Genomic DNA, 56656 nt, shown 5'->3' with positions numbered 1-56656 from the left:
CACGATCTCGCGCGACTCGTCGGCCGAGGCCTGGGCGACCGCGCGCCGGCTGCTCGACGACCTCGATCCGGACACGATCGCGGCCGCGCAGACGGCGCTCGGGCGCAGCGAGTCGGTGGGCCAGCGGCGGATGCTGGCGCTGCACGGCGGCTCGCGCGACGAGCTGGAGATCCATCCGAATCTGTGGGCCGGCGTCGGCCTGGTCCGCGGCGGCGCGGGCACCGCCCTGGTCGGCAGCCACGCCGAGGTCGCCGACCTGATCGAGGAGTACCACCAGCTGGGCGTCGAGCACTTCGTGCTCTCCGGGTATCCGCATCTGGAGGAGGCGTACTGGTTCGGGGAGGGCGTGATCCCCGAACTGGCCGCCCGCGGGCTGGTGGAGGGGGCGAGGAGCGGTGCGCCGGTCCTCGTCGGGGGCGGGCGCTGATCGCGCGGGAAGATCCACGACGGACGCGCTGTTGGTAGAAGCGTGAACAACACACGCGAGGTCGACGTGGTCGTCATAGGCGCCGGGCAGGCGGGTCTGGCCGGCGCCTATCACCTGCGGCGGTCCGGTTTCGAGCCGGAGCGCGACTTCATCGTGCTGGACCACTCCCCCGGCCCCGGCGGCGCCTGGCAGTTCCGGTGGCCGTCGCTGACGTACGGCAAGGTCCACGGGATGCACGCCCTGCCCGGCCTGGAACTCACCCACGCCGATCCGGCGCGGCCCTCCGCCGAGGTCATCACCGGGTACTTCGAGACCTACGAGCGCACCTTCGACCTGCGTGTACGACGGCCGGTCGATGTCCGCGCCGTTCGCGAGGGGCCCGGCGGGCGGTTGCTCGTCGAGACCTCCGCCGGTACCTGGTCGACGCGGGCGCTGATCAACGCGACCGGGACCTGGGACCGGCCGTTCTGGCCACGCTATCCGGGCCAGGACACCTTCCGGGGACCACAGGTGCACACCGTGCGGTACCCCGGGCCCGAGGCGTTCGCCGGGCAGCGGGTCGTCGTGGTGGGCGGGGGCGCGTCCGGCACCCAGCACCTGCTGGAGATCGCCCCCTACGCGGCGGCCACCACCTGGGTCACCCGGCGGCCGCCGGTCTTCCGGGAGGGCCCCTTCGACGAGAACGCGGGCCGGGCGGCGGTCGCGCTCGTCGAGGAGCGGGTGCGGCAGGGGCTGCCGCCGAAGAGCGTCGTCTCGGTGACGGGGCTGCCGCTGAACGACGCGATCCGGCAGGGCCTCAGCGACGGTGTCCTGGACCGGCTGCCGATGTTCGACCGGATCACACCCGACGGGGTGGAGTGGGACGACGGGCGGCGGGTGGACGCCGACGTCATCCTGTGGGCCACCGGGTTCCGGCCCGCCATCGACCATCTCGCGCCGCTCAAGCTGCGTGAGCCCGGCGGCGGGATCCGGGTCGAGGACACGCGCGCGGTCGCCGATCCGCGGATCCACCTGGTGGGCTACGGCCCGTCGGCGAGCACCATCGGGGCCAACCGGGCGGGCCGCGCCGCGGTGCGGGACATCAGACGGCTGCTGAGCGAGGAGCCGGCCGAGCGGTCCGTCGAGGGCGCCGGCGAGCCCGTCGCCGCCTGACCTCCCGCCGGGTCACCCGGCCTTCGGTGAGCTGTGCTGGTTCCGGTTGAACTCGGTGACATTGCGCTGGTGTTCGGCGTAGTCGGCGGTGAAGCGTGTGTCGCCCGGCTTGACCGTGACGAAGTACAGCCAGTCGCCCGGCGTCGGGTTGATCGCGGCGTGCATCGCAGCCTCGCCCGGACTGTCGATCGGAGTGGGCGGCAGGCCCATGCGCTGGTACGAGTTGTAGGGGCTGTTGATCCGCGTGTCGGCGGCGGTTGTCCGCACCGTGGAGCGGTTCAGCGCGTAGTTGATGGTGGCGTCCATCTGGAGCGGCATGCCGCGTTCCAGTCGGTTGAAGACGACCCGGGCCACCTTGCCCATGTCGGCCTTGGTGTCGGCCTCGGCCTGGACGAGGCTCGCGATGGTGACCGCCTGGTAGACGTTCATCGCGTTGCGCTGGGCGCCGGCCGCGATGGGGGCGCCGTTGAACTTCTTGTTGGCGGTGTCGACCATGAACGACAGCATCTCCTCCGGAGTCGCCTGCTCCTGGAGCGGATACGTCGCCGGGAAGAGGTAACCCTCCGGGTTGCCCTCCGCGTCGTTCGGCAGCTTCAGGTTGGCCTTGGCGAGGGACTTCCTGGTGGTGCCCGCGGGCAGGGCCAGGGCCTTGTCGACGGCGTCGTAGACCTGGCCGGCCCGCCAGCCCTCCGGGATCACCAGGGTGGTGGGCTTCGCCTCCCCCTCCCGGTGTCCGCCCAGGATCAGCAGCGGCACCGCCACGGCGGTGCCGGCCACGACGGCCCCGGACGCGATGAGGGCGGCACGGCCCCGGCGCGTGAGTCGAATCGTGCTCCGTGGCGGAGTGTTCATCTGCATGCGGGCACGGTAACCCGCTAAAGCTCACAAACCCGACATATCATCATTTCGTCAGCTCCAGTCGGGCGTCCCGGCGGACCAGGGCCGCATACCGCCCGTCCCGCTCCAGGAGCTCCTCGTGCGTGCCCTGTTCGGCCAACTCGCCGGAGTCCAGGACCACGATCTGGTCGGCACCCCGAATGGTGGACAGGCGGTGCGCGATGGTGAGCGTGGTGCGGTTGGCCGAGAGCGCGTCGATGGCCTCCTGGACGGCGTGCTCGGTGCGGGTGTCCAGGGCGCTGGTCGCCTCGTCCAGGATCAGGACCGGCGGGTCGCGCAGGATCGTGCGGGCGATGGCCAGGCGCTGCTTCTCCCCGCCGGAGAAACGGTGGCCGCGCTCGCCGACGACTGTGTCGTAGCCGTCGGGCAGAGCGGCGATGTGGTCGTGGATCTGGGCCGCCCTCGCCGCCGCCTCCAACTCCTCGTCGGTGGCGTCCGGCTTGGCGAAGCGCAGGTTCTCCGCGACCGTGGCGTGGAAGAGGTACGTCTCCTGGGAGACGACGCCGACCGCACGGGCGAGGGTGTCGAAGTCGAGGTCGCGGACGTCGATCCCGTCGAGGGTGACCCGGCCGCCCGTCACGTCGTACAGCCGCGGAACCAGGTAGCCCAGGGTGGACTTGCCGGCGCCGGTCGGGCCGACGACCGCGAGGCTGCCGCCCGCGGGGACGGTGATGTCGAGGCCGTCGAGGATCGGGGCACCCTTGTCGTCGTAGCGGAACTCGACGTTCTCGAAGCGGATCTCGCCCTCGATCTTGTCGAGGTGGACCGGCTGCTCGCGCTCGGTGATGTCGATCGGCAGGTCGAGGTACTCGAAGATGCGCTGGAAGAGCGCGAGCGAACTCTGGATCTGGACGCCGGTCGACAGCAGGCTCACGGCCGGGCGGAACAGGCCCTGCTGGAGCGAGACGAAGGCGACGATGGTGCCGATGGAGACCTCGGGGCCGCCCGTCTGGAGGGCGAGGCCCGCGGTCCAGTAGACGACGGCGGGCATGGCGGCCATGACGATCGAGATGACGGCCATGCGCCAGCGGCCCGCCATGTTCGACCGCACTTCGAGGTCGACCAGTTGCTCGGACTCCTCGGAGAAGGAACGCGTCAGCGAGTCGGAACGGCCCATCGTGCGGCCCAGCAGGATCCCGCTGACCGAGAGCGACTCGGTGACGGTCGCCGCCATCGCGGCCATCTGCTTCTGACGCTGGGTGGTGATCCTCTTGCGTTCGCTGCCGACCCGGCGGCTGATCCACACGAAGACCGGCAGCAGGACCAGGGAGACCACGGTCAGGCGCCAGTCGAGGACGACCATCGCGATGATCGTGGCGATCACGCTGGTCAGGTTGGAGACCAGGGAGGTGGCGGTCGAGGTGACGGTGGCCTGCATACCGCCGATGTCGTTGGCGATGCGCGACTGGACCTCGCCGGTACGCGTGCGCGTGAAGAAGGCGAGGGACATGCGTTGCAGACGGCCGTATACGGCCGTGCGCAGGTCGTGCATGACGCGCTGGCCGACGGTCGTGGAGATCAGGGTCTGCAGCACACCGAAGATGCTGGTGAGGACGGCGCTGAGGATCATGCCGAGCGCGAGCAGGCTCAGCAGCCCGGTGCGGCCCTCGGGGATCGCGACGTCCAGCGTCGCCTTCAGCAGGAACGGGGTGGCCACGGTGACCAGGGACGCGGCACCGACCAGCAGGCCGACGATCGCGAGCCGGCCGCGGTACGGCTTGAACAGGGTGAGGATGCGGCGCACCTGCCGAGGCTGGTCGGTCGAGGTGCCGGGAGTGGGGGTCCAGGTGATGACGTCGCGGGGCATGGTCTCCTACGGAGGGTGAGGGGGTGAAGACTGACGGAGCTTAGCTCATTGTTACCTATACTCACAATGAACGTCATCCTGATATTGTTCCCGCATGACCACCCCCGATCCCGATGGCGTGCTCGCCGACAAGCTGCTGCGGCTCACCCGCCGTGTGCACCGGATCCAGAAGCGCCATCTGGAGCGGCGCGGCCTGGGCGTCACCCCGGCGCAGTCCCGGTTGCTGCGCTCCCTCGCGCACTGCGATGCGCCGCCCCGGATGGCCGACCTCGCGGAGCGGCTGGAGGTCGTGCCACGCGCCGTGACCACGCTGGTGGACGGCCTGGAGGCGAGCGGCAAGGTGCGCCGGGTGCCCGATCCGACCAACCGCCGGGTGATCCGGATCGAGCTGACCGACGACGGACACAAGGCCCTGACCGAGCTGCGCGGCGCGCGCAGATCCGCCGCGGAGGAGATCCTGGCTCCGCTGTCGGACGAACAGCGCGAGGTGCTGGGCGGGTTGCTGGACACGCTGGTGGACGGGATACCGGAGCGGGGGCACGGCTGCTGAGCGGCAGCTCCTGCGCAACAGGCCGCGGCCACCGCTCCGTCGTACTGGAGCGGTGGCCGCGGCCTGTGGTGTGTCGCTCTTGTCAACTGGCCTCGGGGGCCGGTTCCTTGGCGGACTGTGCCGGTACGGCGACCGACTTGTCGGCAGTGTCCGAGGGGGCGGTCTCCGGAGCCTCGGCGGCGGCCGGCGGGCCGGGCTCGTCGTCGTCCTCCGTCGGCACGACCTCGCCGTCCAGGACCTTCTTCGCCCTGTCGGTGTCCAGCGCGCCCTCCCAGCGGGAGACGGCGAAGACGGCGACACAGTTGCCGAGCAGGTTGGTCACGACGCGCATCGAGTCCATGATGCGGTCCACGCCCAGCAGCAGGGCGACGGCGCCGGCCGGGATGGCCCCCAGCGAGGAGGCGGTCGCGGACAGGGCGAGGAAGGCCGAACCGGGGATGCCCGCCATGCCCTTGCTGGTCAGCATGAGCACCAGGACGACGGTGATCTGCTGACTCAGGCTCAGGTCCACGCCCACCGCCTGAGCGATGAACAGCGTGCCGATGGACAGGTAGAGCGAGGCGCCGTCGAGGTTGAAGGAGTAGCCCGTCGGCAGCACCAGGCCCACCGCGTCGTCGCGGGCGCCGGCCCGGCGCAGCTTCTGCATCACGCGCGGCATGACGGACTCGGTGGAAGCGGTGCCGAGCGCGAGCAGCATCTCCTCGCGGATGTAGCGGACGAACTTCCAGAGGCTGAGCCCGGTGACCATCTTGAGCGCGACGGAGAGCAGCACGAGGAAGAGCGCCGCGGCCACGTAGCACAGGATGATGAGTTTGGCGTACGTCTCGATCACGCCGAGCCCGTACTGGCCGATCAGGGCGGCCATCGCGCCGAACACCGCGATCGGGGCGAGCCGCATGATGTAGCCGACGATCGCGAAGATGATCTCCTGGGCCTGCTCGATGGCGGGCAGGACCTTCGGCACCTTGGTGTGGCCCAGGTGCAGCAAGGCCGCGCCCACCAGACAGGCCAGGATGAGCACTTGGAGGAGCTCGTTCTCGGCGAAGGCGCCGATGAAACTGGTGGGAAGCGCGTTGAGGACGAACTCCGTCGTCGAGGGCAGCGAACCGCCACCCGTCTTGGCGTCGACCGCCGCGGAGTTGAGCGTGGAGGGATCGACGTTCATCCCCGAGCCGGGCTGGACGACGTTGGCGGCGACGAGACCGATGATCAGGGCCGCCGTGGACGCGACCTCGAACCAGATCAGGGCCTTCAGCCCGATCCGGCCGAACGCCTTCAGGTCACCGGCCTTGGCGATCCCGACGACCACCACGCAGAACACCAGCGGCGAGATGATCGTCTTGATGAGCCGGGTGAAACCGTCGCCGAGCGGCTGGAGTTCCGCGGCCGTGCCGGGCCACAGCTTCCCGACGACGATTCCGAGCACGAGCGCGCAGGCGACCTGCGCGAAAAGAGAGGTACGCAGTATGCGTGCGACGCGTCGCGGCAGGGACGGTACGGGCGGCGGCGGCACTGGCACTCCTAGTGGGGACGTTCGACACACAGAAGCCGGGGACGGGACTTCTGCGATACGGAAAGCGGATTCCGTGGCGATCACTTTGGAGGTGCCATTGATCCCGCCGAAGACCTCCGTGTTTCCGTCGCGTTAAATCAGCCCACCAGGTGACGCATCGCACACAACTCGCGTCAGCAGCCGGTGCGTTCCTCGGTGAGCACTCCCTGGACGCTGGTCAGGGAACGGTCGTAGCACCCGCCCGAGCCGTGGATCCGGTAGCGCTCGCTCGTCGTGCCGACCGCGTGCCGCTGGTCACGGGGCACGTTCACGGTGTACGTGGCGTCGCCCGCGTAGGTGTCGTCGAGCCGCGACCACGCGGCGCGCCGGCCGCCCCGCGTCTCGACGACCGCCGCGCGGTCACCGAGGGTCAGCACGGTCCGCAGCCGGTCGGCCGCGCCGAGCGTGGTCGTGCCGTCCATCGTGTACGTCCGATGAGTGGCCGTCGTCCGGGCCGGTCCGCGCCCGTCGACGGTGACCGACTCGTCGTCCGTCCATGTGGCGTCCAGCGCGTCCGTCGACTCGCCGTCGGTCCAGCGATGGACGGAGGTGTTCGCCAGCGCACGCGTGATGGTGGTCGTCACCCTGCCGTGCGAGGTGTCGACGTATCCGGCGACGGCGAGCCGGTGGCCACCCTCCGTGTCGACCCGGTGCTCCGAACCAGGCGTGTACCTGGAGGAGTTGCTGAGGTCGTCGGCCTTGTGCCGGGTGAGGCTTCCGGAGACGTGCGCGCTCTTCGCGTCCTGCCAGACGAGGACGTTCACGGGCGCGCTCCAGCCGCTCTGCCCCTCGGGGACGCCGACGACGGAGACCTCGACGCGGTGCGGGCGACCGTCGTTGAGAATCCCGGCGAAGGGTGTCAGGTCGTATTCGATCGGCTTGATGTCGAAGGCACGCGGTCCGGGAACGACGTACCAGAGGAAGGGATTGGACCAGCCGCCGGTCCACACGGTCGGGAACGGGGCGGCGATTCCCGCGAGTTGCCCGTCGACCCTGATCTGCACCTCGCGGTAGGGACCGCCGTCGGCCTGGCAGGAGTACGGGGCGGAGCCGGGCACCGACAGATACCAGTACTCCTCGCAACCGCCGCCGGATCCGGTGGCGTACACCTCGGCGACGATGCGCTCGCTGTTGCGCGGGGTGGTGAGGGTGGCGGCGCCGGTTCCGTCGGTTCCGCCGTTGAGGGTCAGGACCCGGTCGGGCGTCGCGGCCGGCTTGCCCGCGTAGAAGGTCAGGGTGACCTTGACGTCGATGATTCCCGTGTAGGTGTCGTCGACGACGTTGCCGATGAGCATCTCGACGTCCTGGCCGCGGCGGAACGTGTCGCTGTAGCGCGTGACGCCCTTCTCGACGGACCACTCGATGCCGTCGGGAGAGGGCTGGGGCGTCGACGTACGGAAGATCTCGACGCCGCCGACATGCAGATAGCCGAGCCGGTCGAACTGCCGTCCCTTGACCTTGCCGTCGAGCCGCAGCACGACCTTGCTCCAGCGGTCGCCACAGCCGTCCGGCGGCGTGTAGGTGCCCTTGTACGGGGTGAAGTCACGGAACTGCGCCTCGGCGACGGTGACTTGGCAGGACTTCGCGGAGGGCTTGGTGACGGGCGGGGCCGCCGTGCTGGGGTCGTGCCAGTCGGAGCCGAACTCGGCGGGGACGTCGGCGGATCGAGCGGACGCGGCGGCGGTCTCCGCGGCCGACACGGGGCCCGTTCCAAGGAGGGTGCCCGCCAGGAGGGTCGCCCCTGCGAGCATGGACATGATGATCCGTCTCTTCATGAGCGGTGTTCTACGGGGAGTCGGGCGCCCTCCGCAATGAGGCCTCCCTCATGAGGGTCAGCCTGACTGGCCCCGGGGGCGGGTCGGGTCGTCGGCGGGATGCCCTTGACGCGGTTGTAGTCGATGGCGATGACGTAGTCGAAGTCGTGCCAGTACGACTTGGCCCACCAGCGCGGTGCCGCGAAGGCGGCCGACCGCGTGTACGGGAGCCCGGCCCCGGGGTTGGGGCCGGGGAGCACACCGCCCGCGTCGCTGAGCGTGAACACACCGACGGGGCCGCGGTTGTCGTCCTCGTGGTGGTTGGTCGTCCAGCCCTTCTTGCCGTTGTGCGCCGGCCATTTGCGGGTGCGGTCCCAGGTGGTGCCGCGCTTCGTGTACGGCACGACCGTGGCGTCCGGCGAGTCCCTGCCGTCGCCGTAGACCGCCACGACCTGGCGGGAGTCGGCGGGGATCCGCCGCTGGAGCCCGTCGCCCACGTTCGGGACTCGTGTCGGGTCGGCGGTGGCCTGGTCGGGTGTGGGCGGGCTTGCCCGCGGCTCTCGCCTTCGTACCGCCGCGGTGCTCCGGGCCCGAACTGCCGCAGGAGGACAGCCGGTACGGCAGTCAGCCGGTTCTGTGCGCCGGGACGGAAAACCGTTTGCTTCCGACCACGCTATGAGGCGAACCTTTCACGGTTTGCAACCGCAGTTCGCGATCCCCTTCTCGCCTCCCCTTCCCCCTTCCCCTGACACGAGCCACTGGGACGTCATGCAGATCCAAGACCTTCCGTATCCCGACCCGGGTGTGCCGGACGCGCGCTCAGGGCCCCGATTCCTGCGGTGGCTCTTCCGGAACCAGCTGGACGGCCAGCTCAAGTCGCTGGCCTGGGGACTGCTGCACTTCGTCTCCGTCTCCGCGCTGCCCTTCTGCGTCGGTCTCGCCATCCAGGCCGTCGTGGACCGCTCCGGTGCCCGGCTCGCCCTCGCGGGCGCCCTGCTGGCGCTGTGCGGCGCCGGCCAGGCGGTCGGCGACACCTTCCTGCACCGCGCCGCGGTCACCAACTGGATCACGGCTGCCGCACGAGTCCAGCAACTCCTGGCCCGCAAAGCCGCCCAGCTGGGCTCGGCGCTGACCCGGCGGGTCGCGGCCGGCGAGGTCGTGGCCGTGTCCACCGGCGATGTCGAGAAGATCGGCTGGTTCGTGGAGGCCATCTCCCGGTTCACCGCGGCGGCGGTCACCATCGTGTTGGTCTGCATCGCGCTGGTCGTCTACCAGCCGGCGCTCGGCGTGGTCGTCGCCATCGGACTGCCCGTCCTGACCCTCGCCGTGCTGCCGCTGCTGCCCCGTGCGACCCGGCGCGCCGACTTCCAGCGCGAGAAGGCGGGGCGCGCCACCGAACTGGCCTCGGACACCGTCGCCGGTCTGCGCGTCCTGCGCGGCATCGGCGGCGAGGAGCTCTTCCTCGACCGCTACCGCCGCGCCTCCCAGGAGGTCCGCCACGCGGCCGTGCGCAGCGCCCGCATGTGGTCCCTGATCTCCGCGATCCAGGTACTGCTGCCGGGCCTGCTGCTGATCGCGGTCGTCTGGTACGGCGTCCACCTGGCCCGCCAGGGCCGGATCAGCGTCGGCGAACTGGTCACGGTCTACAGCTCGGTCATGGTCCTCACCTACCCTCTACGCCACGTCGAAGAGATCGCGATGGCCTACTCCTTCTCCCGCCCCTCGGCCCGGCGGGCCGCGCGGGTGCTGGCGCTGGAGCGCGCCACCGACACCGAGGGATCACTCGCCGCCGCGATGCCGGCCGGCGATCTGTACGACCCGGCCACCGGTCTGCTCGCACCCGCCGGCCGGCTCACCGCGGTGGTGTGCGGCGACCCGGACACAGCGGGGCTGCTGGCGGAACGGCTGGGCGGACACCCCTCGGAGGAGGGCACACCGGTGTTGCTGGGCGGAGTGCCGCTCGACGAGCTGCCGCTCGACTCCGCCCGTACCGCCGTTCTCGTCCAGGACAAGGACCCGGTGCTGCTGTCCGGTTCACTGCGCGAGCTGCTCGACGTGCCCGCGTCGGGCGACGTCGGCGCCGAGGAGGCGCTGGCGGCCGCCCAGTGCTCAGACGTCCTGGCCGCACTCGCCGAGGGCTCGCTCGACGCCGAGGACCCGATGGACGCCCGCATCACCGAACGCGGACGCTCCCTGTCCGGCGGCCAGCGCCAACGGCTCGCACTGGCCCGGTCGCTGATCACGGACCCGGAGGTGCTCGTCCTGGACGAGCCGACGTCCGCCGTCGACTCGCATACGGAGGCCCGGATCGCGCAGAGCATGCGGGACCTGCGGGCCGGGCGCACGACCGTGGTCTTCACCTCCTCGCCCCTCCTGCTGGACCACGCCGACCGCGTCGTGCTCGTACACGAGGGCGCGGTCACGGCGGTCGGTGTGCACCGCGAACTGGTGCACAAGGAACCCCGGTACCGGGCCGTGGTGACCCGGGAGACCGACGAGGAGGCCGCCGCCCTGGCCGACAAGGAGGCGGCGCTGCACGACGTACTGGACGAACTGGAAGAGATCGAGGAGACAGCATGATCGGCGTGGCGCCACCGGCGTACGACCCGGCCGCCCCGACCACGGCGAACACCCTGCCGGTCGGCGCCTCCGCGACCGTACGCGCCTATGTGGCCGAACTGTTCCGCCGGCACCGGCGTGCCTTCCTGCTCCTCGTCACCGTCAACACGGTCTCCGTGATCGCCTCGATGGCGGGCCCATGGCTGCTGGGCGGGCTGGTGGAACGGGTGTCGGACGACGCACAGGAACTCCATCTGGAGCTGACGGCCGGGTTGTTCGTCCTCGCGCTGGCCGTCCAGGCCGTGTTCGTGCGGGAGGTGCGGCTGCGCGGGGCGATGCTCGGCGAGCGGATGCTGGCCGACCTGCGCGAGGACTTCCTCGTACGGTCGGTCGGGCTGCCGCCGGGTGTCCTGGAGCGGGCCGGGACGGGTGACCTGCTGTCCAGGATCACGACGGACATCGACCGGCTGGCCAACGCGATGCGCGAGGCCGTTCCGCAGCTGGCGATCGGCGTGGTGTGGGTGGTCCTGCTGATGGGCGGGCTCGTGATCACGGCGCCGCCGCTCGCGGCCACCGTGCTGGTCGCCCTGCCGCTGCTGGTGGTCGGCTCCCGTTGGTACTTCCGGCGCGCGCCGTCCGCGTACCGATCGGAGTCCGCCGGATACGCCGCCGTGGCCGCCGCGCTCGCCGAGACCGTGGACGCCGGGCACACCATCGAGGCCCACCGCCTCGGCGCCCGCCGCATCGCGCTGTCGGAGCGGCGGATCAAGGAATGGACGGCTTGGGAACGCTACACACTCTGGCTGCGGTCGGTGCTCTTCCCCGTCATCAACGTCACTCATGTGATGGTCCTCGCCTCGGTACTCATGCTCGGCGGCGTGTTTGCCCTCCAGGGCTGGATCGGGGTCGGCCAGCTGACCACCGGGGCGCTCATAGCGCAGATGCTCGTCGACCCGGTGAACCTGATCCTGCGCTGGTTCGACGAGCTCCAGGTCGCCCAGGTGTCGCTGGCCCGGCTGGTCGGCATCAACGACATCGAGCCGGACGCCGGTGACCCGACGGTTGCCCCCGACGGGCGCCGCGTGCACGCGGACCGGGTGCACTTCGGCTACCGCGAGGGCGTGGACGTCCTGCGCGAGGTGTCCCTGGAGGTCCCCGCCGGCACCCGGCTGGCGCTGGTCGGGCCCTCCGGTGCGGGCAAGTCCACGCTGGGCAGGCTGCTCGCGGGGATCTACGCGCCCCGGGACGGCCGGATCACCCTGGGCGGCGCCGAGCTCTCCCGGATGCCGGCCGAACGCGTCCGCTCGCATGTGGCCCTGGTCAACCAGGAGCACCACGTCTTCGTGGGCTCCCTGCGCGACAACCTCCTGCTCGCCCGGACCGGCGCCGCCGACGCGGAGCTGTGGGCGGCACTGGGCGCGGTGGACGCGGACGGGTGGGCGCGCGCGCTCGACGACGGGCTGGACACCGAGGTCGGCTCGGGCGGGCTGGCGCTGACCCCGGCCCAGGCGCAGCAGATCGCCCTGGCCCGGCTGGTGCTGGCCGACCCGCACACGCTGGTGCTGGACGAGGCGACCTCCCTGCTCGACCCGCGGGCGGCACGCCATCTGGAACGCTCCCTGGCCCGCGTCCTCGACGGCCGCACGGTGGTCGCGATCGCCCACCGGCTGCACACCGCCCACGACGCGGACGTCATCGCCGTCGTCGAGAACGGCCGGATCAGCGAGCTGGGCAGCCACGACGAGCTGGTCGCCGCGGACGGGGCGTACTCGGCGCTGTGGCGGTCCTGGCACGGGTGACCCGGCTGTGCCGGGGCGCGGAGTGCGTGAGCCCGGGCCGGGGATGAGCGGTCCCCGGGCGCGGAGTGCGTGAGCCCGGGCCGGGGATGAGCGGTCCCCGGCCCTGGCCCGTGCCGTTGCGCGGAGCCGAAGACGAGTGGAAGGCTGGATAGCGGCACCGGCTCGGGGAGCGCCCGTGAACCACGCGGTTCACCGAAGGGCGCAGCGAGTGCCCCGTACGCCTGCGGCCCGCCGCCGACCACGGGAAGGACGCGCCCGCCCTCACCACCTGGAGGTACCTGTGAACAGCGCCGACGGATGGGGTGACGACGTCTACCAGCCCGATGCATCCGAGATCCAGGACGACGCGGGACTGCTGGATGCCGAGGACACCCTGGAGAACGACGGTGTCAGCGACCCCCTCGACCGGGGCTGGTCCCCTCCGGAGCGCCCCTGGGCAGTCGAGCACTCCGGCGTGACGGCCGCCGAACGCCGACAGGGCGAGACGCTGGACCAGCGGCTCGCAGAGGAGCTGCCGGATCCCGGCATGCCCGACGGAGACGACATCGGCGACTGCGCCGACACCGACGGCGAGCCCCTGGACAACGAGGTCGGGGCGGATCGCTCCGGCCGTCTCGTGGCACCCGACGAGGGGGCGCACGAGGACGAGGAGAGCGCGCTGGTCGCCACGGACGTGGGCATCGACGGCGCGGCCGCCTCCGCCGAGGAGGCCGCGGTGCACATCGTCGACGAGGACACCCTCTCCGGCTGATCCCACAGTCCCCGCGCCGTCGGCGTCTCCGCCGACGGCGCACGAGCCGACGTCGTACAAGGAGCGTCCATGCAGCAGGACAAGCACCCCGACTACCGCGAGGTCGTCTTCCGCGACCGGGCCGCGGGTTACGCCTTCCTCACCCGCTCCACCGCGACCAGCGAGCAGACCATCGAGTGGGACGACGGCGAGAGGTACCCCGTGGTCGACGTGGAGATCTCCTCGGAGAGCCACCCCTTCTACACCGGCAAGGCACGGACGGTGGACTCGGAGGGCCGCATCGCCCAGTTCGAACGGCGCTACGGCGGCGGGGCGGAGCAGCCGGGATCCGGCGGTGGCGAGGCGGGCTGAGGGCCCCGGCCGCGCCGGGGCTTGGGTGGGGAGGGCGCGGCCGGCGCCGGACCCGGCGCTCAGATGAAGTTGAGCGCCGCCGCGCAGCCCACTCCCCCGAGCAGCATGAACGCCGGCATGAGCACCTTCAGCTCGACCCAGCTGCCCGCCCGGAACCGCATGAACTTCGGCGGACCGATCGGGTACCAGCGCTTGCGGCCCACCGGGATCGGCCACAGGACCGGGCAGCCGGAGACCGTCAGCGCGTCCCCGATGTCGTGCACCAGCGCGCCGAGGACGACCGGCAGGCCGAGCCACAGGTACTCCTGGCCCGGTGCCGTGAACAACCAGTCCGAGCCGTTGCCCGCCTGGTCCAGGACGCCTGCGAGGATCCACGCGCTGGTCGCGGCCAGCAGCCAGACCAGGACGTCGGCGCTGGAACCACGCGTCGCCCGCCACAGCAGCCCCTCGATGGCGAGCACGATGTGGACGAAGAGGATGACCAGAACCGCCCAGCGACCTCCCGTGATCGCGGCGGCCGCGGTGCCCGCGCCGATCAGGACGGCCCACAGCCAGGTGTGGGTGAGCGTGCGGTGCCCGCCGGAGCGGCGCGGGTCGCCCTGCTTCTTCGTCGCCTTGTAGACGCCGTAGGAGAGCTTGTCGACGATCTCGCAGAGGCCTCGTGAGATCGGTCCGAAGGCCCTCGAGATGGTCGCCGCCTTGTGATCGAGATCCGGAGCGAGCGCGGCGCCCGCGCAGATCAGGGCTCCGACCAGAAGGACCGGCCAGGGCATCGTGTGCCCCGTCGCGGCGGCGGCCGCCCCGACGCCGAGCCAGGCCGCGGCGCCCGACAGTGAGTGTGCTGGTCCCATCATGGCTACTGCCCGCCCCATTCCTCGTGTGCCGCTGTCCAGTTGACCGGGCGCGCTGACGCGCCGTCGGCGACACAGCGTAGCGTTCGCGATCTTCGCGCCAGCATCCGATTCCCCTCTGGGGCTCAAGGGCAGGCAAGATGGGTGGGTGACCCTCATCGATCAGCTGCCGCCGACCGCCGACCCCGACGCCCTGTACGAAGCCTTCGAGGCGTGGTCCCAGGAGCGCGGTCTCACCCTCTATCCCCACCAGGAGGAGGCGCTGATCGAGGTGGTCTCCGGGGCGAACGTGATCGTGTCGACGCCCACCGGTTCCGGCAAGAGCATGATCGCGGCGGGCGCCCATTTCGCCGCGCTGGCCCGTGACGAGGTCACCTTCTACACGGCTCCGATCAAGGCACTCGTCTCGGAGAAGTTCTTCGAGCTGTGCAAGATCTTCGGCACCGAGAACGTCGGCATGCTGACCGGCGACGCGTCCGTGAACGCCGACGCCCCCGTCATCTGCTGCACCGCCGAGGTGCTCGCCTCGATCGCGCTGCGCGACGGCAAGCACGCGGACGTCGGCCAGGTCGTCATGGACGAGTTCCACTTCTACGCGGAGGGGGACCGCGGCTGGGCCTGGCAGATCCCGATCCTGGAACTGCCGCAGGCGCAGTTCATCCTGATGTCGGCCACACTCGGCGATGTCTCGATGTTCGAGAAGGACCTGACCCGGCGCACCGGCCGGCCGACCTCGGTGGTCCGCTCGGCCACCCGCCCGGTGCCGCTCTCCTACGAGTACCGGTTCACCCCGCTCACCGAGACGCTGACAGAGCTGCTGGAGACCAAGCAGGCGCCCGTCTACATCGTGCACTTCACGCAGGCGCAGGCCGTGGAGCGGGCGCAGGCGCTGATGAGCATCAACATGTGCACGCGCGAGGAGAAGGACCAGATCGCCGAGCTCATCGGCAACTTCCGCTTCACCACCAAGTTCGGCCGCAACCTCTCCCGATACGTGCGGCACGGCATCGGGGTGCATCACGCCGGCATGCTGCCCAAGTACCGGCGCCTGGTGGAGAAGCTGGCGCAGGCCGGTCTGCTGAAGGTCATCTGCGGCACGGACACGCTCGGCGTCGGCGTCAACGTGCCCATCCGCACCGTGCTGTTCACGGCCCTGACCAAGTACGACGGCACGCGCGTCCGTACGCTGCGCGCCCGCGAGTTCCACCAGATCGCCGGCCGCGCCGGACGCGCGGGCTTCGACACGGCGGGCTTGGTCGTCGCCCAGGCCCCCGAGCACGTCGTCGAGAACGAGAAGGCGCTCGCCAAGGCGGGTGACGACCCGAAGAAACGCCGGAAGGTCGTCCGCAAGAAGGCACCCGAGGGCTTCGTCGCGTGGACGGAGAACACCTTCGACAAGCTGATCACCTCCGAGCCGGAGCCGCTGACGTCCCGCTTCCGGGTGACGCACACCATGCTGCTGTCGGTGATCGCCCGGCCCGGCAACGCCTTCGAGGCGATGCGGCACCTCCTGGAGGACAACCACGAGCCGCGCAAGCAGCAGCTGAGGCACATCCGGCGCGCGATCGCGATCTACCGCTCGCTGCTGGACGGCGGCATCGTCGAGAAACTCGACGAGCCGGACTCCGAGGGCCGCATCGTGCGCCTCACGGTCGATCTGCAACAGGACTTCGCGCTGAACCAGCCGCTGTCCACCTTCGCCCTGGCCGCGTTCGAACTCCTCGACCCCGAGTCGCCCTCCTACGCCCTGGACATGGTGTCCGTCGTCGAGTCCACGCTGGACGACCCGCGGCAGATCCTCGCCGCCCAGCAGAACAAGGCCCGCGGTGAGGCGGTGGCCGCGATGAAGGCGGACGGCGTCGAGTACGAGGACCGCATGGAGCGCCTCCAGGACGTCACGTACCCGAAGCCCCTGGAGGAGCTGCTCTTCCACGCCTACGACACCTACCGCAAGAGCCACCCGTGGGTCGGCGACCATCCGCTGTCGCCGAAGTCCGTCGTCCGGGACATGTACGAACGGGCGATGTCCTTCACCGAGTTGGTCTCCCACTACGAGCTGGCCCGCACCGAGGGCATCGTGCTGCGCTACCTCGCCGGCGCCTACAAGGCCCTCGACCACACCGTCCCGGACGACCTCAAGTCCGAGGATCTCCAGGATCTGATCGAGTGGCTCGGTGAGATGGTGCGCCAGGTCGACTCCAGCCTGCTGGACGAGTGGGAGCAGCTCGCCAACCCGGAGGAGATGACCGCCGAGGAGGCCCAGGAGAAGGCCGACGAGGTCAAGCCGGTCACCACCAACGCGCGCGCCTTCCGCGTCCTCGTCCGCAACGCCATGTTCCGCCGTGTCGAGCTCGCCGCCCTGGACCAGGTCGAGGAGCTGGGCGCGCTGGACGGCGACTCCGGCTGGGACGCCGACGCCTGGGGCGAGGCCATGGACAAGTACTGGGACGAGTACGACGACCTCGGCACCGGCCCCGACGCCCGCGGCCCCAAACTGCTGATGATCGAGGAGGACGCGGACCACGACCTGTGGCGCGTCCGTCAGATCTTCGACGACCCGAATGACGATCATGACTGGGGCATCAGCGCGGAGATCGACCTCGCGGCCTCCGACGCCGAGGGCCGTGCGATCGTCCGTGTCACCGATGTCGGCCAGCTGTGAGCACAGGAGAATCCCACCCATGACGAATCCGGTCGAGACGCTCGTCGGCCTGCTCGACCTGGAGCAGATCGAGGTCAACATCTTTCGCGGCCTCAGCCCGCAGGAGTCTTTGCAGCGGGTCTTCGGCGGCCAGGTGGCGGGCCAGGCGCTGGTCGCCGCCGGGCGCACCACGGAGGGCGACCGCCCGGTGCACTCGCTGCACGCGTACTTCCTGCGTCCGGGTCGGCCGGGTGTGCCGATCGTGTACCAGGTCGAACGGGTGCGGGACGGTCGATCCTTCACGACCCGCCGGGTCACCGCCGTGCAGCAGGGGCGCACGATCTTCAATCTCACCGCCTCCTTTCACAAGCCTGAACAGGGGAGTTTCGAGCACCAGCTGCCGCCGGCGCGCAAGGTGCCCGGGCCCGAGTCCCTGCCGACGGTCTCGGACGAGGTCCGGGAGCATCTGGGCGAGCTGCCCGAGCAGTTGGAGCGGATGGCCCGCCGTCAGCCCTTCGACATCCGCTACGTGGACCGGCTGCGCTGGACCGCCGACGAGGTGAAGGACGCCGAGCCGCGCAGCGCGGTGTGGATGCGCGCGGTCGGGCCGCTGGGCGACGATCCGCTCGTGCACACGTGCGCCCTGACGTACGCCAGCGACATGACCCTCCTGGACGCCGTCCGCATCCCGGTCGAACCCCTGTGGGGCCCGCGCGGGTTCGACATGGCGTCGCTGGACCATGCCATGTGGTTCCACCGGCCGTTCCGCGCGGACGAGTGGTTCCTGTACGACCAGGAGTCACCGATCGCCACGGGTGGCCGAGGGCTGGCCCGCGGCCGGATCTACGACCTGGAAGGGCGTCTGCTGGTGTCCGTTGTCCAGGAGGGGTTGTTCAGAGCGCTGTAGGCCGGCCGCGGGTCAGGAGCTTCTGCGCCGCAGCCACCCCAGCAGCCCGCGTGAGGACTCGGGCTCACCGTGGCGTGCCGACGCTTCGTGCTGCGGCGCTTCGTGTTCAGGTTCCGGTTCCGGCGCGTTGTGTTTCTGCTTCGGGGCGGGCCGGGGTGCCGGCCGCTGCTCGCGTGCTTCCGCCACGGTCCTTGCCAGTTCCGCCCGGAGCCAGCCGATCTCATCGGGGTCGTCAGCCGTCATGATCAGTTCGGCGATGCCCGCGGCGGGCGAACCCGGTGCTGCATGGGTGGGTGGCCCTGGCCGGAAACGGTTCAAGTGGGCGCGCTCGTAGGGGTCCGGGACGATTTCCGCTACCTGGACGGGGTCGAGGAAGGCGGCCGCGGCCCCGGCACACTCCCACGGATCCTCGGCCTGCCGCAGCAGAAATCCCAGGTGGCGTCCGCGCCAGTTACGTGGGCGCAGGTCCAGGCCCGACTCCAGTTGATCGCGCAGCCCCTCGGGCATTCGGGCCTTCAGCAGCCGGGTGTTCTTCTCGTCGACCGCGAACTGCCCCAGTTCCTCGGCCAGATACTGCCAGACCACGGCTCGATAGCGGTTCAGATAGAAGGTGACCGGCACGATCAGGCCCAGCCGTGCCAGGCGTGTGAACCTGCCCTGGGACACCTCCATGACCGCCGCGCCCTCCCTGGTGCCCACGGCCGTCACGCGCTCCCGCAGAGAGTCCGGGAAGCCTTGCCCCGCACACAGCCGGTCGATCTCGGAGCGGGCGACCCTCCTGCCCCCGCCTCCTTCGTCGGGCACGGTCCGGATGTGTCCGAGGTGCACGGCGAGGTCGAACTCGCTTCGCCTCAGTCCCAGTTCTCGGGCCGCGCGGCTCGGCGCAACGGAGAGGCGGTGCGGTTTCGTGATGGTGTCGGTCGGCATGTCGGTCTCCCCCGTGGAGTCGGATGCTCACGCTGTGTGCGTTCGCCGTGACACAAACCGTAGCCGGTTCGGCGAATTTCGTGGCAAGCCTGTGGATAACTCCGCGAGAGATGACGAACGTGCAGGTCAGGCGTCTGCGGTCGGACTGTGCTGGGGCTGTCGGGCGTCCACGGCGAGGTGCTCGCCGACCCGATTGACGAGCAGCGTCATCTCGTAGGCGATCTGGCCGATGTCGGCCTCCGCGCCGCTGAGCACGCACAGACAGCTGCCGGCACCCGCCGCCGTGACGAACAGCACCGCGTCGTCGAACTCGATCATCGTCTGACGCACCTTGCCCGCCCCGAAGTGCCGGCCCGAGCCCTTGGCCAGGCTGTGCAGTCCGGACGAGACGGCGGCGAGATGTTCCGCGTCCTCGCGACGTAGTCCCGTACTGGCTCCCGTCACCAGCCCGTCGTTCGACAGGACCAGAGCGTGCCGCACGTGTTCGACCCGTTCGGTCAAATCGTCCAGCAACCAGCCGAGTCCCCGGTTCTGCGCCATGTTTCCCGTCTCCCCGTGTGACGTTTCCTCCTGGCCGGAGGATCTCCACGTCAGCCTTACCCACGACCCGCGTCCGGGCAAGGAGGATGGGGACATGGCACAGAACATGACCGACATCGAATGGCGGGAGTTCGTCTCGCACGGCACCCGCACCGGCAAGCTGTCGACCGTGCGAGCCGACGGAAGCCCTCACGTGGCGCCGATCTGGTTCCTGCTCGACGGGGACGACGTGGTGTTCAACACCGGGAAGGACACGGTGAAGGGGCGCAATCTGGCCCGGGACGGCCGGGTCGCGCTCTGCGTGGACGACGACCGGCCGCCCTTCGGCTACGTGATACTTCGCGGCCACGCCCGGACCCTGGAGGACCTCGACGAGGTCAGGCACTGGGCCGGCCGTATCGGGGCGCGCTACATGGGCGAGGAGCGGGCCGAGGAGTTCGGGGCCCGCAACGGGGTTCCGGGCGAACTCCTCGTCCGCGTCACGATCGACAAGGTCCTGGCGCAGAAGTCCGTAGCCGACTGAGGACCGCTGCCGACCCCATCTGCCGGGGTCAGCCCACCGAGTCGAGCAGCCGGGCGGTGTGCATCCGCCCGGCGTACTCGACCAGTCGGATCAACACCTCCTTCCCCGAGTCGCGGTCACGGGCGTCGCAGAGCACCACGGGGGTGCCCTGGTCGAGGTCCAGGGCACGCGAGACGTCGTGGGCGCCGTACGTCCGGGCGCCCGCGAAGCAGTTGACGGCCACCACGAACGGGATGTGCCGGTGCTCGAAGTAGTCCACCGCGGGGAAGCAGTCCTCCAGGCGGCGGGTGTCGGCGAGGACCACGGCACCGAGGGCTCCCTGCGACAACTCGTCCCACAGGAACCAGAAGCGGTCCTGGCCCGGCGTGCCGAAGAGGTAGAGGGAGAGACCGGAGCGGATGGTGATGCGCCCGAAGTCCATGGCGACGGTCGTGGTGACCTTCTGGTCCACCCCGCCCGTGTCGTCCACGAGTTGCCCGGCTTCACTGAGCAGTTCCTCGGTGCGCAGCGGCCGGATCTCGCTGACCGCGCCCACCAGCGTGGTCTTGCCCACGCCGAATCCGCCGGCGACCAGAATCTTCAACGCCAGGGGAGCCGTTTCGCCGTCCTGGGCGTCGGAGTGCTCGGAGACCATCGATCACTTCTCTCGGGAGTGCCGGCAAACGGTCGACGTCACCGGGTGGTTCTGGACCTTCATCTACAGGGCCCGCAGCCCTTCGATCACTTCGCGCAGAATCCGTTCGTCAGGGAGTTGCGCGGGCGGCACGGGCCGGCTGACGGTGACCCGGCCGAGTTCCAGGAGGTCTCCCAGGAGCACCCTGACCACTCCCACGGGCAGGTCGGCTCCCGCGGCGAGTTCCGCGACCGACTGCGTTTCCGTGCGGCACAGGTCGATCAGCGCCCGGTGTTCCGGTCCGAGCGCGCTGTCGTCGTCGATGCCGGGCGCGCCGGCGTTGAGCGTGACGAGGGCGATCAGGTCGAAACGCACCCCGGTGGGGCCGGGCTTGGTGCGTCCGCCCGTCATGGCGTACGGACGCACCAGGGGCCCGGCCTCCCCGTCGTACCACTGGCTGCCCTGCTCGCGCTGGGCGCCCGTCATGTCCTCGGTCATGTGCGTGGGCCGATCTCTCGCCTCATCCGGCGGCGGGCGGCCGCGCGCCGACGCGCGGCGGCGTGTAGAGGTGCTCGCCGACGCGCTTGACCAGGCGTGCCATCTCGTAGGCGACCAGGCCGATGTCGGCGGTCACCGCGGTGAGGACGGCGAGGCAGGAGCCGTCGCCCGCGGCGGCCACGAACAGGAAGCCGTCGTCCATCTCCACCATGGTCTGGCGCACGCCTCCGGCGCCGAAGTGCCGGCCCGCGCCCTTGGCCAGGCTGTGGAAGCCGGAGGCGACCGCGGCGAGGTGCTCCGCGTCCTCGCGGCGGAGGTCGGTCGACGCACCCACGGCGAGCCCGTCGTTGGACAGCACCACGACGTGCCGTACTTCGCTCACGCGCAGCACCAAGTCGTCCAGCAGCCAGTCGAGTTCGCCGGACCGTCCGGCCCTCGTGCTCGGGTCCTGGATCATGCGGGGTCTCCTTCGCTGCTGTGGCTGCCCGCCGGGACGTCCGCGCTCGCACCGCGGCCCGGCTGTCTGCCGCCGCCACGTGTCCAGCCGTCGCGGTACGCCGCCATGCGGTCCCGTACGAGTTCGGGGGTGCGCTCGTCGTCGCTGCGGGCGGCGGACGCCCGTGCTGGTTCTTCGGAGGCCCGCTCGCGCAGTTGGGGGGCGAGATGGGCCTGTCGTACCCGGCGGGGAAGGTCGTCGGAGTCCGCGGAGGAGTCCTCGGACGATTCCTGCGGGGGGCGATGCAGGCGCAAGGTGGTGACTCCGGGGGGTGGGTCTTCGGCCGTGGTCCGCCGGGCCGCGAACGGTACGGGAGCCACCAGTGCGGGCCGGTCGGCCGACGCCGGGACGGACTCCTGGTGCATGGCGGCGGGCACGCGCGCGTACTCGCGTTCCGCCGGGCTTTCCGCGTCCGACGTCCCGCGGTTGGAACGTTCCGTCGCGCTGGTGTGCAGCAGGGCCGTGGGCAACAGGACGACCGCGGTGGTGCCGCCATAGGGCGAGGTCCGCAGGTGCACCTTGATGCCGTGCCGGGCGGCGAGCCTGCTGACCACGAAGAGGCCGAGCCGGTCGCTGTCGAACAGGTCCAGCGCCTCGGACTGCTCGATACGGCGGTTGGCCTCGGCGAGGGTTTCGTCGCCCATGCCGAGGCCTCGGTCCTCGACCTCGACGGCGTAGCCGTTGCCGACGGGCTCGCCGGTGATCCGCACGCGCGTGTGGGGCGGCGAGAACTGGGCGGCGTTCTCGATGATCTCCGCCAGGAGGTGGGTGAGGTCGGCGACGGCGGTGCCGAGGACGGATGCGTCGGGCAGTTGTCGTACCTCCACGCGCGCGTAGTCCTCGACCTCGGAGACCGCCGCACGGACCACGTTCGTGAGGGAGACCGGCATGCGCCAGGCGCGGCCGGGTGCCGCGCCGGAGAGGATGATCAGGCTCTCGGCGTGGCGCCGCATGCGGGTGGTGAGGTGGTCGAGCCGGAAGAGGTCGCTTAGCTCGTTCGGGTCGTCGGACCGGCGCTCCATGCTGTCGAGGAGGCTGAGCTGCCGGTGGACGAGGACCTGGCTGCGACGGGCCAGATTGACGAAGACTCCGGAGATGCCGCTGGCGAGTTCGGCGCGCTCCACGGCGGCCCGCAGCGCGGCGCGGTGCACGGTGCCCAGGGCCTCGGCGACCTGACCGGACTCGTCCTCCGCCGGCGGCCCGGCCGGGGCCTCGGCCTGGACGTCGATCTCCTCGCCCGCGCGCAGTTTCCGCATGGCTTCGGGGAGTTTGCGACGGGCGATCTCCAGAGCTCCGTTGCGCAGGCTCACCAGTTCGACGACCAGGCCGCGTCCGATGCGGACGGAGATGACGAGCGAGGCGGCGACGGCCACGAGGCCAAGAAGTACGGCGGCACCGGCCGGGGTGAGCAGCCCGCGAGTGAACGGATCGGCCCGGTCGGCGACATCGCGCCCGGCGTCCTCCTCGATCGTCCGCATGCCGTTCTGCACGCGCGCGTGTGCCCCTGCCCAGGTGGCTTCCGGTGCCGCGCCGATCGCCCGGGCGCCCGGCCCCAAGGCGAGGATCTTGTCCTCGGTGGCGCCCATGGTGGCGTAGGCGCTGCCGCCGGCGAGGCCGCGCCAGGCGGCGCGTTCGGAGCCGCGCAGGTCGGCCACGGCGGACTCGGTGAAAGCGCGGCGGGTGTCGACGGCGCCGTTGAACAGCCGCAGCCGCTCGCCCGACAGTCCGCCGGCGAGGCGGGCACTGCCCAGGACGGCGTCCTCCTGGGCCAACGCCTCTCCCGCGCGGGAGAATTCGAGCAGCACGCGCGCGTCCGAGCCGAGGTCGGCGTCCTGGATGCCAGTCAGGGACCCGCCCACTCCGAAGGCGCTCGCGATGGTCTTCGTGTACCGGCCGTAGGTCTCGTCCCAGCCGGCGCGGCGGTCGAGCACGGCGGCCCGCAGTGAACGCAGCTGTTCGGCGCCGGTGACGAATGCTTCGAGCCGTTGGGCCACTCCGGCGGGCAGTTCCTCGCTGTCGGCGATGGTGTTGTCGTCGCCGAGCCGCAGTTCGGCCACCGCACGGTCCGTGCGTTCCGCCAGCTTCTTCAGGTCGCCGCCCTGCCCGGCCGACGGGTTGGTGGCGTGGCGGACGGCGGCCAGCCGCTCGGTCTGCAACGCGGCCACGGCCTTGGCGACCGGAGTCCGGATCTCGGAGTCCACGCGCTGCAACTGCCGCAGCCGGGCGACGTCCTGGGCGGTGGTGACGGTGGCGTACGCCCACAGGGCCAGCAGGGAGACCACCGGGACCATCAGCAGACAGACGATCTTGGCCCGGACCGTCCGCGGTCGTATCCGCCAGTTTCCCGCGCGCGCGGGTATGTCCTGCGGTATCCCGCCCACGGGTTCGTTCGGGCCTTCGTCGGCCGGTGGTCCGGCGTGCGCGCGGCGGCCGCGCACAGGGTGCGGGGGCGGCGTCTCGGCGCCGACTGTGGGGGTCCTACGCGGTGTACGCATGGCCTCCTCGCTCGGGAGTGGTCCGGGGACGTACCGTCCGTCCAGGCGGGTTTGGTCCGGATCGCGGTCAGTGGGCTGCGCTCTCGACGTGCCGCTGGGCCGAGGCGGAGGCCCTGCGCTCCCCCGATGTCGGCGACAGCGCGACGAAGGCCGAGGTCAGGAAGAGATAGGACCCGAGGCCGACGGCGAGGGGGAAGATGAACTGCATCGCCGTGGCCCCGGCAAGGACCTCTCCGGAGGGCGTGACGCGCACGCTCACCGCGAACATTCCGGTGTAGTGCATGCTGCTGACCGCCGCGCCCATGACGAGGGAGGCGATGGTGACGGCGATGGGTGACTTGATGTTGAGGGCCGCCCACAGGGCCGCCGTCGCCGCTACGACGGCGATCAGGACGGACAGTCCGACGAGCACCGGGTCGTAGGTGACGTCACCGTGCAACCGCACCGCCGCCATGCCCAGGTAGTGCATGCTCGCGACGCCGAGCCCGGTGGTGAGTCCGCCGAGGAAGAGCGCGCGGTTGCGGTCGCGGCTGTAGCCGACGGCGAAGACGCCGGCGCAGACGACGATCATGGCGACGAGCAGGCTCACGATCGTGAGCGGCACGTCGTAGCGGATGTCGGTGCCGCCGACGCTGAAGCCGAGCATGGCCACGAAGTGCATGGTCCAGATGCCGGTGCCGATCGCCGAGGCGGCGGTGACGAGCCAGTTGCGGCGCGACCGTCCGGTGGCGCCGAGCGCGCGGACGGTGCAGCGCAGTCCGAGCGCGGCGCCTACGCAGGCCATCACGTACGACAGAACGGGGGTCAGCCAGCCGAGGGCGGCGTGGTCCAGGTGTCCCATGGCTCCGGGACGCTAGTCGGGGCAGGGGCGCACAACGGGAGCGCATTTCGAAAGCTGTTGGAATATGACGCAGAGAGGCACCTGAACGATCGCGTCACGCTCGAACGTGTGCACAGAGGCGCCCATCCCTGATGGTGAGGAATCATGCGGAACATGAGCGACGACCACACACGCGTCCAGGAGTTCTTCGGCGCCCGCGCCGCCGACTGGGACCGCAAGTTCGCCGGCGACGACCCCGCCTATGCCGCCGCGGTCGCAGGCCTCGGGCTGCGCGAGGGGGACCGGGTGCTCGACGCGGGCTGCGGTACCGGGCGCGCCCTGACGCCACTGCGGGCGGCTGTGGGGCCCTCGGGAGTGGTCGTGGGGGTTGATCTGACCCCGGCCATGCTGGAGGCCGCCGTACGGGCCGGACGGGACCGGGACGGGCGGCTGCTGCTCGCCGACGTCGCCGCGCTGCCGCTGCGCTCGCAGTCACTGGACGCGGTGTTCGGCGCGGGCCTCGTCTCACACCTGCCCCAGCCGGCCGAGAACCTGCGCGAGTTGGCGCGTGTGGTGCGTCCTGGTGGCACCCTGGCGCTGTTCCACCCGATCGGCAGGGCGGCGCTGGCCGCGCGCCAGGGCCGGCGGGTCACTCCGGACGACCTGCGCACGGAACCCAATCTCCGTCCTCTGCTGGCCGGTTCCGGATGGCACATGACCTCGTACGTCGACGAGGACGATCGGTTCCTGGCTCTGGCCGTCCGCGAGGGCTGACGCCTCGACGATTCGTTCTGTCCTCAGGCCCGCCCGGCGACCGCTGCGGCGAAGGCTTCGGGGTTGTCGGTCACTCGGTCGATGGGCAGCCCTTCGAGGACGGTGCGCATCATGGGTTCCGATCCGCGTCGCATTGCGGCGGCGCTGCGGTGCAGGGCGCGCCGGTCGGCCAGATGCATGGCCAGCCGCATGGTCGCCGCCCACACCGGACCGACGTTCTCCAGCACGCGCGCGTACCCGCCGTGGGCGAAGGGCAGGCGTTGAGGTCGGCCTCCGCGAGGACCAGCCGGCAGACCAGGTCTGGCTGCCTATGGGCGGGCACGAGGGCGACGGCGCCGCCCTCGTGCCCGGCGCGACGATCTCGGCGCCGGCCAGACCTGCCGCGTCCAGTGCTGCCGCAAGCGCGTCGGGCGTGGCCCTCCAGCGTGTAGCCGAAGTCGTCGGGCCTGTCGCTGATGCCGCATCCTGACAGGTCCACGAACAGGCTGCGTCAGCCCACGAGTTCGGGCCGGGCCGCGATGTGCGCGTGGTACACGGCCGAGACCGACCGAGGAACCCGCGAGCTTCTTCTACGAGGACGACCGGCCGCTCTGGACTCACTCGGCGAAGGCGAGAGCTGACGGGCCCACGCCGCGGATCCGTTCGAGCCGTTCGAAGCGCACCGCCCCGTCCCCCTTCTGCCGCCGAGGCGGCAACTCTACGTTGAGTAGCAGGAGATGAACGATCAGCCATGGCAACCACACAGGGGGAAGGTGGTCAGCATGTTCGGCAGGGTCCGCAAGTCCGGTGCCAGACTCCTCAACACTTGGCGCGCCGAGACGAAGACCGGTCGGGAGGCTCGCCCCCACAATCTGTTCGAGGCCGCCGCCGCGTATGTCTCCGCCTGCGCGGAGGACGACCAGGAGCGGATCGACGAGGCCGCGGACTGGGTGTCGCCGGAGGCACTGTCGTTCGGGGTGAACGAACTGGCCTGCCGGGCCGTCATCGCGCTCGCGCGGGAGCGGGACGAGTCGCCTCGGACGGTGGCGCGTGCGCTGCTCGGGCTGCCGACGGCCTGACACATCGCCCACACGTGGGCGATTCGCCCGACCGCTTGGAAACCCGCAGCTCCGGCTGAACTGGCCCGTCGTGACAAGGGCCTCCCGGTCGCACTAGGGTGCGCGCCGTTGGACGAACCAATGGGGAGGCTGGGATGGCCGGGACGGACGAGGGCGCCGTCGCCGCCGCGGACGAGGCGCTCTATGTGCTGACGGCGGTGCTGCTGACGCCGGCGAAGTTCCCGAGCGTGCTGGGCGACGACTATCCGGAGGCCTGCGCGGCGCTGGGGCTTGCGCCGCTGGCCGACGGGTACGGCCTGGTGCTCGGCCAGGACGGCGACGGTGCCAGGTGGACGGTCGTCGTCGACGACGTGTCCCTGGTCGCGGTCGCCATCGCGTCCTGGGACTGCGGCATGGAGCACGATCTGTCGCCCGACGAACACACGGTCGTCGCCGCCCTGCCCGGCTGGCCCCTCGCGGTCGCCGTCGCGGCTCCCGGCGTAGCCGCGCCCCATGATCCCGCCCCGGAGATCGCGGACGGTCCCCCGCTGACGCCGCCGGACGCCTCCATCTGGGGGCCGGCCCAGCGGCGTCTGGGTGCCGACGAGATCGCGCTCCAGTGGGCGATCTGGCGGGAGCAGATCGACGACGCGGACTTCCCGAGCCCGGCCGAGGGCACCTCCGGGACTCCTGAGGGCGGCGAGTCCGCCGGGACCGCCGGAAGCGAGGCGGGGACCGAGCAGGACGGGTCCAACGGCGGTCACAGCGGCATCCGACGCGTCCTCGCGGAGGCGCGCGCGTATGTGGAGGCGCCGCCGCCGCTCGGCCGCGTCCGGTCTTCCTTCGCCGCGGGTGGCGCGCGGACCCTGCGTGCCGACGGCCCCGGCTGGTCGCTCGTGGCCAGGACCGACGACATCGCGTTCGTCCTGCTCGACGACGAGCCCGGTGAGGTGCTGCCGGTGGGGCGGGGACCGGAGCTGCCGGGACTTCTGGAGGCACTCGACAAGATGGCCGTACGCCCGCTGTGAGCCGCGCGAGCGGACGCGGGCCCGCGCCTACCCGGGCATGCGGCCGCCCGCGGACCATGCTGTCGGCAGGCCCGCGAGCGGCGAGGTGGTCGACTCCTGTGCGCTGGACAGGCCTGCCGAGTCGACGCACCGGTACGTCAGCGGCCGATCTCCTTGCGTGTCACACGGCGCAGCCTGCGCCGCTGCGAGGGGTCCAGCGTGAGGTACGCGGCCGCCGGAACTCCCAGGATTATCAGGAGCGCGGCCCACCAGGGCAGCCAGATCAGCAGGATGAGCCCGGCCGCCACACCTCCTGCGGCGATCTTCGCGTTCTTCGACATGTGCGTCGCCTCCTTCGCGGCCAATGCCGCTCTCTGTCCAGAGAAACGGGTTCGCGCCTCCCACGGTTCCGAACCGCGACCCTGACACGTCCCTGAGACATCCCGGACGCGCCCCCTACACCGCTACTCCGCACGCAGGGGCTCCCCCACTTCGTGCATGTGGCGAAGCGCCTGCCGGTAGGAGTCGACGAGCCCGGTCTCCGTATAAGGGATACCCAGCTCTCGGCAGTGGGCACGCACCAGGGGTTGGACGAGCCGGAGATGGGGGCGGGGCATGCTGGGGAAGAGGTGGTGCTCGATCTGGTAGTTGAGACCACCGAGGAACCAGTCGGTCACGGCGCCGCCGCGGATGTTGCGCGAGGTGAGCACCTGGCGGCGCAGATGACCCCATGTTTCGCCGTTCGGGTCCGGCATCTCCATGCCCTTGTGGTTGGGCGCGAAGGCCAGCCCGAGGTGCAGGCCGAAAAGAGCCTGATGGAGGGCGGCGAACGCCAGTGCCTTGCCGGGCGACATGGACGTGAGCAGCAGCGTCGTGTAGCCCGCGACATGGCCCACCAGCAGCACGGCTTCCACGGACCGCTCCCCGGGCGCCTGCCTGCGCAGATCCTGGAAACCGTAGATCTTCAGGGCGACGCCCTCGAGGAGGGTGAGCGGGAAGAACAGCCATGCCTGGTTGCGGGTGAGCCAGCGCCACAAGCCCGTCCGGTCCTTCGCCTGCTCGCTGGTGAAGACGAGGACGTCGGCGACGACGTCGGGGTCCTTGTCGATGTGGTTGGGATTGGCGTGGTGACGGTTGTGCTTCTGGTTCCACCAGGAGTAGCTCATCCCCAGCAGCAGGTTGCTGTGGACCAGGCCGATCAGACGGCCGGCCGCCTTGTCGCCGGTGATCTGCGCATGGCCGGCGTCGTGGCCTATGAAGGCCGTGCGCGCGCAGAGCACGGCGAGCGGCGGCGCGAGAAGCAGCGTCCACCAAGAGTCGCCGGCCAGGACGATGCCCGTGATGAGGCCGGCCAGGACGAGCACGTTGAGGGCGATGCACCGCGCGTACCAGCCGTACCGGCGTCCCAGGAGGCCCTGGCTCTTCACCTTGCGCAGGAGGGGCGTGAACTCGCTGCCGCCAGGGGGTGCGCCAGGCGTCCCGCGCGGGTGGACCGCGAAGTCCGGGATGGTTTGGGACATGTCTGGACTCCGGCATTCTCAGGGAAGGGCTGACCTGAGCAAAAGTACGGATCGGTGACCGGCCGCGACCATGAGGGCACCCCCCGTGTGCGGGCGGGGGCAGGCACCGTACGGACAGGGGGGTTGACGACACCTCGTCCCCTCCGGTGACGCAGGCCACTCCCCGGCTATGCCGGGCAGGCCGTCGGAGTGCTGTACCCTCGGCGGCCCCGCGTAGTCAAATTTGAGGAATGCGACATCGTTGTGCAGAGGATTTCCCCGGCTACCTCGTCCGAGCTGTCCGAACTGGCCTCCTGCTGCGCCGTGTTCATGCCTGGCGATCCGGCGCGCACCGGCACCGTCGCCTTCTGGTGTCCCGACGGCGACGCCCCTCCCGCCGTCGCGGCGGGGTCGGTCGAGGACCTTACCGTCGTGCTCCCCGGCGGCGAAGGTGTCGAGCTGGTGAGCGTGCCCGCCCTGCTGCTGCCCCTGGGCGCTGCCCTGCCGGTCCTCACGCGCGCGCGTGCCTTCGCGCATACAGACCGTTCGACCGTCTTCTGGGGTACGGCGGCCGTGGCGGCCCTGCGTCTCGTCGCGCGCGGGCTGATGTTGCCCGGTCTGTCCGCGGGCGACCACGACGCCTGGCGCGTGGGCCCGCTGGGGGCGGAGGACGCCGAAGGGATCCGCCGGCTCGCCGCCGCGATGCCACCCGAGGCACACGCCGTGCCGATGGACGGCGCCGGGCCGCCACGGCTGCCCGAGCCGGAACGGCTGCTGCGCGCCTTCCTGGACGCGGTCGCCGACACGCTCCCCCGCTCCCCCGCGGCACCGCTGGTCACGGGCGGGCCCGCCTACGCGGCGCGGGAGCCGCAGCACCTGCCGGAGCACCGCGCGTGGGCGGCCGATGTCGCCGCGGGCCACGACGCGGGCGTACGGCTCTCGCTGCGGGTCGAGGTGCCTGGCCTGGCGGCCGAGACGCGAGGCGACGCGGCGCCGGCGTTCAGGGCCGCGCTGCAGGTGCACCACGTGAGTGATCCGACGCTCGTCGCGGACGCCTCCGCGGTATGGAAAGGCGCCGGTCCCGCGGGCGGGGGCTTCGGTCCGCGCGCGCGGATGGACGCACTGGTCGCCCTGCGCCGCGCGGCCCGCGCCTGGCCGCCGCTCACACCCCTGCTGTCGGCGACCGTGCCGGACTCCCTCGACCTCGCCGACGAGGAGGTCGCCGAACTCCTCGGTGCGGGAAGCCGAGCTCTCGCCTCGGTCGGGGTCGAGGTGCACTGGCCGAAGGAGCTGGCCCGCACGCTGACCGCCCGCGCGGTGGTGGGACCGCCGGACGACACGGCGGTGCCCGACAAGGTCACCTCGGACACGCCGTCGTTCCTGTCCGCCGACGCGTTGCTCGCCTTCAACTGGTCGTTCGCGCTGGGCGACCAGCGCCTCACGCGCGAGGAACTGGACCTGCTCGCCGAGGCCAATCGCCCCATGGTGCGGCTGCGCGACCAGTGGGTTCTCGTCGATCCTCACGAGGTGCGCCGGGCCCGCGCCCAGCAGGACAGGAAGGTGACGCCCATCGACGCGCTCAGCGCCGCGCTGACGGGCTCCACGGAGGTCGACGGCCGCCAGGTCGACGTTCACCCCACGGGGTGGCTGGCGGCCCTGCGGAAGCGGCTCGCGGACCCCGAGGCGCAGGAGCCCGTCGGACAGCCCGCCGCGCTCGACGCCACGCTGCGGGACTATCAGCGGCGGGGCCTGACCTGGCTGGCCCGGACGACGTCCCTGGGCCTGGGCTGCTGTCTGGCCGACGACATGGGACTCGGCAAGACGATCACGCTGATCGCTTTGCACCTGCACCGGCAGACCGACGCCGCCTCCGCCGGCCCGACCCTCGTGGTCTGCCCGACCTCTCTGATGGGCAACTGGCAGCGCGAGATCGAAAGGTTCGCGCCCGGCACACCCGTGCGCCGCTTCCACGGCTCGCGCCGCAGCGTGGACGCCCTGGCCGACGGGGAGTTCGTGCTCACCACGTACGGCACCATGCGCATGGACGCGCGCCGGCTCGCCGAGGTGCCGTGGGGCATGGTCGTGGCGGACGAGGCCCAGCATGTGAAGAACCCGTACTCGGCGACCGCGCGGGAGCTGCGCTCCATCGGCGCACGCGCGCGCGTGGCGCTCACCGGCACCCCCGTGGAGAACAACCTGTCGGAGCTGTGGGCGATCCTCGACTGGACGACCCCGGGTCTGCTGGGCCGGCTCGGCACCTTCCGCACCGGGTACGCGCAGGCAGTCGAGAGCGGTCAGGACCCGGCCGCCGCGGAGCGGCTCACCCGCCTCGTACGTCCCTTCCTGCTGCGCCGCCGCAAATCGGATCCGGGGATCGCGCCGGAGCTGCCGCCGAAGACCGAGACCGACCGCGCCGTGTCGCTCACCAGGGAACAGGCGGGTCTGTACGAGGCCGTGGTGCGCGAGACGCTCGCGGAGATCTCCGGCGCGGACAGCATGGCGCGGCGCGGGCTGATCGTGAAGCTGCTGACGGGCCTGAAGCAGATCTGCAACCACCCGGCGCAGTTCCTCAAGGAGGAGCAGCCGAGGATCGACGGGCGCTCCGGAAAGCTGGAGCTGCTGGACGAACTCCTGGACACCATCCTCTCCGAGGGGGCGAGCGTCCTGGTCTTCACCCAGTACGTGCAGATGGCCAGGCTCATCGAACGGCACCTGGCGGCCCGCGGCACAACCTCGCAGTTCCTGTACGGCGGGACGTCCGTCCCCGAGCGCGAGGCGATGGTACGGCGCTTCCAGGACGGTGAGATCCCCGTCTTCCTGCTGTCGTTGAAGGCGGCCGGCACAGGGCTGAACCTCACACGGGCCGAGCACGTGGTGCACTACGACCGCTGGTGGAACCCCGCGGTCGAGGCGCAGGCCACCGACCGCGCGTACCGCATCGGTCAGACCCGGCCCGTACAGGTGCACCGGCTGATCACCGAGGGGACCATCGAGGACCGTATCGCCGACATGCTCAGCCGCAAGCGGGAGTTGGCCGACGCGGTGCTCGGCACGGGCGAGGCGGCACTCACGGAGCTGACGGACGCAGAACTGGCCGATCTGGTCGAACTGCGAGGGGGCGGACGATGACCGAGTACGACGAGGACACGGAACGCACGTTCGCCGCGTTGCCGCCCGCGCACGGGCGGGGCTTCGCGCAGACGTGGTGGGGACAGGCCTGGCTGAAGGCCCTGGAGGACACGGCGCTGGACTCGGCGCAGGTGAAGACGGGCCGCAGGCTGGCGCGCGCCGGTGCGGTGGGCGCGGTGTCGGTGCGACCGGGACGCATCACGGCCGTCGTCAAGGACCGCGACGGTACGGCGCACCGGGCCGATGTCCTGTTGGCGGAGCTGTCCGGCGAGCGCTGGGACCGCTTTGTCGACATGACAGTCGAGCGGGCGGGACACGTCGCGGCGCTGCTGGACCGCGAGATGCCGCCGCATCTGGTCGAGGACGCGGCAGCGGCGGGCATCGAGCTGTTGCCGGGCATGGGCGAGCTGGAACCGGAGTGCGACTGTGGCGCCTGGGACCACTGCGGGCATACGGCGGCCCTGTGCTACCAGGTGGCGCGGCTGCTGGACCAGGATCCCTTCGTGCTGCTGCTGATGCGGGGACGCGCCGAACGCGCCCTGCTCGACGCTCTCCAGGAGCGCAGCGCCACACCCGCCGAGGAGGCTGCCGAACCGGCCGGGGTCGATGCCGCGGAGGCGTACGCGGCAGGGGCCGTCCTGCCGTCGCTGCCCGCCCTGCCCGAGCTCCCCGCGGACCCCGGCGTGCCTCCGGCCCTGGACACCGAGGCCCCGCCCCCGCCCGGGATCGATCCGGCCGCCCTGGAGTTCCTGGCCGCCCGGACCGCCGTGGAAGCCCACCGCCTGCTCGCCGAGGCGCTCCGGCCCGAACCGCACGCGGTGGAAGCCGACCTGACGGTGCCCCAGGATGCCGTCCGCCTGGCCACGGGCGCCCCCGGCGGGGCCGTCGCGGACCGGCTCGCCGACGGCTCCGGACGCGGCAGGGAGCAACTGGCCCTGGCGGTACGTGCCTGGGGGCACGGAGGCGTGGCCGCGCTGTCGGTGTACGAGGAGGAGTGGACCGTAGAGGGGGAAACGCTCGCACGCGCGCGTGCCGCTCTCGACTCGGCCTGGGACGAGGACGAGCGGCCGACGCTGCGGGCAACGGGCAACCGGTGGACGGTGGTCGGCGCGCCGCGTCAGTTGCGCCTCGGCCGGGACGGCCGCTGGTGGCCGTATCGCAAGGAACGCGGTCGCTGGGTGCCGGCGGGAGGCGCGGCCCAGGACCCCGCGACGGCGCTGGCCTCCACGGATCTCGCTGCTGCGGAAGAAGCCTCCTGAAGCGGTTGCGGAAGGCTCGCCCCATGACCGGACACGCCAACCGCCCCGTTCACAGTGTCTGTTCGCGGTCGCCCAGGTGCAGGGGCAACGCGGTCAGGCCTCGCAGCAGCGTGCTGCTGCGCCAGGTGAGCGTGTCCGGATCGGTGGCGAAGGCGAGAGCGGGGCGCTGCCGTAGGAGAAGGCGCAGGGCGATCGCCGCCTCGGTACGGGCCAGCGGGGCGCCCAGGCAGTGGTGGAGGCCGTGGCCGAACCCCAGGTGCCCGCGCGTCTGACGCCGTATGTCGAAGCGGTCGGGGTCGGGAAAGCGGAGCGGGTCGCGAGAGGCCGCGGCGAGCGAGACGAGTACCGAGTCTCCCGCCTGTATGCGGGTGCCCGCGAGGTCCAGCGGCGCGGCGGCGAAGCGGAACGCCGTGGCGTGGACGGGTGAGTTGTAGCGCAGGGACTCCTCGACGGCCGCAGGGGTCAGGTCCGGGTCGGCCCGGAGCAGGGCGGATTGGTCCGGTTGGGCGAGCAGCGCGTGGACTGTTCCCGACATCAGGTTGACCGTCGTCTCGTGGCCCGCGACGAGGATGAGGAACGCCATGCCGAGCAGTTCTTCGAAGGTGAGGCCGGCCCCGTCCGCCGTGCGGTCCTCGGGTGCGGTGGCGTCCGCGGCTGTCACCAGGTCGCCGAGCAGGTCGGCGCCGAGGGTGCCGCGCTTGCGGTCGATCAAGCGGGCGAGGTACTCGGTCAGCGAGGTGCCGGCCGAGGTCGCCACCTCGGGTGAGGTGGGCATGACCAGCTCGTTGGACCAGGTGTGGAATTCGCCCCGGTCCGCGAGGGGAACGCCGAGAAGGTCGCAGATGATCATGACGGGCAGCGGCAGCGCGTACTGACTGACCAGGTCTGCCGTGCCCCACTCCGGGAGCGCGGCCAGCAGGTCGAGGGCGACGGACTCGATCCTCGGCCGCAGCGCGGCGATCCGTCCGGCCGTGAAGTGGCCCGCGACCAGTCGGCGCAGGCGGGTGTGCTGCGGCGGGTCCGTCTGGAGCATGTTGCGGCCGATGGCGTGGCCACCGTCACTCTGCCACGACGAGGAGTGCCGGATGGCGTTGCGCAGGCGCGGATCGGTCAGTGCGGCGCGCGCGGCGTCGTACGCGACGACCAGCCAGCTCTCGCCGCTGCCCGGGATGAAGACGCGATGCACCGGCCCCTCGGTCCGCAGAGCCGCGTAGACGGGATACGGATCGGCGGCCAGGTCATGGCGGCCGGGGACCAGGTCTTCCAAGGCGGGCGCGGACACGACGTCCCCTTCCAGGAGTTGCCACCGAGACAAAATGGGGATCACTCCCCATTTCTGATCGCGACGATAGCATCCCCACCGGGGAGTGCTCCCCAGTAGGGCGGAGGATGACGAATGACGGTCGGCGCGAACGGCGGGACGACGCCCGGACGGCGGCGCGACGCACGGCGGAATCGTGAACTTCTGGTCGAGGCCGCCCATGAGGTGTTCACGGAGCAGGGGCTCGAGGCGCCACTGGACGTGATCGCCCGCCGGGCGGGGGTGGGGAACGCCACGCTCTACCGGCATTTCCCCAGCCGCGCCGCACTCGTCGACGCGGTCTTCCGTGACCTGCTCACGGACACGATGACCGCCGGCGAGCGGGCCCGGGCCGCCGAGGACGCGTGGGTCGGCCTGACCGGCTATCTGCAAGCTGTCTTCGCCGTCCTGGCCACCGATCGAGGGACGAACGACCTGATGACCACGCACTTGGAGGGCGTCGACTCGTTGCGGACCGTGCACGCCCACAACCGGCAGACCGTGGAACTCCTGCTGCGCCGCGGCCGCGAGCAGGGAAGTATCCGCGCGGACGTCACAGTCGAAGACGTCCTCTTCGCACTGGCCGCCCTCGGCCGCGCCGTCCCCTCCCTGGCCACGGCCGTCACCCCCGAAGCCTGGCGCCGCCCGCTCGCCCTGCTCCTCGACGGCCTGCGCCCCTCACCCGCCACACCCCCGCTCCCCTCCCCCGCCCTTACGGCGGACCAACTGGGCGACGTCCTACAGGGATTGGGGCCGCACCGCCCACCCCGCAACCCCGGGGACAGTCCCTCCGCCAGGGGACCGGGCAGGTAGGGAGAGGAGTCGGGGCCACCTGCCGGGGGCCCCGTGTCGCGGTGCGCGTCGGCTCGACGAACGGCCGACGCCCCGCGTTCACCCGGCAGTCGTACGGCGTTACGCGCGGGGCCCAAGCGTGGCCGCTGTCACCCAACTCGCCTCTCCAACATGCCCCTCAGGAGGCCCGATGTCCCCGCACGCCACCGGCCGGCGCCGAGTCCACCGATCCATCGCGGCGGGCATACCCCTCGCCGTGCTGGCCGCCCTCGTGGCGGCGGGCCCGGCCGAGGGCGCCCCCGCCGGGGAAGCCCAGGTAGTGCGCACGGCGACGCTCGGCGACATCCCGCTCGGGACGTTCAGCAACGCGCTGCTGCCCGGCACGGTGGACGACGACCGGGGCGTGGACCTCGGCGGCATCGGCAGCGACATCTACCCGGCGGACCGCAAGGGCGAGTTCTGGACGGTCACCGACCGCGGGCCCAACGGGCAGATCAAGGTGGACGGCACCAAGCGCCGCACGTTCCCGGTGCCGGGCTTCGACCCGGCGATCGTGAAGATCCGGGTGTCCGGCGACTCCGTGCAGGTGCTCGACGCGATCCCCCTCACCACCTCCTCCGGCAAGCCCGTCACGGGCCTGTCGAACCAGGAGGGGCGCGACGAGGCGCCCTACTCCTACAACGCGCAGACTTCCCTGTCGTACAACCCGAACGGCCTGGACACCGAGGGCATCGTGCGAGCCGCCGACGGGAGCTTCTGGCTGGTCGACGAGTACGGGCCGTCCCTCGTCCATGTCTCCGCGCGCGGGAAGGTCCTCACGCGCTACGTGCCCAAGGGGCTGCGTCTCGCAGGGGTGGACTACCCGGTGGTGGAGGCGCTGCCGTCCGTCCTGCTGCACCGGAAGACCAACCGCGGCTTCGAGGGCCTGGCTCAACTGCCCGGCGGCGACCTGGTGATGGCGGTGCAGAGCCCGCTGTCCCTGCCGGACGCGGACGCCGGGGGCACCTCCCGCACCACCCGGCTGCTGCGTTTCTCGCCGAAGAAGAAGGCGGTCACCGCCGAGTACGCGTACCGCTTCGACCCCGTGAACGTGGTGGATCCGAGTGAGGACGACACCTCGGAGCTCAAGATCTCCTCGGTGGTCGCCGTCGGCGGTGACCGGCTGCTGGTCGAGGAACGCACCGACAAGGCCGCGCGACTTCAGCTGGTGCTCCTGGACCGCGCCGCGAACATCCTCGGGAACGCCTGGGACGAGGACACGACGTCTCCGTCGCTGGAGCAGCTCGCCGACCCGGCGGCCTCGGGCGTTCCGGTGCTCGCCAAGCGGCTGGTCGTCGATCTGGGCACGGTTGCCGGCGTACCCGGCAAGATCGAGGGCGTCGCGCGCGTGGACCGCGACACGCTCGCCCTCATCAACGACAACGACTTCGGGATGACGGACGGCGCGGGCGCGTTCGACGCGCAGGGCCGGCTGGTCGACAGCGGGGTGGAGACGACGGTGACCTACGTACGGCTACCGCACGGCATCTGACGTCGGTTTGCGGCTACGGGAACTCGTCCCCGACCAGTGACGGAATCAGCGATTCGAGATCGCTCGGAAAGCCGCTCGGCACTTCGGTGGGGAACTGTGACGGCAGCTCGCTGGGCAGCTTGCTGGGCACCTCGGTCGGGAGGCTCAAGGAGGGGCCAGGAGAGCGGCTCGTACTCGCGCTGCTCTCGGGGGGCGACTTCTCGTCCGGTGAGTCGTCGCTCCCCCGCGCCATGAGGACCACGGCGGCGACGGCAACGGCGGCCACGAGCACGGCCAGCAGGGCGAAGAGCGGACCGCGGCGCCGCCCCGGGCCACCGGTTGGCCCGTTCGGATCGCCGGTCGGGCCCAGTGGCTGAGTCGGCGAAGAACCACCGTAGCCACCGTAGTTGGGCGGCCCGGCGCGGCCGAAGTCGTCGGGAGGCGGTCCGAATCCACCGCCCTGAGGCGGCGTGTCACCCGGTGGCCCGGGCGGCTGAGGCGGTACGGGTGGCATGGCCATACCGTCCACAGTCGTCTCGAACCGGTCACGCCGTGACCCTCACACGGAAGTTGATACGGACCCATGCCGTGGACCGCATGATTCCGGTACATTCCGCGCGGAGATCACTCAAAGGTCAGTCATCGTACGACGGCACGCGCGCGTGGGCTCAACGGGCGGCACGCGCGCGCGTGCGCGCGGCGGGCGGCACGCGCGCGTGCGTTCATGACGACACACGCGCGTGGTTTCAGCCGCGCGCCCCCAGCAGGTGGTCCATCGCCAGCTGGTCGAGCCGCTCGAAGGCCATCCCGCGCGCGGCGGCCACCTCCACGTCGAACTCCTCGAAGGCCGTACGGTCCGCGAGCAGCGCCTTCAGGCCGTCGGCCGCGGTGGGCTGCGCCAGCTCGTCCAGCCGCGACGCACGCAGGGCCTCCTGGACCTCCGGGTCGGCACGGAAGGCGGCCGCACGGTCCTTCAGGATGAGGTAGTTGCGCATGCAGCCCGCGGCCGACGCCCACACGCCGTCGAGGTCCTCGGTCCGCGGCGGCTTGAAGTCGAAGTGCTTCGGCCCCGCGTAACCGGCGGTCTCCAGAAGGTCGACCAGCCAGAAGGCGGCGCGCAGGTCGCCGGCGCCGAAGCGCAGGTCCTGGTCGTACTTGATGCCGGACTGGCCGTTGAGGTCGATGTGGAAGAGCTTGCCCGCCCACAGAGCTTGCGCGATGCCGTGCGGGAAGTTAAGCCCGGCCATCTGCTCGTGGCCGACCTCCGGGTTGACGCCGTACAGCTCCGGGCGCTCCAGGCGCTCGATGAACGCCAGCGCGTGGCCGACCGTGGGCAGCAGGATGTCGCCGCGCGGCTCGTTCGGCTTGGGCTCGATGGCGAAGCGCAGGTCGTAGCCCTGGGAGACGACGTACTCACCCAGGAGGTCGAAGGCCTCCTTCATGCGGTCGAGGGCGACGCGCACATCCTTGGCGGCGCCGGACTCGGCGCCCTCGCGGCCGCCCCAGGCGACGTAGGTCTCGGCGCCGAGCTCGACCGCGAGGTCGATGTTGCGGATCGTCTTGCGCAGCGCGTAGCGACGCACCTCGCGGTCGTTGGCGGTGAACGCGCCGTCCTTGAAGACGGGATGCGTGAAGAGGTTGGTGGTCGCCATCGGCACCTTCATGCCGGTCGCGTCGAGAGCCTCACGGAAGCGCTTGATGTGCGCCTCGCGCTCGGTGTCGGAGGACCCGAAGGGGATCAGGTCGTCGTCGTGGAAGGTCACACCGTGGGCGCCCAGCTCGGCCAGGCGCTGCACCGACTCGACCGGGTCGAGGGCACGGCGCGTGGCGTCGCCGAACGGGTCCCGTCCCTGCCAGCCGACGGTCCACAGGCCGAAGGTGAACCTGTCCTCGGGGGTGGGCTGGTAGTTCATGCCGCGGCTCCTTGTTGCTTGCGACTGCTTGCGACTGCTGGTGGCTGCTTGCTGCGTGGCTTGCGACTGCATGCTGCCGACTATTTCGTCATGGCGATTTACAAATTAGTATGCCAACGCATCTCTGGGAAGAGACAAGATGTTTCCGGGCATAGAAACGATCGCACCGAGAGACATGAGCCGCACTGTAGGGAGAGCCCGATGTCAGCAGCCGAGGGTCCGCTCGTCGTCGGCGTGGACACGTCCACGCAGTCCACGAAAGCGCTGGTCGTCGACGCGGCCACGGGGCAGGTCGTCGCGAGCGGCCAGGCCCCGCACACCGTGTCCTCCGGGGCCGGTCGCGAAAGCGACCCACGTCAGTGGTGGGACGCCCTGTGCGAGGCCCTGCGCCAGTGCGGGGACGCCGCGCGCGAGGCCGCCGCGGTGTCGATCGGCGGGCAGCAGCACGGCCTGGTCACGCTGGACGCGCAGGGCGAGCCGGTACGCCCGGCCCTGCTGTGGAACGACGTGCGCTCGGCGCCGCAGGCCCTGCGGCTGACCGAGGAACTGGGCGGCGCGAAGTTCTGGGCCGAGCGCATCGGCTCCGTCCCGGCCGCCTCCTTCACGGTCACGAAGTGGGCCTGGCTGACCGAACACGAGCCGGAGGCGGTCCGCGCCACCAAGGCGGTGCGCCTTCCCCACGACTACCTCACGGAGCGCCTCACGGGGGAAGGCACGACCGACCGCGGCGACGTCTCCGGCACCGGCTGGTGGGCGTCGGGGACGGAGACGTACGACACGGAGATCCTCGCCCACGTGGGGCTCGACCCGGCGTTGCTGCCCCGTGTCGTCCGGCCCGGCGAGGTGGCCGGAACCGTGCGCGACGGCCATGACCTGCCGTTCGCCAAGGGCACCCTGGTCGCCCCGGGAACCGGCGACAACGCCGCCGCCGCGCTCGGCCTGGGCCTGCGTCCCGGCACCGCGGTGATGAGCCTCGGCACCTCGGGCACGGTCTACGCCGTGTCGAAGCGGCGCCCCACCGACCCGACCGGCACCGTGGCGGGCTTCGCCGACGCCCACGGCGACTGGCTGCCGCTGGCCTGCACCCTGAACTGCACGCTCGCCGTCGACCGCGTCGCGACCCTGCTGAACCTCGACCGGGAGGCGGTGCAGCCCACCGACGGCGTCACCCTGCTCCCCTACCTGGACGGCGAGCGCACCCCGAACCTGCCGAACGCGTCGGGGCTCCTGCACGGGCTGCGCCACGACACAACGGGCGGCCAGCTCCTTCAGGCCGCGTACGACGGTGCCGTCCACGCGCTGCTCGGGGCGCTGGACCTGGTCCTCGACGAGGACGCGGACCGCTCGACGCCGCTGCTGCTGATCGGCGGCGGCGCCCGGGGCACAGCCTGGCAGGACACCGTACGACGGCTGTCCGGACGCCCCGTCCAGGTACCCGAGGCCAAGGAACTGGTCGCGCTCGGCGCCGCGGCTCAGGCGGCCGGACTGCTGACCGGCGAGGATCCGGCCGCGGTCGCCCGGCGCTGGAACACGGCCGCCGGGCCGGTGCTGGACGCGATGGAGCGGGACGAGGCGACCCTGGCCAGGATCACCGGGGTACTCTCCGACGCGGCCCCGCTGCTGGATCGACGGCCGGAAACCGGCTGACGGTCCCACTTACGGACGCCACTGACGGACCCGTTGAGGGACCCGACTGACGGATCCGACTGACGGATCTGGCTGACGGATCTGGCTGACGGCCCCGACTGACGGACCCGGCTGACGGATCCCGCTGAGGGACACGACTGGCTGACCCCACTGAGGGAGACACACGGACGGACACGCGCCGCCAGAACCGCACCGACGGACATCTTCCGGCGCAGGCCCGTCGATCGAGACCGCCGGGTCCGGCTGAGACGGACCGAGACCGACCGAGACCGACCGGGACCGACTGAGACAGACCGAGACCGACCGGGACCGACTGAGACAGACCGAGAGCGACCGGGACCGACTGAGACAGACCGAGACCGACCGAGGACGGACAGAGGCATGGCCGCACCGCTGCACGAGGCCCACCCGGCCGGGCCCGGGGGTGCGCTGCCCGACACCCAGCAGGGCATGCGGCGCCGCAACCTCGCCCGGGTGCTGCACACGGTCAGCGCCGAGGGGCCGCTGTCCCGCGCCGCCGTCGCCTCGCACATCGGTCTCACCCGGGCGGCGGTGTCGACCCTCGTCGACGAGCTCATCCGCTCGGGGCTGCTCGACGAGCTGGGTCCCGAGCGGCCCGCCCGGGTCGGCAGACCGGGATCCGCGCTCGCCGTCAGCCGCCGCGGGCCCGCCGGGATCGGCGCCGAGATCGGCGTCGACCACCTCGCGGTCTGCGCGGTCGACCTGCGCGGAGAGGTGCGCTCCAGGGCCGTACGGTACGGCGCGAACCGGGGCCGTTCTCCCGAGCCGGTGATCGTGGAGCTCGCCGGGCTGGTGCGCCAAGTGGTCGCCAAGGCCGAGGGCGAGGGACTGTGGCCCGCGGGGCTGGCCGTGGCGGTGCCCGGGCTGGTGGCGCGCGACGCCCGTACCGTCGTACGCGCCCCGAACCTCGACTGGCACGACACGGATCTCGGCGTGCTGCTGCCCGCCGACGTCCCGCTGACCGTGGGCAACGAGGCCAACTTCGGCGCGCTGGCCGAACTCTGGCTGGGCGACGGCACGCCGCGCGACTTCCTGCACGTGTCGGCGGAGATCGGCATCGGCGCGGCGGTCGTCGTGGACGGGCGGCTGCTGCACGGAGCGCGCGGTTTCGCGGGCGAGTTGGGCCATGTGCCGGTCCATCCGGACGGGCCGGACTGCCCGTGCGGCGGGCGCGGGTGTCTGGAGCAGTACGCCGGCGAGGAGGCGGTGCTGCGGGCCGCCGGGCTGGACCTGGGTGAGGACCGCGTCGGACTGCTCGCGCAGCGGGCCACGGACGGTGACGAGAACGTACGGCATGCCCTGCGGGACGCGGGAGAGGCACTCGGGATCGCGTTGACCGGGGCGGTCAATCTGCTGGACCCCGAGGCAGTCGTGCTCGGCGGTGCGCTGGCGGGGCTCGCGCCCTGGCTGCTGCCGTCCCTGCGGGCGGAGTTGGCCCGGCGCACAGCGGGACCGGCCTGTCCCGTGTCCGTGTCCCGGCTGGGTTCCGAGGGGCCGTTGCTGGGGGCCGCGCACTCGGTGGTGCGGGGCGTTCTCGACGACCCGGCGGCTGTGGCCGAACGGGACTGATTCCGGGCCTGCGTCACCCGTCCGAGTGAGTGAGTTTTCCACAATCGTGCCGCCGTCCACGGAAACATCGGACGCCCTTCTGCCCAACCGGCAAGCGCCGTACCGTGATTCACGCGAGGCGCCGCCGTCCTGGTCGGCGGGCGTGTCCAGGTGAATCGGGGGGTCACATGTCGGGGGAGACAGCAGCACGGGAACTTCGGCGCGACGCCATCGGACTGCGCGAGGTCCTGTTCCAGAGCATCACGGCGATGGCGCCGGCGGCCGCGGTCGCGGCGTCCATTCCGTCCGGCGCGGCCTTCGCGGGCGGCAGTCTGCCGCTGTCGGTGCTGATCGCGCTGGTGGCCTGCCTGTTCACCGCGTCGTGCGTGGCCGAGCTGGCGCGGCATCTGCCTGCCGCGGGGTCGGTGGCCACATATGCGGCACAGGGGCTGCACCCGGCCGTCGGCTTCCTCGTCGGCTGGGGCTATGTGTTCGTGGAGGCGCTGGTCCCGCCACTGCTGCTTCTGCAACTCGGCTTCACGACGGCGGGCACGCTGCACCAGGAGTGGTCCTCGTACCCGGCGGACCTGTGGTGGCCGTGGTCGCTCGCGGGCGCCGCGGTCATCGCTGCCGCCGGCTACTTCGGGGTGCGCGCCTCGGCCCGCTTCGGCACGGTCCTCGGTGTCTTCGAAGTCCTCGTCTTCCTGGTGTTCGCAGTCTGGCTGATCGGCAAGGCAGGCGGCGACAACACCCTGTCGGTCTTCGGGACCTCACACACGGCCGAGGGCTTTGCCGGCCTCAGTGGGGTCTTCGCCGGGTCGGTCTACACGGTGCTGGCCTTCGCCGGGTTCGAGGCCGCGGCGCCGCTAGCGGAGGAGACCAGGGATCCGCGCCGGACGATGCAACGCGCGGTGCTCGGCGCGGCCCTCGCGATCGGGCTTTTCTACCTGGTCACGACCTACGCCATGACGGTGTACTTCGGGCCGGACCGCTTGGGTGAGTTCGGTGCCTCGGGCGCCGCGTCCTGGGAAGGGGTGGCCCGCGCGTCGTTCGGCCTGTTCTGGGTGCTGGTGTTCCTGGCCGTGGTCAACTCGGCGATCGCCAATGCCAACGCGAGCGCCAACGTCTCGACACGGACGGCCTTCGCCCTGGCCCGCGTCCGCGTCCTGCCCCGCTTCCTCGCCGTGCTGCACCCCAGGTACCGCTCCCCCGTCGCCGGCATCGCCGTGCAGAGCGTCGTGGCGGTCGGCGCGGTGCTGGGGCTGGGGCTGGGGTTCGGCTACGACCCCGTGACGGCGTTCCTGCTGCTGGCCACGGTGATCGTCACGGTCGTGATCGGCGTCTACATCATGGTGAACCTCGCCTGCGCCGGCTATTTCCTGCGCCGCAGGCGCGAGTTGTTCAACCCGGTGCGGCACCTGCTCCTGCCCGTGCTCGGCATCGTCGCGTTCGTGCCCGCGCTGCTGACCGCGGCCGGTCTGCCGGTCTTCGACTTCGTCTCCGAGCTCACCGCTCCGGTGTCGTACGCGGGGCCGGTCGTCGGGGCCTGGATGGCGGCGGGGATCGTTGTCCTGGTCGTCCTGATACGGCGGCATCCCGGCCGCATAGCCGAGACCGCCCGTGTCCATTTCGACGAACCGCCGTCCACCGGCCTTCCGCAGAACGGAGCTGTGCAGCGATGAACGACCCCCGGATCCTTACCGTGCGCCCCGAACCGGACGAGTACGCCTGGACGTTCGGCGGTGCGCCGCCCGTGGCGCGTATCGCGCCCGGCACGGTCCTCGACCTGTACACCGAGGACTGTTTCGCCGGACGGGTGCGGTCCGAGAAGGACCTGGTGTCCGAGGTGTGCGAGTTCCCGTATCTGAACCCTCAGACAGGTCCCTTCCACGTGGAGGGCGCCGAGCCGGGCGACACGCTCGCGGTGCACTTCGTGTCGATCGAACCGGCCCGTGACTGGGCCGCGTCGACCACGGTCCCGCTGTTCGGCGCGCTCACCTCGACGCACACCACGGCCATGCTGCAGCCCCCGCTTCCGGAGACCGTCTGGATCTGGCAGCTCGACCGAACCCGCCGCACAGCACTGTTCCGGGCCCACGACAGCGACATCGAGGCCGAGTTGCCCCTCGATCCGATGCACGGCACGGTGGGCGTGGCTCCCGCCAATCTGGAGGTGCGCTCGGCGCTGGTGCCCGACGCGCACGGCGGCAACATGGACACGCCCGAGATGCGGGCCGGCGTCACCTGCTACCTCGGAGTGAACGTCGAGGGCGCCCTGCTCAGCCTCGGCGACGGCCACGCTCGGCAGGGCGAGGGGGAAACCTGTGGTGTGGCCGTCGAGTGCGCGATGAACACCGTGGTGATCGTCGAGTTGCTCAAGGGTCTCGCCACGCCCTGGCCGCGCATCGAGTCTGACACCCACATCGTCTCGACGGGGTCGGCGCGCCCGCTGGAGGACGCGTTCCGGATATCGCAGCTCGATCTGGTGCGGTGGCTGGTCCGCGACTACGGGTTCAGTGAGCTGGACGCGTACCAGTTCGCAACCCAGGCCGTGGAATCTCCGTTGGCCAACGTGTGCGACACCAACTACACCTGCGTAGCCAAGATCCGCAAGCAGTGGCTGCCCGCGCGCGAGACCCACCGTGGAGTGCACGCGCGGCTGCGGGAGACCGCGGCGGCACTACGAGCCTGAGTACGCCTCCGCGGCTCCCGGACCACGATGTCCGGACCGCAAACCCCGACCACACCCCTCCGACCACAACTACCGACCACACTCCCCGACCATCGAAAGGCATTCGTCCGTGGAACGCGCAAGACCGCTCCCCAGTAGGCGACGGCTGCTGAAGGGCGCCGCACTCGCCGCCGTACCGTACGCGTTGCTCCCCGACGCGCGTGCCGGAGCGCAGGCCCAGGCCGTCGACTACCCCCCGGCCGAGTGGGAGTCGGCAACCACGTCCAACTACACGGTGTCCAACCGCCCGACCAGCTACGACCTCGACTATGTGATCATCCACGTCACACAGGAGACGTACGCCGACACACTGGCCATCTTCCAGAACCCGCAGAAGAAGGTGTCCGCGCACTATCTCGTCCGCTCGGCCGACGGACATGTCGCGCAGTGCGTCCGGGAGACCGACGTCGCCTGGCACGCGGGGAACTGGGACTACAACACCCGCAGCATCGGTATCGAGCACGAGGGCTGGGTGGACCAGCCGGCCTACTTCACCGACGCCCTGTACGAGCAGTCGGCGAGGCTGACGGCGGCGATCTGCGCGAAGTACGGCATCCCGAAGGACCGCGCGCACATCATCGGGCACTACGAGGTACCGGGCACCGACCACACGGATCCCGGCCCCAACTGGGACTGGACTCGCTACATAAGGCTGGTCAACTTCGCCTGACCCTGGGCGGCAGGCTCACTGTTCAGGAAACCCACCGTTCAGGAGACGCACGTTCAGGAGACCCACGTTCAGGAGACCGCGGTCGAAACGGTTGTCCTGGTGCGTACCCGGAGTGACGATGTCTCCAAGCTCATCGCCTTTTGAGGAGGCCGAGTTGATCGATCCGTGGGTGGCCCTGGAGCCGGGGGCCGACCCTGCCGAGCGCGTGCGGATGCTGCGTCGCGCGCACGAGACGTTCACCGAGGCGGGCACCGTGCCGCGGCCGGTGCGTTCGGTGGTGGCCGACTCGTGGCGGCGTTCCGCGCGGGCCGGGGTCGGGCCCGACGGCACCGCGAGTGTGGAACTCGTGGACGGTGATCTGGGTGCCTACCGCGCGGAGCATCCGCTGGCGCGGGTGATGCCGTTGTTCCGCGAGTTGTTGGGCAGCTTCGCCGCCGACGGCCAGCACCTTCTGGCGGTGTGCGATGCGCACGGCAGGCTGCTGTGGGTCGAGGGCCATGCGACCACCCGCCGCAAGGCCGGGGGGATGAACTTCGTGCCGGGTGCGCGGTGGTCGGAGACCGCGGTCGGGACCAACGCGCCGGGCACCGCGGTCGCCGTCGACCGGCCGGTGCAGGTGTTCGCGGCCGAGCACTTCGTCCGGCGCGTGCAGCCCTGGACATGCGCGGCGGCTCCGGTGCACGATCCGCGTTCCGGGCGGGTGCTCGGTGCCGTGGACATCACCGGCGGGGACAGGCTCGCGCATCCGCACAGCCTGGGCTTCGTGCAGGCCGTGGCGCGGGCCGCCGAGTCCCAGCTGGCACTGCTCCCACCCTTCGGGCCGGCCGTGGACATGCCGGAACTGACCGCGCTGGGCCGGGACGAGGCGCAGCTGCTCGTCGGCGGACGCAGGATCGGGCTCAGCCGTCGGCACAGCGAGATCCTCGTGCTGCTGGCCCGCCATCCGGAAGGGATGACCGGCGACGAGCTGTTGTGCGCGCTGTACGAGGACGAGTCGGTGCCGCCGGTGACGCTGCGCGCCGAACTGGCCCGCCTGCGCCGGGTGGTCGGTCCGGGCCTGCTCGCGTCACGTCCCTACCGGCTCACCGCCCCGGTCGAGTCGGACCTCGCCGTGGTCGAGCGGCGGCTGGAGACCGGTGCGGTCACGGCGGCCGTCGCCGCGTACACGGGCCCGCTGCTGCCCGGTTCGCAGGCCCCGGCGGTGGTACGGCTGCGGCGGCGCCTCGCCGACGGCCTCCGTACGGCGTTGATCGCCCGCCGTGATCCCGACCTGCTGGCGGACTGGGCGCACGCGCCGTGGGGCGAGGACGACCTCGACGTATGGCGGGCGCTCGCCGCGGTGCGGCCGACCGCGGTGGTCCGGGGCCGCCTGGCCGCGCTGGAGTCCGAGCTGGCGGCACCGACCGCGCGGTCACGCCCGACGACGCGCTGACCGGCGGCGACTCGCGCCCACACTCGCACCCGCACCCACATCCGCACCCGCACACCCGCACCCGTCGGCACTCGGCCAGGCAGTTCCGGGGGCTTCGCACGTCCGAAACTCTCACCCCTCCCGCTCCCCTCCCCCCTCACCCTCAACTGCCGCCCCCTGCCCTCGCAAACCGGCTCTTCTCGCGCCACCAGCCGATGCCCCTCAGCTCCCCAACCGGCAACAGCGCGTGCCGGACTCCCGATCCCCAGCCCCCAACAGCGCGTGCCGAACCCCCGATTCACGCAACGTACTTGCAACCTCCCGCTTCCTAGCCTCGGGCCGAGAGCTGCCCAACGGCGGGCAGCTCTTCTGAAGGAGGCAGACCAGCATGACCCGTTACGCGGCGCCCGGTACCGAGGGCGCGATCGTCTCCTACCAGGCGCGCTACGACCACTTCATCGGCGGCGAGTACGTGCCGCCGGCCCGCGGACAGTACTTCGACAACCCCTCCCCGGTGAACGGGCAGCCGTTCACGGAGGTCGCCCGAGGCACGGCCGAGGACGTGGAGCGAGCCCTCGACGCGGCACACGCCGCCGCCCCGGCCTGGGGCCGCACGTCGGTGACCGAGCGCTCCGACATCCTGCTGAAGATCGCCGACCGTATGGAGGCGTATCTGGAGCCGCTGGCGGTGGCGGAGACCTGGGAGAACGGCAAGCCGGTGCGCGAGACGCTGGCGGCCGACATCCCGCTCGCGATCGACCACTTCCGCTACTTCGCGGGCGCGATCCGCGCGCAGGAGGGTTCGCTCGGTGAACTCGACGACGACACGGTCGCGTATCACTTCCACGAGCCGCTGGGCGTGGTCGCGCAGATCATCCCCTGGAACTTCCCCATTCTCATGGCGACTTGGAAGCTCGCTCCCGCCCTCGCCGCGGGCAACGCCGTCGTCATCAAGCCGGCCGAGCAGACCCCGGCCTCCCTCCACTACTGGATGAGCCTGATCGCCGACCTGCTTCCGCCGGGTGTGGTGAACATCGTCAACGGCTTCGGCGCGGAAGCGGGCAAGCCGCTCGCGTCCAGCCCGCGGGTGGCGAAGGTGGCGTTCACGGGTGAGACCACGACGGGGCGGCTGATCATGCAGTACGCCTCGGAGAACATCAAGCCGGTCACGCTGGAGCTCGGTGGCAAGTCGCCCAACATCTTCTTCGACGACGTATGGGCGAGGAACGACGACTTCCGCGACAAGGCGCTCGAAGGCTTCACGATGTTCGCGCTCAACCAGGGCGAGGTGTGCACCTGCCCGTCCCGGGCGCTGGTCCAGCGCGGCCACTACGCCGAGTTCCTGGAGGCGGCCGTAGCCCGCACCGAACTGATCAAGCCTGGCCATCCCCTCGACACGGACACGATGATCGGTGCCCAGGCGTCCAACGACCAGTTGGAGAAGATCCTTTCCTATCTCGACATCGGCCGGCAGGAGGGCGCCAGGGTCCTCACGGGCGGTGAACGCGTCGAGTACGACGGCGAGTTGAAGGGCGGCTACTACGTCCAGCCGACGATCTTCGAGGGCGACAACCGTATGCGGATCTTCCAGGAGGAGATCTTCGGTCCGGTGGTCTCGGTGACGTCCTTCGACGATTTCGACGACGCCATGAAACTCGCCAACGACACGCTGTACGGCCTCGGTGCGGGCGTATGGACCCGGGACATGAACACGGCGTACCGCGCCGGCCGGGCGATCCAGGCGGGCCGGGTCTGGACGAACTGCTACCACGCCTACCCGGCGCACGCGGCGTTCGGCGGTTACAAGCAGTCGGGGATCGGCCGCGAGACGCACAAGATGATGCTGGAGCACTACCAGCAGACGAAGAACGTTCTCGTTTCATACAGTCCGAAGAAACTTGGGTTCTTCTAGCGATACCCGTAGGCAGCGTCCGAACCGCCGGCAGAAGAGGGTGGCGACAGGACGCCTGTCGCGGGTCGGCCCACCCAGCACGTCACCGTCGCGCACTCCGACAACACCGACCCGTTCATCTGCGCCGACCTGGCCGCCGTGCCCGGGCAGGGCCCCGACATGAAGGCATGCGTGACACCTGGCGCAGGAGTTGGGACACCTTGTGGTCTCCGTCGGCTTGGTCACAGCACGACACGGAACAGGTTCCCGGCCGGGTCGACCACGGCGTCGAGGCGGAGCCCCACACGCAGGGCGGGATGCTGCGAGCGCTTCCAGGTGGCCTCGAACGTCCGGAAGCCCAGCCCGCTCACCCGCAGGACGACCACGGCACCGCCGTCGTCCCCGGTGTCCCATTCGGTGAGCTCGGTGATCTCCGCGGTCGCCGGAACCCCGAAGGCGTCGAGCCGCCGGTTGTGCCTCCGTTCGGCGGCGACGGTGAGCCCCACCGCGAAGCCCAGGGGAACGAGGACCACCGTGCATACCATGCCGGTGATCACCAGGCCCTGACCGGCGAAGACGCCGAGGACCATCAGGAACGGTCCCAACAGCCCAAGTGCCAGGAGAAAGAGGTATATCCAGGCGGCCACCCAGGGACCGACCTTCGACACCTGTGTCGGCGTGGGGCCGTTCTCCCCGTCGGTCACATCAGAGTCGCGGTCTCGGCCACGCCCCGCTCCGGGTCGTAGGGCAAGGAGCGGCGGGACACTCCCGGCTGCCCGATGACGGTCCCCATCCTGGGCTTGCGGCCGGTGCCGAACTCCAGCCGGGGTTCCTGCCAGATGTGCGGGCGGTGCGCGTCGCCGAAGCCGAACAACTCCAGCACCCGGCCGTCGAAGGTGAGCAGGGTGGTGTCGTTCGCCAACACCTCGTACGGCGGTGTCGTCATGGCCTCGCTCCGTCTCCCGCGTAGAGGTAAGCACCGGGGTTGGCGGGGTCCGCGATCAGTAGTACCTGATCACCGGCGCGGGGGATGCGCAGTTTCGAAACGATGGTCTGGAGCGTGATCGGGTCGGCGGTGGCCCCGGTCAGCTGGAGGACCAGGTCGACGACCGGGTCGAAGTTGACCAGCTTGCCGGTGTCGCTGATCGCCACGACGACGGCGGTGATCGTCGGTACGCCCGCAGCGAGCAACTGCTGCACAGTGGCACCGGAGTTGTACGCGCCGATCGACTGCTGGAGCTTGGTGTAGTCCTCGCGGCCGAGCGTCGCGCGTGTCATACGGCCGTAGAAACCCTTGCCGCCGGCCACCTGCTCCGCGATCTTCGCGGCCTTCTCCTCGCGGCTCTTGCCCTTGCCGAAGATTCCCATGCTGTGCCTGCCCTTCCGGTCCGTTCTGCCTGGTGGTGTGGACGTTAGGAGGCGGGCAACGCCTACCGATCCCAGGTTCGACCGCCAGTTCCCCAGGACGTACGCTCTGCCCATGCCGTCCCCGAGCCAGCCGTCGACCGGCCAGCGCCGTCCGCGCGCCATGGTCATCGACACGGCTTGGCGCGGCCTCGGGCCGGGTCCCCAGGCGCTGAGCGGGCCCGGTGGCGCGCCGCTGACCCGGACGGTCAAGCTGATCGTGCTGCCGCTGATCGTCCGGCCCGCGCTGCGTCCGGAGCTCGCCGCCGACTTCCTCGACGCGCGGGAGGCGGAGCAACTCGACGCGCTGATACGGGAATCCGGTGCGGTTCTGGAAGCGACGGCACGGTGGTTCACGCTGCTGAAGAAGACCCGCCGGGCACTGGGGATCGTGGCGGGCAATCCCCAAGACCTGTATTTCCAGCGGTGCTTCGAGTTGGCGACCGAGCACGGGGCGCCGGGGCCCGGCGCGGACGCGGTGGCGAGGGCGGTACTCGAAGACGTCGTGGACGCTTCCGGCGGACGGACGGTGGAGGCGCTGAAGGAGCATCTGGCGAACGCCGACCGTCGCGCCCGGCTCGACGCCGAGCTGGCAGCGGCGTGGGACGGACGCGAAGCGGTACCGGGCGCCGCCGATACGGGCCTGGCGGCCGAGGTTCTCGAGGCCTGCGGTGCGGCGGGGGCCGATTCGCCGGCCTTCGCCGCCATGGTCCGGGCCGGGCACGGCAGCCTGCTCGGGCGAGCCCTGTGGGCGGCTCACCCGGCCGACGTCTGGGACAGCGCCGACGTACCCCCGCACCTCGGACTGACCGCGCACCGCGTGCCCCCGCGCCCCGAGGTCGGCCGGAGCGCCTCGACCGCCACACTCCCCGCGCCGTTCGACCGCACGCTCTTCGAACGGCTCTTCACCGTGCTCCAGGCGTCGACCCACCGCGAGCAACTGCCGACCGTGCCGGAGCTCGTCCGGCGGGAGGTCGACCGCAGCTGCGCCCCGCTGGGCCTGTACGACGAGAGCCTGCGCGTCACCGTCGTACTCGGCGGCCGACTCGCGGTGGGCCTCGACCCGCTGGGCGCCGGGACCTTTCCGGCGGGGTCGACGGCGGCACACCGCATCGTCAACAGCCGCTGGCGGCGGGAGGCTTCGGTCCTTCGAGCCCGCAGGATGACCGTCTCCCCCCGCCCCGATCCGGACGGCGGTGTGCTCAACGCCCTCGCCCAGGACCTGCGCACCCCGTGGGCCGCTTACATGCGGCGCCTTTGGGTACGGCTGCACGGGCGCGACGTCCGCGACGCGGCACTGCCCGACGCAGCTTCGGCCTGGGGCGTGCTCGACGGGGTCGCCCGCTCGGTGATGATGGACCACCGCGCACGAGTCCGTACGGCACTGCGCACCCTGTCGGCGACCGCCGAGCCCGCCGCCGAGCCGAGGAGCGCGTGATGCCCGACCGGCGCCGTGCCATCACGTGGGCCGAGGACCGCACTGTACGCATCGCGGGACCCTCCGCCGGTCCCACGTTCACCCGGGCCGTTCTCGACGTCGCGGGCGCCGTCCTGACCTGGCCCGTCCTCGGCCCAGCAGGTCTGCCGGCAGCGGAGATCCACGACGTGGGGCAGGCCCAGCAGTGGCTGTGGGCGGTCTACGGCGAGCGTACGGCCGCCGCTGTCGACGCCGTCGCGTCGGGCACGCCGGCCGCCGAGCTGACGCTGCCCGAGCAGCCGACCGCACTCGCCGAGGCTGCCGCCCGCCTCGCCCTCGGGCACTGGGCGGCCCGCTGGTGGCCGACGTCGTACCTGGACGGGATTCCGGCGCTCGAACAGGACGTGCTGGGGCTTGAGTTGGCCGCACTGACCCACGAATGCCAGCAACTCCTCGACGAGTCAGGTGAGGTGGAGGGTGCCGAACTGCTGGAGGAGCACCTGGCCGCGCTCGACCCGCTGATCCGTTGGCGGCAGTCGGCAGCTCCGCCTCGCCAACTGCACGGCGTCCTACGGCTGCTCGACGACGCGGCCGACAACGTCGGGCTGGACGGGGAGGCACTACGGCGCCTCCGGTCAGCCCTGGAAGAGGACCACAGGCCGACCCGCACGCCGCTCGACCTCGCCGAACTCTTCGTACGGCAGCAAGAGTTCGCGGTCGCAGCAGGTAGTCTCCGCACCGCGACCGGCCGCGTGATCGCCCGGGGCTCGGGGACCAACGACTGGTGCCGCTATCCTCCCGGCTTCGTCGACGCGGCCGAGGACGCCGTGTCCTGGACGGCGTACGCGTTCGGTGCCGGGCGGCGGATCGAGGTCGCGGTCGTCGCCGACATCGCGGCCCCCGTGGGCGGGGTGCACCTCGCGGCGGAGGTCCACGTGGACGGCAGCCCGCCGAACCGCGTTCCGCTGGTCAGGCGGGACGACGTGTGGACCGGCCGGGCGGACCTGGACATCCCGGCCTCGACGACACCGGGCATCGAAGTCGGCATCCTGCTGCCGGGGTTCGACCCGGGACCGGGTGCCGAAGACCGTGCGGCACGTGAGGAAGTACGAGCCCTGGCCCGGCACCGGCTCAGCGTCGCGGCGACACCGCACGACAGGGAGGCCGCACACCCGGACCCGTTCCTCGCCGAGATCGCGGCTGCCACCGCCCTGGAGGAGGACTTCTAGCCCATGCCGGAAGACCCGCAAGACTCGCAAGACCGGGAAGACCGGGAAGACCGGGAAGCCGCAGCGGCACAGGAAGAGCAGGCGGCGGGGCTCAGCTACGGCGAGCCCTTCGACAGCGGCTTCGCGCTCGCCGAACGCCATCAACTCACCCCGGACCTCCCGGCAGCGCTGGCCGTCTACGGCGAACTCCTCGCCGTGGCCGAGTCGTTCGAGGACTCCCCCGACGTACGACTTCTGCGCGGGCACCTGTTGTCCGACATCGGGACGGTTCAGCTCGCGGTCACGGATCTGCCCGGGGCGGCCCTGTCCATCGGGCGGTCCCTCGACCTGGTGCGGGGCATCGCGTCCGTGCCGATGGGACCGAACGGCCGCCGGCTGTGGCAGGAGGTCCTGCTGAAGACACTGCTGGCCAGGGTGGAACTGCTGTGCAGGACCGGGCAGTTCGACGAGGCGCAGGAGGCGATGGACGAGGCGACGGCCCTGCTGTCGGAGTTCGACGACCTCGAAGGGCTGCGCACCGCCGAGATCGGCCTGAGCCGGGTGCATCTGCTGATGGACCGCAGCGCGTGGGGCGCGGCCGAGGAACTGGCCTCCGCGCTGCTGGCCGACGCGCCGCTCGCCGAGCCGTACCTGCTGGACTGTCTGGGGGTCGTCTGCGCCTCGACCGTGCGGTTCGAGCAGGCGGAGGACTACTTCGCCCGCGCGGAGGAGGCCTATCTGACGCTGGGCCACCACGCGGGGCGCCAACAGGTGCTCTCCCACCGGGCGTACGCGGCGCTACGGGCCGGCGACCTCGACCGCGCGGAGGAGTTGTACGCGGAGGCCGCCGAGATCTTCGAACGGCAGGGCCAGGCCGAGGACTTGGCGGTCTGCGAACAGGCCCGTGCCGCCATCGCCGCACACCGCGGGGACGCGGCCGGCGCTGCCGCTCTGACGGCGTCCAGCCTGGCCCGCTTCCAGCAGGTCGGTGCCGCGATCGCCGCCGCCGACACCATGCTGATGGGCGCCCGGCACGCGTACGAGCGGGGCGACATCGACGAGATGAAGCGGCTCGCCCAGGGCGCGCGGGACGTGTACCAGGAGCGCGGGGTGTACGAGCGGTGCGCCCAGGTGGACCTGATGCTCGCGCGAACCCTTGAGGACAACCTGAACCGGACCGACCACGGCGACCACGAACGCACCTCGCTCGCAAACGCGCTCTCCCTCGCCCTGCCCGCCGCCCTGACGCTGGAAGCGGCCCGCTACGACTTCGCCACCGCCCACGCCCGCAGCCAGTGGCTCCAACTGGCCGACGAAGCGATGCAGTTGGTCTTCCGCCTGGCCCTCCGCAGCAACGACCAGGGGCTGATCTTCGAGCTGGTGGAACACCGGTGCGCGGGCGCCTCCCTGGCGCTGAACCGTACGTCCACCGCCGACAAGGCGGCGGCGGTCTTCCCGGACGCCGCCATGAAGACGTACGCCCCCGATGACGACGCTCCCCTGACGCTGGGCGGCATCGCGGCCGAGGCCGCCGCCTCCGTCGGCCTGCGGGTCGCACCGCCACCGAAGATCGTGATGTCGGCGGAGGCGGGCGCCCGTACCGCGCTCCAGGAGTACGTCCAGGCAGCCGAGTTCCGCTATCACCGGCGGATCGTGAGCGAGGAAGAGGTGCCGTTCTGTCCGCCGACGATCTGACCCACGCGAACCGTCCGGTGGTCCAGGTCCGCCTCGCCGACGCCGGTGACCTGCACATGACCTGGACGTGGGCCCGTGGGGCCCAGGGCTTCGGCACCGGGTACACCCCGGGGCCAGACGTGGACGAGGCCATCCGCGCCCTGGCCGCCGAACTGCCGGGCGGCGGCTCGGAAGGCATGCGGCGCGCGTTCGAGTCCGGCGCGCTGGCCACGTACGAGGAAGAGCGCCGCCTCTCCCGCATGCTGGCCGAGGTGCTGTGGCCGCCGGGCCTGACCGACCAGATCCGCCAGGTATCCGCCCACCTGGGCCGTCCGCTGATGCGGCTCCAGCCGTCACCCCGGGTCGCCCAGGTCCCGTGGGAGCTGCTCGCCGTGGACGGTGACGACAGCGACCTACGGCTGATCGACCTCGTGGACATCGCCACCACGGCACCGGCATCGCTACGACGGACTGGTACCACCCCGACCGATCAGAACCCGGACTCGGACGCCGTGGTTCTCGTCCTGGATCCCCGCGTCCCCGGCTTCCGGGCCGACTCCCCGCTCGGCTCGGTCCTGGGGCGGCCCGGCTCGGACCCGGCGCTGCTCTCCCTCGTACAGCGGAGGCTCGACGCGGGCACCGTCGTACCGTCCGTCGCCACCCCCGCCGAGGCCTTCCGCCGCACCGACCTCGACCGCGACTGGCTGGGCGAGGCGCTGCGCAAGGGTGCCCGTCGCCTGATGTACGTCGGCCACGTCAGCGGCGCCCCCGTCGAGGGCGGGCAGAGCGAGGACGTCACCCTCCACCTGTGCTGCGGCCCGGAGACCACGGGGATGACCGAACCGGTGCGCACCCACCGCCCGTTGTCCGCCAAGGATCTTCTCCTGGGCACGCTCCCGCTGCGCGCGGACGGCGTGCCGGGCGCTCGACTCTGGCCCGCACCGCCGCGCGTCGCGCTGATCGCCTGCGAGAGCGGCGGCGATCTCCGTTTCGCCGAGTCCTTCGGCCTGGCGACGGCGATGATCCACAACGGCGCCCAGCTGGTCACCGCCACCCGCTGGGTGCTCCCCACCAGCTTCGCCTTCCACCGCCTGGCCGGTCTGCCTCAGTCCGTACGGCCGCTCACGAAGGCCGTGGTCGCCGTGGACGCGGCCCATGAGGACCACGACCCGGTCCGCCATCTCGGCGCCTGGCAGCGACAGCAGCTCGACCAGTGGCGCGCCGACGGCCGGATCGAGCACTCGCCCCTCCTCTGGGCGGCCCTGACCAGCATCGTCAGATGAAGGGCCAGGGGTTGGGAACTGTTGCCGATGTAGCGAGCGGTAGTGACTTTGGGTGAGTGTGAGTGAGCGTCGGGGCCGGGTGTGTGGGGCCGGTCGTCGGCGGTGTGCCGGGGGTTGGTCTCTTCGGTCATGGGTGTGTTCTGGGCGTGGCTTGCCGAGGGGAACGGGAGTTCTCGGGGCGAACGTGTGACCTTTGTGGGTGGTGCTCGTTGACTGCGGTGACAGGGGGTTTTCGAGCCGTGGGCGGGGGTGGACGGGTGGGTGGGCTGCGGGAGTTGGCGGCGTCGTTCGTGGTGTCCGGTCCGGCCGGGGTGGCGGTGCGGGACCGGCTGCGGGTGTCGGCGGCGGATGCGGCCGTCCTCGCCGAGGTCGGGAAATTCCTGGGGTCGCTGGCAGCGGGTGATCTCGCCGTACGGTCCCGGCAGGGACTGACGCATGATGGCACTGGGTGGGCGGTGCGTAAGCGGGAGCTGACCGGGAGGTCGTCGGCGCGCTGGGCGGGCAGTATCACCAAGGCCAGTCACGATCAGTGGGCTCTACCTTCTTGCTCGGGTTGATCGAGCCATTCGTAGGGTTGGGTCGCCCAGGGGCGCTGGGTGTGGCTATCAGTGGGCTGCCGCT

The 56656-nt window shown here is 71.3% G+C and carries 48 protein-coding genes and 3 pseudogenes (1 of these 51 cut by a window edge); 29 read left to right on the top strand and 22 right to left on the bottom strand.

From position 1 onward, the window contains the following. Together AB0I77_RS48260 and AB0I77_RS48255 are read left to right on the top strand one after the other, a co-directional pair. Nucleotides 1–427, top strand: the end of a protein-coding gene (locus tag AB0I77_RS48260) for an LLM class flavin-dependent oxidoreductase (RefSeq protein WP_363289338.1). 722 nt of this gene lie to the left of the window's left edge; only the last 427 of its 1149 coding nucleotides appear in the window; its start codon lies beyond the left edge, outside the window; it ends in the stop codon at nucleotides 425–427. Between the two features lie 42 nt (nucleotides 428–469). Beyond that, complete coding sequence (locus tag AB0I77_RS48255) at nucleotides 470–1579, top strand: NAD(P)-binding domain-containing protein (protein WP_363289337.1); 1110 nt, start codon at nucleotides 470–472, stop codon at nucleotides 1577–1579. A gap of 12 nt (nucleotides 1580–1591) precedes the next feature. On the opposite strand, the gene mltG is transcribed toward AB0I77_RS48255, so the two are convergent. After that, nucleotides 1592–2437 (bottom strand): endolytic transglycosylase MltG, encoded by an 846-nt coding sequence (gene mltG / locus AB0I77_RS48250; protein WP_363289336.1) that lies wholly within the window; start codon nucleotides 2435–2437, stop codon nucleotides 1592–1594. Nucleotides 2438–2480: 43 nt separating this feature from the next. Further along, nucleotides 2481–4283, bottom strand: coding sequence for an ABC transporter ATP-binding protein (locus AB0I77_RS48245; protein WP_363289335.1), 1803 nt, complete (start codon nucleotides 4281–4283; stop codon nucleotides 2481–2483). A 94-nt stretch (nucleotides 4284–4377) separates the two neighbouring features. Here AB0I77_RS48245 and AB0I77_RS48240 point away from each other — a divergent pair, with 94 nt between their 5' ends. Further along, entirely contained in the window at nucleotides 4378–4833 is a 456-nt protein-coding gene (locus tag AB0I77_RS48240) for a MarR family transcriptional regulator (RefSeq protein WP_363289334.1), read from the top strand. A gap of 82 nt (nucleotides 4834–4915) precedes the next feature. Here the strand turns inward: AB0I77_RS48240 and AB0I77_RS48235 are convergent, their stop codons facing one another. The 3 genes and pseudogenes from AB0I77_RS48235 to AB0I77_RS48225 all read right to left on the bottom strand — a co-directional run. Further along, on the bottom strand, nucleotides 4916–6352 hold the full coding sequence (locus tag AB0I77_RS48235) for a cation:dicarboxylase symporter family transporter (protein WP_363289333.1): 1437 nt from the start codon (nucleotides 6350–6352) through the stop codon (nucleotides 4916–4918). 167 nt (nucleotides 6353–6519) lie between these two features. Further along, a complete protein-coding gene (locus tag AB0I77_RS48230; RefSeq protein ID WP_363289332.1) occupies nucleotides 6520–8160 on the bottom strand; it encodes a peptide-N4-asparagine amidase in 1641 nt (546 codons plus the stop codon). A gap of 92 nt (nucleotides 8161–8252) precedes the next feature. Beyond that, a pseudogene (locus AB0I77_RS48225) lies at nucleotides 8253–8763 on the bottom strand (hypothetical protein); the annotation flags it as partial. 144 nt (nucleotides 8764–8907) lie between these two features. Here AB0I77_RS48225 and AB0I77_RS48220 point away from each other — a divergent pair. The 4 genes from AB0I77_RS48220 (at nucleotide 8908) to AB0I77_RS48205 (ending at nucleotide 13599) form a co-directional block, all read left to right on the top strand. Next, entirely contained in the window at nucleotides 8908–10719 is a 1812-nt protein-coding gene (locus AB0I77_RS48220) for an ABC transporter ATP-binding protein (RefSeq protein WP_363289331.1), read from the top strand. Continuing rightward, a complete protein-coding gene (locus AB0I77_RS48215; protein ID WP_363289330.1) occupies nucleotides 10716–12497 on the top strand; it encodes an ABC transporter ATP-binding protein in 1782 nt (593 codons plus the stop codon). Before AB0I77_RS48220 ends, AB0I77_RS48215 begins: the two co-directional genes overlap by 4 nt. Before the next feature lie 280 nt (nucleotides 12498–12777). Further along, nucleotides 12778–13248: a DUF5709 domain-containing protein gene (locus AB0I77_RS48210; protein WP_363289329.1), complete on the top strand. Its 471-nt coding sequence runs from the start codon at nucleotides 12778–12780 to the stop codon at nucleotides 13246–13248. Between the two features lie 69 nt (nucleotides 13249–13317). Next, a complete protein-coding gene (locus AB0I77_RS48205; protein ID WP_363289328.1) occupies nucleotides 13318–13599 on the top strand; it encodes a type B 50S ribosomal protein L31 in 282 nt (93 codons plus the stop codon). Between the two features lie 59 nt (nucleotides 13600–13658). Here AB0I77_RS48205 and AB0I77_RS48200 read toward each other — a convergent pair whose 3' ends face one another. After that, a complete protein-coding gene (locus tag AB0I77_RS48200) occupies nucleotides 13659–14453 on the bottom strand; it encodes a metal-dependent hydrolase (RefSeq protein WP_363289327.1) in 795 nt (264 codons plus the stop codon). 145 nt (nucleotides 14454–14598) lie between these two features. Between AB0I77_RS48200 and AB0I77_RS48195 the strand changes: the two genes are divergently transcribed. Next, nucleotides 14599–17112, top strand: coding sequence for a DUF3516 domain-containing protein (locus tag AB0I77_RS48195; RefSeq protein WP_363289326.1), 2514 nt, complete (start codon nucleotides 14599–14601; stop codon nucleotides 17110–17112). A gap of 19 nt (nucleotides 17113–17131) precedes the next feature. After that, nucleotides 17132–17998, top strand: coding sequence for an acyl-CoA thioesterase II (locus tag AB0I77_RS48190; protein WP_363289325.1), 867 nt, complete (start codon nucleotides 17132–17134; stop codon nucleotides 17996–17998). Between the two features lie 12 nt (nucleotides 17999–18010). On the opposite strand, the gene AB0I77_RS48185 is transcribed toward AB0I77_RS48190, so the two are convergent. Both AB0I77_RS48185 and AB0I77_RS48180 read right to left on the bottom strand, forming a co-directional pair. After that, nucleotides 18011–18925 (bottom strand): DUF6397 family protein, encoded by a 915-nt coding sequence (locus AB0I77_RS48185; RefSeq protein WP_363289324.1) that lies wholly within the window; start codon nucleotides 18923–18925, stop codon nucleotides 18011–18013. 126 nt (nucleotides 18926–19051) lie between these two features. Continuing rightward, the gene (locus AB0I77_RS48180; RefSeq protein WP_363289323.1) at nucleotides 19052–19465 is read right to left on the bottom strand and encodes a roadblock/LC7 domain-containing protein; all 414 of its coding nucleotides are present in this window, start codon (nucleotides 19463–19465) and stop codon (nucleotides 19052–19054) included. Nucleotides 19466–19559: 94 nt separating this feature from the next. On the opposite strand from AB0I77_RS48180, the gene AB0I77_RS48175 reads away from it, so the two are divergent. Next, complete coding sequence (locus tag AB0I77_RS48175) at nucleotides 19560–19988, top strand: PPOX class F420-dependent oxidoreductase (RefSeq protein WP_363289322.1); 429 nt, start codon at nucleotides 19560–19562, stop codon at nucleotides 19986–19988. Between the two features lie 28 nt (nucleotides 19989–20016). Here AB0I77_RS48175 and AB0I77_RS48170 read toward each other — a convergent pair whose 3' ends face one another. From AB0I77_RS48170 to AB0I77_RS48150, 5 genes are all read right to left on the bottom strand, one after another. Continuing rightward, on the bottom strand, nucleotides 20017–20622 hold the full coding sequence (locus AB0I77_RS48170) for an ATP/GTP-binding protein (protein ID WP_363289321.1): 606 nt from the start codon (nucleotides 20620–20622) through the stop codon (nucleotides 20017–20019). Between the two features lie 63 nt (nucleotides 20623–20685). Continuing rightward, nucleotides 20686–21099: a DUF742 domain-containing protein gene (locus AB0I77_RS48165; RefSeq protein WP_363289320.1), complete on the bottom strand. Its 414-nt coding sequence runs from the start codon at nucleotides 21097–21099 to the stop codon at nucleotides 20686–20688. A 22-nt stretch (nucleotides 21100–21121) separates the two neighbouring features. Then, a complete protein-coding gene (locus AB0I77_RS48160; RefSeq protein ID WP_363289319.1) occupies nucleotides 21122–21556 on the bottom strand; it encodes a roadblock/LC7 domain-containing protein in 435 nt (144 codons plus the stop codon). Then, a complete protein-coding gene (locus tag AB0I77_RS48155; RefSeq protein ID WP_363289318.1) occupies nucleotides 21553–24090 on the bottom strand; it encodes a nitrate- and nitrite sensing domain-containing protein in 2538 nt (845 codons plus the stop codon). The genes AB0I77_RS48160 and AB0I77_RS48155 overlap by 4 nt, the downstream gene beginning before the upstream one ends. A 67-nt stretch (nucleotides 24091–24157) precedes the next feature. Beyond that, a complete protein-coding gene (locus tag AB0I77_RS48150) occupies nucleotides 24158–24931 on the bottom strand; it encodes an MHYT domain-containing protein (protein WP_363289317.1) in 774 nt (257 codons plus the stop codon). Nucleotides 24932–25084: 153 nt separating this feature from the next. On the opposite strand from AB0I77_RS48150, the gene AB0I77_RS48145 reads away from it, so the two are divergent. Continuing rightward, nucleotides 25085–25684 (top strand): class I SAM-dependent methyltransferase, encoded by a 600-nt coding sequence (locus tag AB0I77_RS48145; RefSeq protein ID WP_363289316.1) that lies wholly within the window; start codon nucleotides 25085–25087, stop codon nucleotides 25682–25684. 23 nt (nucleotides 25685–25707) lie between these two features. Here the strand turns inward: AB0I77_RS48145 and AB0I77_RS48140 are convergent. After that, nucleotides 25708–26231 (bottom strand): annotated as a pseudogene (locus tag AB0I77_RS48140) (alpha/beta fold hydrolase); the annotation flags it as partial. Nucleotides 26232–26445: 214 nt separating this feature from the next. Here AB0I77_RS48140 and AB0I77_RS48135 point away from each other — a divergent pair. Both AB0I77_RS48135 and AB0I77_RS48130 read left to right on the top strand, forming a co-directional pair. Continuing rightward, nucleotides 26446–26742, top strand: coding sequence for a hypothetical protein (locus AB0I77_RS48135; RefSeq protein WP_363289315.1), 297 nt, complete (start codon nucleotides 26446–26448; stop codon nucleotides 26740–26742). Between the two features lie 134 nt (nucleotides 26743–26876). Then, the gene (locus tag AB0I77_RS48130) at nucleotides 26877–27749 is read left to right on the top strand and encodes a hypothetical protein (RefSeq protein WP_363289314.1); all 873 of its coding nucleotides are present in this window, start codon (nucleotides 26877–26879) and stop codon (nucleotides 27747–27749) included. Between the two features lie 137 nt (nucleotides 27750–27886). Here the strand turns inward: AB0I77_RS48130 and AB0I77_RS48125 are convergent, their stop codons facing one another. Together AB0I77_RS48125 and AB0I77_RS48120 are read right to left on the bottom strand one after the other, a co-directional pair. After that, a complete protein-coding gene (locus tag AB0I77_RS48125; protein ID WP_363289313.1) occupies nucleotides 27887–28069 on the bottom strand; it encodes a hypothetical protein in 183 nt (60 codons plus the stop codon). A gap of 123 nt (nucleotides 28070–28192) precedes the next feature. Then, nucleotides 28193–29248: an acyl-CoA desaturase gene (locus AB0I77_RS48120; protein WP_363289312.1), complete on the bottom strand. Its 1056-nt coding sequence runs from the start codon at nucleotides 29246–29248 to the stop codon at nucleotides 28193–28195. Nucleotides 29249–29491: 243 nt separating this feature from the next. On the opposite strand from AB0I77_RS48120, the gene AB0I77_RS48115 reads away from it, so the two are divergent. Together AB0I77_RS48115 and AB0I77_RS48110 are read left to right on the top strand one after the other, a co-directional pair. Next, a complete protein-coding gene (locus tag AB0I77_RS48115) occupies nucleotides 29492–32356 on the top strand; it encodes a DEAD/DEAH box helicase (protein WP_363289311.1) in 2865 nt (954 codons plus the stop codon). Then, nucleotides 32353–33615, top strand: coding sequence for an SWF or SNF family helicase (locus tag AB0I77_RS48110; protein WP_363289310.1), 1263 nt, complete (start codon nucleotides 32353–32355; stop codon nucleotides 33613–33615). The genes AB0I77_RS48115 and AB0I77_RS48110 overlap by 4 nt, the downstream gene beginning before the upstream one ends. A 49-nt stretch (nucleotides 33616–33664) precedes the next feature. On the opposite strand, the gene AB0I77_RS48105 is transcribed toward AB0I77_RS48110, so the two are convergent. Continuing rightward, nucleotides 33665–34897, bottom strand: coding sequence for a cytochrome P450 (locus AB0I77_RS48105; protein ID WP_363289308.1), 1233 nt, complete (start codon nucleotides 34895–34897; stop codon nucleotides 33665–33667). 114 nt (nucleotides 34898–35011) lie between these two features. Between AB0I77_RS48105 and AB0I77_RS48100 the strand changes: the two genes are divergently transcribed. Both AB0I77_RS48100 and AB0I77_RS48095 read left to right on the top strand, forming a co-directional pair. Further along, nucleotides 35012–35728: a TetR family transcriptional regulator gene (locus tag AB0I77_RS48100; RefSeq protein ID WP_363289307.1), complete on the top strand. Its 717-nt coding sequence runs from the start codon at nucleotides 35012–35014 to the stop codon at nucleotides 35726–35728. Nucleotides 35729–35897: 169 nt separating this feature from the next. Then, nucleotides 35898–37238, top strand: a complete 1341-nt coding sequence (locus tag AB0I77_RS48095) for an esterase-like activity of phytase family protein (protein WP_363289306.1) — start codon at nucleotides 35898–35900, stop codon at nucleotides 37236–37238. A gap of 13 nt (nucleotides 37239–37251) precedes the next feature. Here AB0I77_RS48095 and AB0I77_RS48090 read toward each other — a convergent pair whose 3' ends face one another. Both AB0I77_RS48090 and xylA read right to left on the bottom strand, forming a co-directional pair. Next, a complete protein-coding gene (locus AB0I77_RS48090; protein ID WP_363289305.1) occupies nucleotides 37252–37731 on the bottom strand; it encodes a hypothetical protein in 480 nt (159 codons plus the stop codon). Nucleotides 37732–37963: 232 nt separating this feature from the next. Further along, nucleotides 37964–39130, bottom strand: coding sequence for a xylose isomerase (xylA, locus tag AB0I77_RS48085; protein ID WP_363289303.1), 1167 nt, complete (start codon nucleotides 39128–39130; stop codon nucleotides 37964–37966). A gap of 201 nt (nucleotides 39131–39331) precedes the next feature. Between xylA and xylB the strand changes: the two genes are divergently transcribed. The 7 genes from xylB (at nucleotide 39332) to AB0I77_RS48050 (ending at nucleotide 49070) form a co-directional block, all read left to right on the top strand. Next, on the top strand, nucleotides 39332–40777 hold the full coding sequence (xylB, locus tag AB0I77_RS48080; protein WP_363289302.1) for a xylulokinase: 1446 nt from the start codon (nucleotides 39332–39334) through the stop codon (nucleotides 40775–40777). 381 nt (nucleotides 40778–41158) lie between these two features. Beyond that, the gene (locus AB0I77_RS48075; protein WP_363289301.1) at nucleotides 41159–42367 is read left to right on the top strand and encodes an ROK family transcriptional regulator; all 1209 of its coding nucleotides are present in this window, start codon (nucleotides 41159–41161) and stop codon (nucleotides 42365–42367) included. A gap of 167 nt (nucleotides 42368–42534) precedes the next feature. After that, entirely contained in the window at nucleotides 42535–44028 is a 1494-nt protein-coding gene (locus AB0I77_RS48070) for an APC family permease (protein ID WP_363289300.1), read from the top strand. Next, nucleotides 44025–45038: an acetamidase/formamidase family protein gene (locus AB0I77_RS48065; RefSeq protein ID WP_363289299.1), complete on the top strand. Its 1014-nt coding sequence runs from the start codon at nucleotides 44025–44027 to the stop codon at nucleotides 45036–45038. The genes AB0I77_RS48070 and AB0I77_RS48065 overlap by 4 nt, the downstream gene beginning before the upstream one ends. A gap of 109 nt (nucleotides 45039–45147) precedes the next feature. After that, nucleotides 45148–45747: an N-acetylmuramoyl-L-alanine amidase gene (locus AB0I77_RS48060; protein WP_363289298.1), complete on the top strand. Its 600-nt coding sequence runs from the start codon at nucleotides 45148–45150 to the stop codon at nucleotides 45745–45747. A 154-nt stretch (nucleotides 45748–45901) separates the two neighbouring features. After that, complete coding sequence (locus AB0I77_RS48055) at nucleotides 45902–47179, top strand: GAF domain-containing protein (protein ID WP_363289297.1); 1278 nt, start codon at nucleotides 45902–45904, stop codon at nucleotides 47177–47179. A 367-nt stretch (nucleotides 47180–47546) separates the two neighbouring features. Then, nucleotides 47547–49070 (top strand): aldehyde dehydrogenase family protein, encoded by a 1524-nt coding sequence (locus AB0I77_RS48050; RefSeq protein WP_363289296.1) that lies wholly within the window; start codon nucleotides 47547–47549, stop codon nucleotides 49068–49070. A 221-nt stretch (nucleotides 49071–49291) separates the two neighbouring features. On the opposite strand, the gene AB0I77_RS48045 is transcribed toward AB0I77_RS48050, so the two are convergent. The 3 genes from AB0I77_RS48045 to AB0I77_RS48035 are packed head-to-tail and all read right to left on the bottom strand — an operon-like array spanning nucleotide 49292 to nucleotide 50417. After that, nucleotides 49292–49753, bottom strand: coding sequence for a hypothetical protein (locus AB0I77_RS48045; protein ID WP_363289295.1), 462 nt, complete (start codon nucleotides 49751–49753; stop codon nucleotides 49292–49294). Then, nucleotides 49750–49995, bottom strand: coding sequence for a hypothetical protein (locus AB0I77_RS48040; protein ID WP_363289294.1), 246 nt, complete (start codon nucleotides 49993–49995; stop codon nucleotides 49750–49752). The genes AB0I77_RS48045 and AB0I77_RS48040 overlap by 4 nt, the downstream gene beginning before the upstream one ends. Beyond that, a complete protein-coding gene (locus AB0I77_RS48035) occupies nucleotides 49992–50417 on the bottom strand; it encodes a hypothetical protein (protein ID WP_363289293.1) in 426 nt (141 codons plus the stop codon). Before AB0I77_RS48035 ends, AB0I77_RS48040 begins: the two co-directional genes overlap by 4 nt. Nucleotides 50418–50529: 112 nt before the next feature. On the opposite strand from AB0I77_RS48035, the gene AB0I77_RS48030 reads away from it, so the two are divergent. From AB0I77_RS48030 to AB0I77_RS48010, 5 genes and pseudogenes are all read left to right on the top strand, one after another. Continuing rightward, a complete protein-coding gene (locus AB0I77_RS48030) occupies nucleotides 50530–51891 on the top strand; it encodes a hypothetical protein (protein WP_363289292.1) in 1362 nt (453 codons plus the stop codon). Further along, nucleotides 51891–53099, top strand: a complete 1209-nt coding sequence (locus tag AB0I77_RS48025) for a hypothetical protein (protein WP_363289291.1) — start codon at nucleotides 51891–51893, stop codon at nucleotides 53097–53099. Before AB0I77_RS48030 ends, AB0I77_RS48025 begins: the two co-directional genes overlap by 1 nt. A gap of 3 nt (nucleotides 53100–53102) precedes the next feature. After that, nucleotides 53103–54773, top strand: coding sequence for a hypothetical protein (locus AB0I77_RS48020; protein ID WP_363289290.1), 1671 nt, complete (start codon nucleotides 53103–53105; stop codon nucleotides 54771–54773). Between the two features lie 17 nt (nucleotides 54774–54790). Continuing rightward, nucleotides 54791–56035: a CHAT domain-containing protein gene (locus tag AB0I77_RS48015; RefSeq protein WP_363289288.1), complete on the top strand. Its 1245-nt coding sequence runs from the start codon at nucleotides 54791–54793 to the stop codon at nucleotides 56033–56035. Nucleotides 56036–56292: 257 nt separating this feature from the next. Beyond that, nucleotides 56293–56589, top strand: a pseudogene (locus tag AB0I77_RS48010) (IS200/IS605 family accessory protein TnpB-related protein); the annotation flags it as partial. Between the last annotated feature and the right edge of the window lie 67 nt (nucleotides 56590–56656).

The organism is Streptomyces sp. NPDC050619 (assembly GCF_040654815.1).
Taxonomy (GTDB): domain Bacteria; phylum Actinomycetota; class Actinomycetes; order Streptomycetales; family Streptomycetaceae; genus Streptomyces.
The sequence above is the reverse complement of the archived record's forward strand: the minus strand, read 5'-3'. Positions and strand labels throughout refer to the sequence as shown.

What these genes read in the sequence shown, in the direction of transcription:
- AB0I77_RS48240 (WP_363289334.1), top strand. Translation starts at nt 4,378, where the DNA reads ATGACCACCCCCGATCCCGATGGCGTGCTCGCCGACAAGCTGCTGCGG.
- AB0I77_RS48020 (WP_363289290.1), top strand. Translation starts at nt 53,103, where the DNA reads ATGCCGGAAGACCCGCAAGACTCGCAAGACCGGGAAGACCGGGAAGAC.
- AB0I77_RS48070 (WP_363289300.1), top strand. Translation starts at nt 42,535, where the DNA reads ATGTCGGGGGAGACAGCAGCACGGGAACTTCGGCGCGACGCCATCGGA.
- AB0I77_RS48130 (WP_363289314.1), top strand. Translation starts at nt 26,877, where the DNA reads ATGGCCGGGACGGACGAGGGCGCCGTCGCCGCCGCGGACGAGGCGCTC.
- mltG (WP_363289336.1), bottom strand. Translation starts at nt 2,437, where the DNA reads ATGCAGATGAACACTCCGCCACGGAGCACGATTCGACTCACGCGCCGG.
- AB0I77_RS48205 (WP_363289328.1), top strand. Translation starts at nt 13,318, where the DNA reads ATGCAGCAGGACAAGCACCCCGACTACCGCGAGGTCGTCTTCCGCGAC.
- AB0I77_RS48040 (WP_363289294.1), bottom strand. Translation starts at nt 49,995, where the DNA reads ATGACGACACCGCCGTACGAGGTGTTGGCGAACGACACCACCCTGCTC.
- AB0I77_RS48190 (WP_363289325.1), top strand. Translation starts at nt 17,132, where the DNA reads ATGACGAATCCGGTCGAGACGCTCGTCGGCCTGCTCGACCTGGAGCAG.
- AB0I77_RS48145 (WP_363289316.1), top strand. Translation starts at nt 25,085, where the DNA reads ATGAGCGACGACCACACACGCGTCCAGGAGTTCTTCGGCGCCCGCGCC.
- AB0I77_RS48065 (WP_363289299.1), top strand. Translation starts at nt 44,025, where the DNA reads ATGAACGACCCCCGGATCCTTACCGTGCGCCCCGAACCGGACGAGTAC.
- AB0I77_RS48230 (WP_363289332.1), bottom strand. Translation starts at nt 8,160, where the DNA reads ATGAAGAGACGGATCATCATGTCCATGCTCGCAGGGGCGACCCTCCTG.
- AB0I77_RS48075 (WP_363289301.1), top strand. Translation starts at nt 41,159, where the DNA reads ATGGCCGCACCGCTGCACGAGGCCCACCCGGCCGGGCCCGGGGGTGCG.
- AB0I77_RS48135 (WP_363289315.1), top strand. Translation starts at nt 26,446, where the DNA reads ATGTTCGGCAGGGTCCGCAAGTCCGGTGCCAGACTCCTCAACACTTGG.
- AB0I77_RS48095 (WP_363289306.1), top strand. Translation starts at nt 35,898, where the DNA reads ATGTCCCCGCACGCCACCGGCCGGCGCCGAGTCCACCGATCCATCGCG.
- AB0I77_RS48200 (WP_363289327.1), bottom strand. Translation starts at nt 14,453, where the DNA reads ATGATGGGACCAGCACACTCACTGTCGGGCGCCGCGGCCTGGCTCGGC.
- AB0I77_RS48030 (WP_363289292.1), top strand. Translation starts at nt 50,530, where the DNA reads ATGCCGTCCCCGAGCCAGCCGTCGACCGGCCAGCGCCGTCCGCGCGCC.
- AB0I77_RS48245 (WP_363289335.1), bottom strand. Translation starts at nt 4,283, where the DNA reads ATGCCCCGCGACGTCATCACCTGGACCCCCACTCCCGGCACCTCGACC.
- AB0I77_RS48110 (WP_363289310.1), top strand. Translation starts at nt 32,353, where the DNA reads ATGACCGAGTACGACGAGGACACGGAACGCACGTTCGCCGCGTTGCCG.
- AB0I77_RS48120 (WP_363289312.1), bottom strand. Translation starts at nt 29,248, where the DNA reads ATGTCCCAAACCATCCCGGACTTCGCGGTCCACCCGCGCGGGACGCCT.
- AB0I77_RS48215 (WP_363289330.1), top strand. Translation starts at nt 10,716, where the DNA reads ATGATCGGCGTGGCGCCACCGGCGTACGACCCGGCCGCCCCGACCACG.
- AB0I77_RS48150 (WP_363289317.1), bottom strand. Translation starts at nt 24,931, where the DNA reads ATGGGACACCTGGACCACGCCGCCCTCGGCTGGCTGACCCCCGTTCTG.
- AB0I77_RS48125 (WP_363289313.1), bottom strand. Translation starts at nt 28,069, where the DNA reads ATGTCGAAGAACGCGAAGATCGCCGCAGGAGGTGTGGCGGCCGGGCTC.
- AB0I77_RS48025 (WP_363289291.1), top strand. Translation starts at nt 51,891, where the DNA reads ATGCCCGACCGGCGCCGTGCCATCACGTGGGCCGAGGACCGCACTGTA.
- AB0I77_RS48090 (WP_363289305.1), bottom strand. Translation starts at nt 37,731, where the DNA reads ATGCCACCCGTACCGCCTCAGCCGCCCGGGCCACCGGGTGACACGCCG.
- AB0I77_RS48155 (WP_363289318.1), bottom strand. Translation starts at nt 24,090, where the DNA reads ATGCGTACACCGCGTAGGACCCCCACAGTCGGCGCCGAGACGCCGCCC.
- AB0I77_RS48160 (WP_363289319.1), bottom strand. Translation starts at nt 21,556, where the DNA reads ATGATCCAGGACCCGAGCACGAGGGCCGGACGGTCCGGCGAACTCGAC.
- AB0I77_RS48050 (WP_363289296.1), top strand. Translation starts at nt 47,547, where the DNA reads ATGACCCGTTACGCGGCGCCCGGTACCGAGGGCGCGATCGTCTCCTAC.
- AB0I77_RS48170 (WP_363289321.1), bottom strand. Translation starts at nt 20,622, where the DNA reads ATGGTCTCCGAGCACTCCGACGCCCAGGACGGCGAAACGGCTCCCCTG.
- AB0I77_RS48180 (WP_363289323.1), bottom strand. Translation starts at nt 19,465, where the DNA reads ATGGCGCAGAACCGGGGACTCGGCTGGTTGCTGGACGATTTGACCGAA.
- AB0I77_RS48220 (WP_363289331.1), top strand. Translation starts at nt 8,908, where the DNA reads ATGCAGATCCAAGACCTTCCGTATCCCGACCCGGGTGTGCCGGACGCG.
- AB0I77_RS48100 (WP_363289307.1), top strand. Translation starts at nt 35,012, where the DNA reads ATGACGGTCGGCGCGAACGGCGGGACGACGCCCGGACGGCGGCGCGAC.
- AB0I77_RS48185 (WP_363289324.1), bottom strand. Translation starts at nt 18,925, where the DNA reads ATGCCGACCGACACCATCACGAAACCGCACCGCCTCTCCGTTGCGCCG.
- AB0I77_RS48035 (WP_363289293.1), bottom strand. Translation starts at nt 50,417, where the DNA reads ATGGGAATCTTCGGCAAGGGCAAGAGCCGCGAGGAGAAGGCCGCGAAG.
- AB0I77_RS48165 (WP_363289320.1), bottom strand. Translation starts at nt 21,099, where the DNA reads ATGACCGAGGACATGACGGGCGCCCAGCGCGAGCAGGGCAGCCAGTGG.
- xylB (WP_363289302.1), top strand. Translation starts at nt 39,332, where the DNA reads ATGTCAGCAGCCGAGGGTCCGCTCGTCGTCGGCGTGGACACGTCCACG.
- xylA (WP_363289303.1), bottom strand. Translation starts at nt 39,130, where the DNA reads ATGAACTACCAGCCCACCCCCGAGGACAGGTTCACCTTCGGCCTGTGG.
- AB0I77_RS48175 (WP_363289322.1), top strand. Translation starts at nt 19,560, where the DNA reads ATGGCACAGAACATGACCGACATCGAATGGCGGGAGTTCGTCTCGCAC.